Annotated in this window: 43 protein-coding genes and 1 pseudogene; 9 read left to right on the top strand and 35 right to left on the bottom strand. The window is 39.5% G+C overall.

All coding sequences use genetic code 11. The features are described 5' to 3' along the window. The 7 genes and pseudogenes from G6W43_RS10885 to G6W43_RS08320 all read right to left on the bottom strand — a co-directional run. A pseudogene (locus G6W43_RS10885) lies at positions 1–133 on the bottom strand (hypothetical protein); the annotation flags it as partial. A 260-nt stretch (positions 134–393) separates the two neighbouring features. Beyond that, positions 394–1,032: an HAD family hydrolase gene (locus G6W43_RS08345; protein ID WP_103616587.1), complete on the bottom strand. Its 639-nt coding sequence runs from the start codon at positions 1,030–1,032 to the stop codon at positions 394–396. Positions 1,033–1,104: 72 nt separating this feature from the next. Next, positions 1,105–2,118 (bottom strand): OmpA family protein, encoded by a 1,014-nt coding sequence (locus tag G6W43_RS08340; RefSeq protein ID WP_194169578.1) that lies wholly within the window; start codon positions 2,116–2,118, stop codon positions 1,105–1,107. A 155-nt stretch (positions 2,119–2,273) separates the two neighbouring features. Further along, complete coding sequence (gene rpsI, locus G6W43_RS08335; protein ID WP_194169577.1) at positions 2,274–2,663, bottom strand: 30S ribosomal protein S9; 390 nt, start codon at positions 2,661–2,663, stop codon at positions 2,274–2,276. A gap of 2 nt (positions 2,664–2,665) precedes the next feature. After that, on the bottom strand, positions 2,666–3,094 hold the full coding sequence (gene rplM / locus G6W43_RS08330; protein WP_002939292.1) for a 50S ribosomal protein L13: 429 nt from the start codon (positions 3,092–3,094) through the stop codon (positions 2,666–2,668). Between the two features lie 80 nt (positions 3,095–3,174). Further along, complete coding sequence (locus G6W43_RS08325; protein WP_194169576.1) at positions 3,175–5,994, bottom strand: RecB-like helicase; 2,820 nt, start codon at positions 5,992–5,994, stop codon at positions 3,175–3,177. Then, the gene (locus G6W43_RS08320) at positions 5,991–8,336 is read right to left on the bottom strand and encodes a PD-(D/E)XK nuclease family protein (protein WP_194169575.1); all 2,346 of its coding nucleotides are present in this window, start codon (positions 8,334–8,336) and stop codon (positions 5,991–5,993) included. Before G6W43_RS08320 ends, G6W43_RS08325 begins: the two co-directional genes overlap by 4 nt. Positions 8,337–8,486: 150 nt before the next feature. On the opposite strand from G6W43_RS08320, the gene G6W43_RS08315 reads away from it, so the two are divergent. The 3 genes from G6W43_RS08315 to G6W43_RS10755 all read left to right on the top strand — a co-directional run bounded on the left by G6W43_RS08315 (position 8,487) and on the right by G6W43_RS10755 (position 10,809). After that, the gene (locus G6W43_RS08315; RefSeq protein WP_194169574.1) at positions 8,487–9,074 is read left to right on the top strand and encodes a flavin reductase; all 588 of its coding nucleotides are present in this window, start codon (positions 8,487–8,489) and stop codon (positions 9,072–9,074) included. Between the two features lie 340 nt (positions 9,075–9,414). Then, the gene (gene nhaA, locus G6W43_RS08310; protein WP_194169573.1) at positions 9,415–10,575 is read left to right on the top strand and encodes a Na+/H+ antiporter NhaA; all 1,161 of its coding nucleotides are present in this window, start codon (positions 9,415–9,417) and stop codon (positions 10,573–10,575) included. A gap of 105 nt (positions 10,576–10,680) precedes the next feature. After that, on the top strand, positions 10,681–10,809 hold the full coding sequence (locus G6W43_RS10755) for a hypothetical protein (protein ID WP_021084773.1): 129 nt from the start codon (positions 10,681–10,683) through the stop codon (positions 10,807–10,809). Between the two features lie 72 nt (positions 10,810–10,881). Here the strand turns inward: G6W43_RS10755 and G6W43_RS08305 are convergent, their stop codons facing one another. From G6W43_RS08305 to G6W43_RS08190, 24 genes are all read right to left on the bottom strand, one after another. Then, positions 10,882–11,352, bottom strand: a complete 471-nt coding sequence (locus G6W43_RS08305) for a FixH family protein (RefSeq protein ID WP_194169572.1) — start codon at positions 11,350–11,352, stop codon at positions 10,882–10,884. Next, positions 11,345–11,914: a hypothetical protein gene (locus G6W43_RS08300; RefSeq protein ID WP_021092845.1), complete on the bottom strand. Its 570-nt coding sequence runs from the start codon at positions 11,912–11,914 to the stop codon at positions 11,345–11,347. The genes G6W43_RS08305 and G6W43_RS08300 overlap by 8 nt, the downstream gene beginning before the upstream one ends. Positions 11,915–12,020: 106 nt before the next feature. Beyond that, entirely contained in the window at positions 12,021–12,233 is a 213-nt protein-coding gene (locus G6W43_RS08295; protein ID WP_194169571.1) for a DUF4006 family protein, read from the bottom strand. Then, positions 12,233–13,096 (bottom strand): cbb3-type cytochrome c oxidase N-terminal domain-containing protein, encoded by an 864-nt coding sequence (locus tag G6W43_RS08290; protein ID WP_103601888.1) that lies wholly within the window; start codon positions 13,094–13,096, stop codon positions 12,233–12,235. Before G6W43_RS08290 ends, G6W43_RS08295 begins: the two co-directional genes overlap by 1 nt. Continuing rightward, the gene (locus tag G6W43_RS08285; RefSeq protein WP_002939259.1) at positions 13,084–13,296 is read right to left on the bottom strand and encodes a cytochrome c oxidase, cbb3-type, CcoQ subunit; all 213 of its coding nucleotides are present in this window, start codon (positions 13,294–13,296) and stop codon (positions 13,084–13,086) included. The genes G6W43_RS08290 and G6W43_RS08285 overlap by 13 nt, the downstream gene beginning before the upstream one ends. 9 nt (positions 13,297–13,305) lie before the next feature. Then, complete coding sequence (gene ccoO / locus G6W43_RS08280) at positions 13,306–13,971, bottom strand: cytochrome-c oxidase, cbb3-type subunit II (protein ID WP_194169570.1); 666 nt, start codon at positions 13,969–13,971, stop codon at positions 13,306–13,308. Further along, the gene (gene ccoN / locus G6W43_RS08275; RefSeq protein ID WP_021084787.1) at positions 13,971–15,461 is read right to left on the bottom strand and encodes a cytochrome-c oxidase, cbb3-type subunit I; all 1,491 of its coding nucleotides are present in this window, start codon (positions 15,459–15,461) and stop codon (positions 13,971–13,973) included. The genes ccoO and ccoN overlap by 1 nt, the downstream gene beginning before the upstream one ends. Before the next feature lie 92 nt (positions 15,462–15,553). Then, positions 15,554–16,237, bottom strand: a complete 684-nt coding sequence (locus tag G6W43_RS08270) for a response regulator transcription factor (protein WP_012001191.1) — start codon at positions 16,235–16,237, stop codon at positions 15,554–15,556. Beyond that, positions 16,230–16,970, bottom strand: a complete 741-nt coding sequence (locus G6W43_RS08265) for a sensor histidine kinase (RefSeq protein ID WP_107965439.1) — start codon at positions 16,968–16,970, stop codon at positions 16,230–16,232. Before G6W43_RS08265 ends, G6W43_RS08270 begins: the two co-directional genes overlap by 8 nt. Beyond that, positions 16,963–17,607, bottom strand: a complete 645-nt coding sequence (locus tag G6W43_RS08260) for a sulfite exporter TauE/SafE family protein (protein WP_194169569.1) — start codon at positions 17,605–17,607, stop codon at positions 16,963–16,965. The genes G6W43_RS08265 and G6W43_RS08260 overlap by 8 nt, the downstream gene beginning before the upstream one ends. Positions 17,608–17,629: 22 nt before the next feature. Continuing rightward, positions 17,630–18,748 (bottom strand): glutamine-hydrolyzing carbamoyl-phosphate synthase small subunit, encoded by a 1,119-nt coding sequence (gene carA / locus G6W43_RS08255; protein WP_194169568.1) that lies wholly within the window; start codon positions 18,746–18,748, stop codon positions 17,630–17,632. Next, positions 18,748–19,299, bottom strand: coding sequence for a DUF507 family protein (locus tag G6W43_RS08250; RefSeq protein WP_194169567.1), 552 nt, complete (start codon positions 19,297–19,299; stop codon positions 18,748–18,750). The genes carA and G6W43_RS08250 overlap by 1 nt, the downstream gene beginning before the upstream one ends. Positions 19,300–19,348: 49 nt before the next feature. Beyond that, entirely contained in the window at positions 19,349–19,789 is a 441-nt protein-coding gene (locus tag G6W43_RS08245) for an isoleucyl-tRNA synthetase (protein ID WP_087582963.1), read from the bottom strand. Positions 19,790–20,037: 248 nt separating this feature from the next. Continuing rightward, positions 20,038–20,898, bottom strand: a complete 861-nt coding sequence (locus G6W43_RS08240; protein WP_035142401.1) for a formate/nitrite transporter family protein — start codon at positions 20,896–20,898, stop codon at positions 20,038–20,040. A 183-nt stretch (positions 20,899–21,081) separates the two neighbouring features. Further along, positions 21,082–21,528 carry a hydrogenase 3 maturation endopeptidase HyCI gene (locus G6W43_RS08235; protein WP_002939334.1) on the bottom strand — a complete coding sequence of 149 codons (447 nt, stop codon included), beginning with the start codon at positions 21,526–21,528 and terminating at the stop codon, positions 21,082–21,084. After that, on the bottom strand, positions 21,528–21,872 hold the full coding sequence (locus tag G6W43_RS08230) for a formate hydrogenlyase maturation HycH family protein (RefSeq protein WP_021084790.1): 345 nt from the start codon (positions 21,870–21,872) through the stop codon (positions 21,528–21,530). The genes G6W43_RS08235 and G6W43_RS08230 overlap by 1 nt, the downstream gene beginning before the upstream one ends. Continuing rightward, positions 21,869–22,693, bottom strand: coding sequence for an NADH-quinone oxidoreductase subunit B family protein (locus tag G6W43_RS08225; RefSeq protein ID WP_021087529.1), 825 nt, complete (start codon positions 22,691–22,693; stop codon positions 21,869–21,871). The genes G6W43_RS08230 and G6W43_RS08225 overlap by 4 nt, the downstream gene beginning before the upstream one ends. Then, a complete protein-coding gene (locus tag G6W43_RS08220; protein WP_002939210.1) occupies positions 22,690–23,229 on the bottom strand; it encodes a formate hydrogenlyase complex iron-sulfur subunit in 540 nt (179 codons plus the stop codon). Before G6W43_RS08220 ends, G6W43_RS08225 begins: the two co-directional genes overlap by 4 nt. Beyond that, entirely contained in the window at positions 23,226–24,962 is a 1,737-nt protein-coding gene (locus tag G6W43_RS08215) for an NADH-quinone oxidoreductase subunit C (protein WP_009294856.1), read from the bottom strand. Before G6W43_RS08215 ends, G6W43_RS08220 begins: the two co-directional genes overlap by 4 nt. Beyond that, positions 24,959–26,440 carry a hydrogenase 4 subunit F gene (locus G6W43_RS08210; protein ID WP_012001182.1) on the bottom strand — a complete coding sequence of 494 codons (1,482 nt, stop codon included), beginning with the start codon at positions 26,438–26,440 and terminating at the stop codon, positions 24,959–24,961. The genes G6W43_RS08215 and G6W43_RS08210 overlap by 4 nt, the downstream gene beginning before the upstream one ends. Positions 26,441–26,442: 2 nt before the next feature. Then, the gene (hyfE, locus tag G6W43_RS08205; RefSeq protein ID WP_012001181.1) at positions 26,443–27,087 is read right to left on the bottom strand and encodes a hydrogenase 4 membrane subunit; all 645 of its coding nucleotides are present in this window, start codon (positions 27,085–27,087) and stop codon (positions 26,443–26,445) included. A gap of 1 nt (position 27,088) precedes the next feature. After that, entirely contained in the window at positions 27,089–28,009 is a 921-nt protein-coding gene (locus tag G6W43_RS08200; protein WP_002939300.1) for a respiratory chain complex I subunit 1 family protein, read from the bottom strand. A gap of 9 nt (positions 28,010–28,018) precedes the next feature. Then, a complete protein-coding gene (locus tag G6W43_RS08195) occupies positions 28,019–29,986 on the bottom strand; it encodes a proton-conducting transporter membrane subunit (protein ID WP_087582966.1) in 1,968 nt (655 codons plus the stop codon). Between the two features lies 1 nt (position 29,987). Next, positions 29,988–30,557: a 4Fe-4S dicluster domain-containing protein gene (locus G6W43_RS08190; RefSeq protein WP_002939266.1), complete on the bottom strand. Its 570-nt coding sequence runs from the start codon at positions 30,555–30,557 to the stop codon at positions 29,988–29,990. Between the two features lie 417 nt (positions 30,558–30,974). On the opposite strand from G6W43_RS08190, the gene G6W43_RS08185 reads away from it, so the two are divergent. Together G6W43_RS08185 and G6W43_RS08180 are read left to right on the top strand one after the other, a co-directional pair. Beyond that, positions 30,975–32,060 (top strand): MBL fold metallo-hydrolase, encoded by a 1,086-nt coding sequence (locus G6W43_RS08185; protein WP_194169566.1) that lies wholly within the window; start codon positions 30,975–30,977, stop codon positions 32,058–32,060. 44 nt (positions 32,061–32,104) lie between these two features. Further along, the gene (locus tag G6W43_RS08180; protein ID WP_087581727.1) at positions 32,105–32,392 is read left to right on the top strand and encodes a hypothetical protein; all 288 of its coding nucleotides are present in this window, start codon (positions 32,105–32,107) and stop codon (positions 32,390–32,392) included. Between the two features lie 795 nt (positions 32,393–33,187). On the opposite strand, the gene G6W43_RS08175 is transcribed toward G6W43_RS08180, so the two are convergent. The 4 genes from G6W43_RS08175 to mnmG all read right to left on the bottom strand — a co-directional run bounded on the left by G6W43_RS08175 (position 33,188) and on the right by mnmG (position 38,216). Then, positions 33,188–34,228, bottom strand: a complete 1,041-nt coding sequence (locus G6W43_RS08175; RefSeq protein WP_194169565.1) for a c-type cytochrome — start codon at positions 34,226–34,228, stop codon at positions 33,188–33,190. A gap of 2 nt (positions 34,229–34,230) precedes the next feature. Continuing rightward, entirely contained in the window at positions 34,231–35,475 is a 1,245-nt protein-coding gene (locus G6W43_RS08170; protein WP_021085400.1) for a cytochrome b, read from the bottom strand. 10 nt (positions 35,476–35,485) lie between these two features. Further along, positions 35,486–35,989: a ubiquinol-cytochrome c reductase iron-sulfur subunit gene (petA, locus tag G6W43_RS08165; protein ID WP_002939267.1), complete on the bottom strand. Its 504-nt coding sequence runs from the start codon at positions 35,987–35,989 to the stop codon at positions 35,486–35,488. A gap of 364 nt (positions 35,990–36,353) precedes the next feature. Next, positions 36,354–38,216: a tRNA uridine-5-carboxymethylaminomethyl(34) synthesis enzyme MnmG gene (mnmG, locus tag G6W43_RS08160; protein ID WP_194169564.1), complete on the bottom strand. Its 1,863-nt coding sequence runs from the start codon at positions 38,214–38,216 to the stop codon at positions 36,354–36,356. A gap of 171 nt (positions 38,217–38,387) precedes the next feature. On the opposite strand from mnmG, the gene G6W43_RS08155 reads away from it, so the two are divergent. The 4 genes from G6W43_RS08155 to G6W43_RS08140 all read left to right on the top strand — a co-directional run bounded on the left by G6W43_RS08155 (position 38,388) and on the right by G6W43_RS08140 (position 44,046). Continuing rightward, a complete protein-coding gene (locus G6W43_RS08155) occupies positions 38,388–41,840 on the top strand; it encodes an acyl-[ACP]--phospholipid O-acyltransferase (RefSeq protein ID WP_194169563.1) in 3,453 nt (1,150 codons plus the stop codon). 144 nt (positions 41,841–41,984) lie between these two features. Further along, on the top strand, positions 41,985–42,764 hold the full coding sequence (locus G6W43_RS08150; protein ID WP_148825042.1) for an amino acid ABC transporter substrate-binding protein: 780 nt from the start codon (positions 41,985–41,987) through the stop codon (positions 42,762–42,764). Positions 42,765–42,773: 9 nt separating this feature from the next. Beyond that, complete coding sequence (locus G6W43_RS08145; RefSeq protein ID WP_103616936.1) at positions 42,774–43,526, top strand: amino acid ABC transporter substrate-binding protein; 753 nt, start codon at positions 42,774–42,776, stop codon at positions 43,524–43,526. A gap of 55 nt (positions 43,527–43,581) precedes the next feature. Then, positions 43,582–44,046 (top strand): SET domain-containing protein-lysine N-methyltransferase, encoded by a 465-nt coding sequence (locus G6W43_RS08140; RefSeq protein WP_103616937.1) that lies wholly within the window; start codon positions 43,582–43,584, stop codon positions 44,044–44,046. Positions 44,047–44,209 lie beyond the last annotated feature (163 nt).

The raw sequence follows: 44,209 nt of genomic DNA, 5'->3' as shown, positions 1-44,209 counted from the left end.
CATCCACGCTTGATTTAGTATCGCTTGTATTTATAACAAGTGCTATATCGCCATTTTTAAGTCTATCTTCGACGTTTGGTCTGCCCTCGCTTATCTTATAGACAAACTCAGCCTCCACGCCAGCTTCGATTAAGTGCTATGTCTATAAATTCTGGCTCCTTTTCGATACCAACAAAATCTCTAACTAATAAATTCTAATACGAGCATATTAGTTGGCATATTTTGTTAGCAAATTTATCTAGATTAATCAAATAGTAGCAGGTATTCTTGATATGAAATTATAAAATTCTTTTTGGTCTATCAAAACATTTTGTAATAAGTTAAAACAAAAATTTATGAATAAATTTACGTTTAAATGATATCAGACTCAGGAGCCTTAATAAACTTTAACTATTATGCTTCTTTGATAAAGCTGACAGCCTCATGTGGGTTTGCAAATATATGCTCGCTAAACTGCCTCAAGTCAAACTCTTTACCATATCCACATGTAAGGCCAACACCCGTTACAAGAGCAGCTTTAGCAGCCTTTAGATCCATGATAGTATCGCCAACCATAAACGCATTATCTTTTTCTTTGTCTAGTCTCTTTAAAGCTAAATTTATAGGTTCTGGATCTGGTTTTGGATTAACGACATCATCTCGTCCGACAACCGTTTTTATAAATTTCATAACGCCCAAATGTTCAAGTAAAATAATAGAAAATTTTGATGTCTTTGTCGTAACAACACCAACATCAGCAAACGTGCTAGCTTCTTTTAGAGCATCCATAGCATGCGGTAAAAGCACAGTCTCATCTAAATAGATCTTCTCGTAGCAAGTTTTATACTCTTTTACATAGTCGGCAAGCAAATTTTTATCTGCACCGAGTTTTTCAAACATTATTTCAAGCGGATATCCTACTAGAGATTTTAGTGCATCATGATCAGGCTCTTTCTTGTCGTGAGCTAAAAACGCCGCATCAAAGCCTTTTAAAATAGCAGAAGTAGAGTCTATAAGTGTGCCATCTAAGTCAAAAAGTATAGTTTTTTTCATGATAATCTCCGCAGAAATAAAAAAGGGCTCAGCCGAAGCCAAGCCCTAAAGAAGTAATTTTAAATAAAAAAATTATTTATTGAAAGTAGCTTCAACACGTCTGTTTTGAGCGCGACCTTCTTTAGTTTTGTTTGTAGCGATTGGTTTAAGTTCGCCGTAACCAACTGTAGAAATTTTAGCTTTTTCTACGCCGTAACCAGCAAGAACCTCAGCCACTGCTTTTGCTCTTTTTTCAGATAGTTTTTGGTTGTAAGCTTCTGCACCTACGCTATCAGTGTGACCAGCAAGTACAACTTTATAATCTGGGTGTTCACCCATAAAGTCAGCTACTTTTTTGATCTCAGCTGCATATTTTGGTCCAACTTTGTAGCTATCAAATGCGAAGTTAACATCTAGGTCTCTAAGAACGATAACTTTCTCGCATCCTCTTTCGTCAACAACTACACCAGCTGGAGTGTTAGGGCATTGATCGATATCATTTGGCACGCCATCATTGTCATCATCAAGAACTGGAGCTGGAGCTGCTGCTGGAGTTGCTGGAGCTGCTGCTACAACTGGAGCTGCTTTTGAATCAAGACCGATGCCAAAGCCTAGTGAATAGAATAGGTTGTGATCAGCATGCTCAAATTTGATAGCGTCTCTAGCCTCTGCTTTAAGAGCAAATCTATCAGTTACTTGGTATCTTAAACCAAGACCATATTGACCAAAACCGCCATCTTCGTTTTTAACAAAAATAGCTGGAACATCTTCATAACCAGCACCGATTAAACCATATAGGCTAACTGGTCCAAAATCAACGATATTTTTTACAAGGTTAGCGTGGTATCTAAGAGCTCTACCCTCTCTTACAACGTTGCCTGTTCTCTCTTTTAATTTTTGAGAGTAATCAACACCAAGTTCAACTTGGTCAAAGAAGAAATCTTCAAGGTTTCTAGCCGCTCTAATACCAACAAAATTGTGGTCTTTTACACGTAGATTTCCTTCTGGATGAACACCACCGATAGTTGGAGTGATCTCATAGTTGTATGCTGCGTTAGACGCAAAAACCGCTGTTGCGGCAACCATAGCTAAAACAATCTTTTTCATAATAGAATTCCTTTCAAATAGGGATTTTTAATGTTGACTATAATTTTACCTAAATAAAAATAAATCAACTTTAAATTATAATCAAATTCTTAATGTAAATCTGACAATTTACATAACCTAAATTTTGCAAATGCAAAAGCACTTGCAAAAAACCATTAACGTTTAGAGAATTGTGGGCTTCTTCTAGCCTTTCTTCTACCAAATTTCTTACGTTCAACAACACGAGAATCTCTAGTTAGCAAGCCTTTTGGTTTAAGTGCCGCTCTAAAATCAGCATCCATATCAGCTAAAGCACGTGAAATGCCGTGTCTTAAAGCCTCAGCTTGTGCTGAATAACCGCCACCTAAAGTTGTAGCTACTACGTCCATTAAACTCTCTTGTTTTGTTACTAAAAGTGGTTGAATAACTTTAAGCTTGATAGCCTCGTGACCGCCAAGCCAAGTGTTAAGATCCATACCATTTACTACGATTTTACCGCTTCCGGCTTTTATCCAAACCTTTGCTACGGCAGTTTTTCTTTTACCAGTTGCATAAACTTTTGCCATAATTATTTTCCTTCTTTTTTAGCTATTTGTGCCGTATGAGGATGCTCACTGCCAGCATAAACTTTTAGTTTTTTTATCATCTCTCTTCCAAGTTTTGTCTTTGGAAGCATGCCACGAACGGCTAATTTAAATAGTTTTTCTGGCTTATTTGCTATCAAATCGCCAAATTTCTCGCTCTTTACGCTGCCAAAATATCCTGAGTGTCTGTGATAAAGTTTATCTTCAGCTTTGTTATTACCAGTAAATTCTACTTTAGAAGCATTTATGATGATAACATAGTCGCCACAATCTACATTTGGCGTGAAGCATGGTTTGTTTTTGCCACGAAGTATAGTTGCTACCTCAGTTAGCAATCTACCAAAGCGCTTACCAGCTGCATCAACTACGATCCAGTCTCGCTTAACTTCGTTTGGCTTTGTTATTTTTGTCATTTTCTTACCTTTGCCAAGTTAATTTTTGAGTTGTGATTGTATTTAAACAATGCTTTGACAAAGCTTAAATTAAGTAGCATTTAAACTTCAATATATGAAATTTTGCCTTCAAGTGCATAGAAGATGACGGCGATTATACTATGTTTTTCATAAAATTTAGCGAGCGCATCTTTATACTCTTTTACCTGCTTTTTGTTCTCTTCTATATTTTTATCTGTCGTTTTATAATCAATCACGCAAATTTCACGCTCATTAAAGCAAAAAAGATCCATCTGTTTTAGCTCATTTTTTACTTTAAATGGCTGCTCTTTATAAATTTCTTTGCCCTTTATGCACTCTATAAATTTTGGCTCTCTTATAAGCATTTTTGCCCTAGAAAAGGCATCCTCAAGTGCTTCAAGTAGCAAAAATTTATGAAATTTATTTAGCATCAAATTTTTAGCTTTTTCTAGTGAAATTTCATCAAATTTCTCGCTCATCTCAAGCAGATAGTGAAACGCCAGACCAAAATATATCGCACTTAAGTTTTTACCACTCGTCTTTTGCTCTCTTGCCTCTACCTCTTGCCTCTCTATCTTTAAAATTTCAGGCATTTTCTCATCTTTTTTTGCCTCTTTTTGCTCGCTCTTGCTAGGTAAAATTTTGCCAAAACTAAACTCTTTTAGATCAAGATAGTCATTTGCTTCGCTCTTGTCACTTCTTGTGTAAAATGAAAAAAAGCTTGGGCTACTTCCGCTTGGGACGGCTTGCTTGATGATGATGAGCGACTTTGTGGCTCTTGTGAAAGCGACGTAAATTTTATTGATATTTTCTTGCTTTTCAAGCTCTTTCATCTGCTCTAAAACGCTTGCATAGTCGCTATCAAAATTCTCTCTGCCTGAAATTTTACTCTTTACGATCCATTCGCCATTTTCGCTGTATTCGGTGATGAAATTTGAGTCATCACCCCTGCCCTTGCCCATCATGTCGCAAACTATGACGTGAGCGAATTCTAGCCCCTTTGACTTATGCACGGTCATCACTCTCACGCCGTCGCTACTTTTTGGACTGATTTTAGAGCTAAAATTTTCAAGGTTAAATATAAAATCACTTAAGTTTTTATACCCCGCGCTTAGCTCAAATAGCCTCAAGATATCAACATCAGCCATGCTTATGCCTAAATTTTTAGCTAGGTAAAATAGGCTATTTGTAGCGCTCTCTTCTGGTTTTATATTTAGCTTTTTGACATTTGCATTTACTAGCGCTTTTACATTTTTTTCATAAATTTCTTCTTTAAAGAGGCAAAATTTCGCATACTCGATGATCGCAGCGACAAGTGGTGTTCTTTTTAGCTCCAAAGTGCCTTCATTGACGCTTTTTATCCCTGCGCTACTAAGCACTTCTGAGATGAGGCTAATGTCGCTATTTTTCCAGCAAAGCACGGTTATATCGCTTGCATTTACGCCAGCTTTTAAAAGCTCACTTGCCTGCGAAACGACCGCACCTGCGATATCTTCATCACTTAGCACACGCAAGTAACCGTAGTCATCTTTTTCTACTTCAAAATAGTCGCACTCGCCGCTTACCTCGTAGCTTAGCGTCTCATCTTTTTTAGCGGGCTCTTGTGGCTCAAAACTAAGCCCATATCTATGATAAATTTCTTCAAAAACGGCGTTATTAAATTTCACCAAAGCCTTCAAACTTCGGTAGTTGCTTGGCAAATTTTCTATATCTATCTGACTAAAATCATCTCCGAGCTTGTCAAAAAGCTCCTTTTTGCCACCCCTAAATTTATAGATGCTCTGCTTCGTGTCGCCCACGTAAAAGAAGCTTCCAAGTCCGTTTTGTCCGTATCCAGAGACGATTTCAGCGATGAGCGGCAAGATGATCTCATACTGGATCACGTTTGTATCTTGAAACTCATCGACTAAGAGGTGATTTATCCTGCCATCGAGTCTAAAGTAAAGCGCCTCTTTATCCAAATTTTGCACCAAAAGCTTAAAAACCAGCTTGTTTATATCAGCAAAACTTAGCGCATTTATCTCTTTGTTTAGCTCTAAATTTGACGCCTTATAAAGCTTTAATAGCTTGCTAAAGCCACTTAGCCTATACTTTTCGACCTCTAAAATGTAGTTTTTCGCTGCCTCTTTTAGCTCATTAAAGAGCCTATCAAGCTCTGGGGTGTAAATTTTGCTAAAAGTGCGGTAGTCTAGGCTTTCTCTAGCAAAAACCTTGCTCTTAAATAGCTCAAATAAATTCTGCTCGCCAAATGTCTTTTTAGCCACATCGCTAGCGCCATTTTGCAAGGCTATATGCTCATTTATCGCCCTTTGCGCCGCCCTTACCTTGCTATCATCTGGATAGCTTGCACCACTATCTTTTAGCTCGCCGCCAAAGCTTTCATAAAATTTCGCCAAAGTCTGCGAAAAGCTAGCCTCCTTTTGGCTTGAAATGATCATCATTAAGGCAAGCTCGCTAAGAAGTTTTTTATCCTTGCTCGCCTCTTTTACAAATTTTTTCCACGCCAGATCTTGCAGGCTATCTTGCACGCTGTAATCAGGGCTAATGCCTAAATTTTGGCTAAATTTCTTCAAAATCCCAGAGAAAAACGCATCAAATGTATAAATTTTTAGCTCACTTTGCAAAAAGACGCCAAGGCGCTCATCTCGCCTTTTTATCGCCTCATCTTGGCTTATATCAAGCTCCGCGCACACCGCTTCAAGCTCGCCCTTTTTGTTTTGCAAGTCCAAAAAAGTAGCGATTATGCGCTCTTTCATCTCGTTTGCTGCCTTTTTTGTAAAAGTTAGAGCGACGATCTCGTTTATATTTTCGCCTCGAAGCACCAAAGCGATGTAGCGAACGCTCAGCGCAAAGGTCTTACCGCTTCCAGCGCTTGCTTTTAGGGCTAAAAAATTTTTCATAACTCTCTCCTACAAAGTGTGACATATTCGCAAAATGCGCAAGCACCGCTCTTTCTTTCAAAATTTATCTTGGTTTTGTTTATGGTTTTTAGCTTTTCTATCTCGCCGCTTAGATCCTCTACGCTTTTTTTCGAGCTAGCTAAGCTAGGCTCGTTTTTTAGGGCATAGTAAGCACTTCGCACCTCTCCGCCGTAAAGTGCTTCGTAAAATGCAAGCTGGAGCGAATTTACATTTGCATCGCCCGTTTTATAATCAAGTATAAGTACGTCGCCGTTTGCGCCAACGTCGATCCTATCGATAAATCCCTTTATCTGCACGCCGCAAAACTCGCTTTGCATCTCTTTTTCGCACTCAAGCACCCTAAAACCGGTCCTTAAACGCTCGTTTTCATAAATTTCATACTCTTTAAATTTATGCGTCCAAATTTCAAACTCAAGTGGCGTAAGGTTTTGCTTTGCTAGCATCTCTTTAAAAACGGCTAGATCAAAGGTGTTGTTTTGCTTATAAAACTCACTCGTATAGTATTCAAAAAGTGCGCTATGAACGCTATTTCCTTGCTTTGTGCCAAGCTCACTTGCAATAGCTTTTGGCGCATCTATGTGAGCTATTTTTATGTAGTAGTATTTTCTTGGGCAGGTTAGAAATAAATTTAGCGTCGAAAACGAAAGTGGGTTTGCGAAGAAATCATGCTCTAAAATAACCTCATCATCACTCAAATTTAAACTCGCCTCTCCTTTTAAAAATAGCTTCAAATATGCCTCGTCGCTAAATTTTTCATCTTTTATAGTTTTGAAATTTTTTAAAAATCTTGAAGGTATGCTCTCCTCATTTACACAGCAGCTTATCGCCACTTTTTTGGCGTTATTTATGAGACTTTCGTAGTAAAATCTCTGCAAATTTTCACGCTCAAGGTAGCTTATAAGCCCTGCTTTTTGCCTCACTTTTGAGTTTAAAAACATCTCATTTGCGCTTCTTGCCGGGATAAAACTATCATTAAAATCAACTATGATAACGCCATCAAATTTCATCCCGCGGCTCTCTAGCATGCCCATGACGCTGATCTTTCCGCCACCCACATCATCGATGCTTAGGCGCGAGATATTTAGCAAGAAAATCTCACTTAGCTGCTTTAGGCTAAAGCTAAAATACCTGCATAAATTCTCCATCCTAAAAAGCTCAAGTGCGAGCTTCTCTTCGCATCTTGGCTCATTTTCAAGCACCAAAAGCTCATCCATTAGCTCTTTAAATTTGCTAAATTCACACGCCTCAAAATAGCTAGCCTTAAATTTCTCAAAAAGCTGCTCACTCACGCCAAATTCGCTCAGAATAAAGCCAAGCTCCTCGTAGCTCTCACACTTGCTTTGATCAAAAACTGGGCTTGCCTCTTCGTTGATCGCTCTTGTGATGTAGTAAAGCGCTTCATAAAATTTTGTATTTTTAAAGCTCTCACCCATAGCGTAGTTAAAAATTTTAGCGCTATCATGAAGCCTTAAAATCTCACTAAAGCCCTCATCTGGCAAGATGACAGCGATATTTTCAGGCTTTATGCCCTCACGCACAAACTCACTAGCCTTCGCCATAGCATAAGCGCACTGCAAGCTTCTTGTGGCGAAATTTCTCACTAAAACTGGCTCAAATTTTGTGATATTTTCTAAGCAAGTTAGCTCATTTGTATTTAAATTTAGCTCATATTTTTTATAGTTTTCAAACTCGCTAATGGCAGAAATTTGCCTTATCTTTTCTATTAGTTTTTTATTAAAAATGCCGGTTTGAAAGATGATCTTTAGCGTTGTTAGTTTTGAAATTTTCTCTAAAATTTCCCACTCAAACTCGCTTAAAATGCCATCAATGTGCAGTGAAATTTCACTAAAACTTTTTATGTAAGCTTCATTTATCGAGTAAATTTTTGGCAGGGTTATATCATCATAAAGATCCTCTTTATCAAGCAAGCTCTCATACTCTTTTAAAACCGCTTCAAGTATGCTTAAATGCTCCTCAAAATCAGCGTAAATGTCGTTAAATTTGATCTCTTTAATGCTCTTTTTGCTAATAGCTAGCTCTTTAAAAAACGAAAAAAGATAGTCGTTGTTTTTCAAAAACTCAAAAAACTCAGTTGGGATTTTAAGCACCGAGTTTGCCTCTTTGACGCTGGCACAGGCTCTGTTCATAAGCACCAAAGCGTAGGTGCTATCGCACTCAAAGCGGCCATTTACAAAAACGGCCTTTTTATAAAACTCAGCGATACTTAAACTTTTTGGGATTAGCTCGTCATTAAAACTAGCGTTAAATTCCCTGATCTTACGCGAGTTTGTAAAGACGAAAAGTTGATTTAGATTGCGCATTTTTCTCTCTTAAATTTTTAAAAAATGATAGCCAAAAGCTGATAAAAGAGCGCTTTTTCTCACTTAAGCTAAGCTTTGAAAATTTTTCTAAATTCATTAAAAATTTAAGCCTTAAAGTGCTGGGGGCTACAATTTCAAAAAGGAGCAAAAATGCATAAAGAGTTAAACAGATCTGGCTTTTACTACGGCTTTCCAGTTTTGCTTGCCACCACAAAAGATCAAAAAGGGCGAGATGATATCACCGTGCTTTCATCCTCTTGGACGCTAGGAGATAGCGTGGTGCTTGGCATCGGAGTTGATAACAAAGGCTATAAAAATATCCAAAAAGGCTCAGACATCACGCTAAATTTATGCGATGAAAGCTTGCTTGAAGCTATAAAAAAGATAGAAAAACTAACAGGCGACGAGGAGGTGCCAGAGGAGAAAAGAGCCCTTGGATACAGCTACGAAAGTGATAAATTTAAGGTAGCAAATTTGCACAAAGAGCCAGGCATAAAGGCAAAAAGCGTGCGCATAAAAGAGTGCAAGATACAGATAGAAACGATCGTAGAAAAGTGCGAGATAAAGGAGTGGTTTTGTATAGTCACTTGCAAGATAGTTGGCATCTTTGTGGATGAAAATTTGTTAAAAGATGAAAAACTAGATACTAAAAAATACTCGCCTCTAATCTATAAATTTAAAGAGTACGTTAAAACTGGCAAGCGTTTGGGATTAAATTTTGGCTTTAAAGAGGTTTGAACTGGCGTTTTGGCTGGCTAGAAAGCGAAAATTTAAATTTGATTTTGACCTTGGCTAAAAACTTTTGGATGCAAATTTAGCCCTGCTATCAAGTCTCAAAAGCTCGCCGCAAACAGCCTTTGCACGCTTACAAATCTCTAAAATTTCATTCATTTTCGCTCCTTAATCTATAAAAACCGTGCGCAAGCGTCCCGCTCCCGCAAGCGCGGCACGGCAAATTTTAGAGATGCGTCTACTAAATTTACCTTTAAATTTGACTTGATTATAGCCAAATTCGCCCGAATTTTATGCGAGCGTAAAAATACGCTATAATCGCCAAAATTTATAAAAAGGAAGCAAAATGGGCGGAATAAAAGAGTTTTTAAAACACGAAGCCAGCGGCGGGATTTTGCTGATGATCGCTACGGTCGCGGCGCTACTGTGTCAAAATACGTTTTTGAGCGATTTTTACAACGAATTTTTAAAGACCAAATTTACCGTGAGCTTCGGCGAATACGGACTAAGCAAACCCCTGATCTTGTGGGTGAACGACGGGTTGATGGCGGTATTTTTCTTTCTCATCGGACTTGAGCTAAAGCGCGAGGTGCTGGAGGGCGAGCTAAAAAATCCGTCGCAAATCGCGCTGCCAGCGATCGGCGCGGCAGGCGGCCTGATAGTGCCCGCGGTTATCTTCTATCTTTTTACGAAGCACGACTCCTTCGCGCTTGGCGGCTGGGCGATACCGACGGCGACGGATATCGCGTTTGCTCTGGGGATTTTGAGCCTACTTGGGCCTCGCGTACCGACTAGTTTAAAAATTTTCCTCATGACGCTAGCGATCGTCGACGACCTTTGCGCGATCGTAATTATCGCGCTATTTTACACGAGCGAGCTTAACGCCCAAATGCTTGCGGTCGCAAGCGTTTGTCTAGCCGCGCTTTTCGTGCTAAACAGACTCGGCGTAAAGAGCAAGGCGGCGTATCTGATCGTAGGCGCGGTGATGTGGGTAGCGGTGCTAAAATCAGGCGTTCACGCCACGCTTGCGGGCGTCGTGGCGGCCTTTTTCATACCGCTTAGCTTTAAAGACGAGCCTGGCAAATCTATGCTAAAAAGCATCGAGCACGACCTGCACGGCTGGGTGGCGTTTGGTGTGCTGCCGATATTTGCCTTCGCAAACGCAGGCATCTCACTGCGAGGCGTCGGACTGGACGAGATTTTGTCTCCGGTCGCGCTAGGCACGGCGCTGGGGCTTTTCGTAGGCAAGCAAGTCGGGGTATTTTCTTTTAGCTTTTTAGCGATCAAATTTAAGCTAGCCAAGCTACCCGAGGGGTCAAATTTCATCCAGCTTTACGGCATCGCGGTACTTTGCGGCGTAGGATTTACGATGAGCCTTTTCATTAACGGCCTAGCCTACAACGACACGGACGCCTTTGCCTACACCGACAAGCTCGCTATCTTGCTAGGTTCGGTAGTTTCGGGTGCCGCGGGGTTTATATTGCTAAAATTTAGCACCAAAAACTAAAGCGCGCGCATAAAAGAGTGCAAGATACAGATAAAAACGATCGTAGAAAAGTGCGAGATAAAGGAGTGGTTTTGCATCGTCACTTGCAAGATAGTTGGCATCTTTGTGGATGAAAATTTGTTAAAAGATGAAAAGCTAGATACTAAAAAATACTCGCCTCTAATCTATAAATTTAAAGAGTATGTTACAACTGGCAAGCGTTTGGGATTAAATTTTGGTTTTAAAGAGGTTTGATCTAACATTTGGCAAATTTTCAGTTAAATTTATTTGGTTTTGGCTAAAAGAGATTTTAGGTGCAAATTTAACTTACTTTGTAGCGTTAAAATCAAATTTATAATATCTCGTATCTTGCTTGTCGCTTAGCCTTAAAAGTAGCTGCCACCTGCCCTCTTTTAGTCCAACACTCTCGCTTACAAGCTCATTTTCTTGCCATGAAGCATTTAATGTTTTGTTATCTTTGTTTGTTTGTGGGCGGGTTAGTAAAATTTCATAGCTAAGGCTTGAAATTTCGTCGTTTTTTGGCGTTAAAAGAAATTTAAACTTACCCTGCAAACCTTTAAATTCTGGCTCAAATTTAAGGCCAAATTTCTCATCAAACCTAGCCTCGCTCTCTTTTATAAATGTGATGTTTTCATCGACGCTTTGGTGACTTTGCATATAAGCGCTATCCATCTCGACTGGGTTGTTGATCGCAACAACGATGGTTGCGGCACAAGCCAAGATGATAGCAACTATGCTAAGCACGATGCCATAAGGCCAAAAGCTCTTTTTAGCCATTTTTTACCTTTTTATAAAAGATGATGAGCACGAAAAATGCGATCAAGCCGTAGATGAAAATTCGCAAGAAATTTAAAGTTGTCTTATTTGAGCTGCCGATACCGCTTTCTAGCTTTAAATTTAGGCTCTCAGCGATCTGCTCGGCGATATCAGCGTAGCCGTTTAAGATAGCGGCGTTATAGACGTCTTTGCCGTTTTTTGAGACCAAAATGGGGATAATGGTGCCTGATTCTGGATTTACACTTAGAATTTGCTCCTTGTTAAAGAGCTTTGAAGTGTTTGTATCGCTAAAAATTTCAACCTTTTGCTTATCTTTTATGAGTGCTAAAAATACAAAAGGCGAGCTTAAATTTTGCTCTTTAAAAAGCGCGTCCAGCTCGCCATCTTTATATACGCCAACTACTAAATTTATGCCGCTTTTTTGATAAAGCTCACTGCCGATCTCATTTAGTTTTTGGCTCACTTTTTGGCTTAAAATTCCATCATCATTGATAACAAAATTTGCACCCCAAGCCAAATTTTGCCACAGCAAAATGATAAAAATGAGTGCAAATTTCTTCAAATTTAACCTACAAATAGGTGATTTGGCGTAAGTACTGACCAGGCACAAATGGCGCCTGCGACGACTATTAGCAGGATAATGGCTTTTTCTATTATGCCTAGCATCGCTACTCCTTTACAATGACGTGTTTAGCGTTATCTACGCTCTTCATCTCGATGCTAGCTGCATCTTTTAGTGAGTAAGGCTTGGTTGCGACCTCTTTTTGCAAGCCGATGCCAACGTATGTAAGCACCACTAGGATAGAGAGCAAAAGCACCACCGCTATTAAAAATCCGCTAATGCCGTTTAAGGCAAAGATATTTCTATTGTTATTTTCCATTATTCGCCCTTTGATAGCGATATGACGTACTCGCCAACTGCGCTTTGTTGGATCTCATTTAGCCTGCCGTCGTTAAATTTAGGCATAGTGCCGATCGCTCCTTTTTTGCCACGATTTAGCACGTCAGCTACAAAACTAGCCGAGCCATATTTGCTAAGATCAACTGACATGCCATCCATGCCTTTGCCATCTTCGCCGTGACATGAGGCACATGCAGCATAAAGCTCTTTGCCAGTGGCTACTAAATTTTCATTTTTAGTGCTTTTTATCGCGCTTATCTCTTTAGCTACGTAAGCTGCGATCGCCTTAGCGCCATCAGCGTCAGCTAAGCCTGCTGGCATCTCACCCATAGGATACTCAAGGCCCTTTGAGCCATTAAGTATAGTCTCAACTATGCCTTTTTCACTGCCCCAAATTTGTAAATTTGCAGCCTTGCCGCCTATGCCATCGCCTGTGATGCCGTGACATGCCGAGCACTGCACAAGATATATGCTCTCGCCCATAGCGTGAAGCGTCTCTTTGCTTGGATTTGCATACTCTTTTTCAAATTTGGCGTTTGCTTCTTTGACCTCTTTGTTATACTCGCCGATTTGTGAGTATGAATTTAAAGGGTAGCCCAGCAAATAGTACCAGATCGCCCAAACTAGCGCTAGTAAAAAGACGACCGCCCAGCCAAGTGGCACAGGGTTTTTGTACTCACCTATGCCATCCCAGTTGTGCTCGCTAAGCTCAACGCTCTCATCTTTTTTAACCTTCATCTGCCCCACATACCTACCAGCCACAACGATGGTAAGCACGATGATTAGAGCTGCTCCTATAAGAGCTAGTAAATTTACATTATCTTCTAAATTTAGCCATTGCATACGCTCTCCTTTGTAGCCTTACGCTCTAAAATTTCGCCACCGATCTCATCGTTAAGCGCTAGTTTTGAGTACTTCTCATAGTTTCTTCTGCCAGTTTTTTCGCTCTTATAAAGATGAAAAAAGTAGGCATACAAAGTGATCGCCAAAAATGCTGTCAAGAAAAAATAGCCATAAGCTTGAAACTCTCTAATGTTTTCCATCTTACGCTCCTACTTTAGGCTATTTAGATAAGCAATGAGTGCTACGATCTGGCGAATTTCACCTTTTGCAAATGCACTTTTTACCTGCTCATCTTTCATATTTTCAACGATAGCTGCAGCCTCGACCTTGACGTTAGCATTTGTCTGCTCTAGCGTGCCAAGTGCTGGCATATCTTTTTCGTCATAAGGCGTATTAAAGACCTTTTTAACCGTTAGCGCTTCAGCGTAAGCAGTCTCTATATCAGCATTTTTCTTAAATAAAAATGGATATGCTGGCATGATCGAGCCTGGCACTACTGAAGCTGGATTTAGCATGTGATTTTCATGCCAGTCAGTCGTTCTATAGTTGCCCACACGCATAAGATCTGGACCTGTTCTTTTTGAGCCCCAAAGATGCGGACGATCATAGGCAAATTCGCCACTTAGTGAATACATGCCATATCTATCAGTCTCAGCTTTAAACGGACGGATCATTTGAGAGTGGCAAGTGTTGCAGCCATTTTGCATATAGATGTTTTTGCCAGCTAGCTCTAAAACGGTGTAAGGCTTTGTGCCCTCAAGCGGTCTAGCTCTGTTTGCAAAGTCTGGCAAAATTTCAACTATGCCAGCGTAAGCGATGACGACAAATACACAAACTGCAAAAAAGAATGGATTTTTTTCTAACCAAGCAAACATCACATCACCTCCGCGCTAGCTTTTGCCCCGCCGCCCATTGGCGAAGCGCTTTTTGGCTCTGCTAAGATAGCTTTAGCAGAAGTTGATTTGTAGATGTTATAAGCAAACATCAAGAAGCCAACTAGATAAAGAAGTCCGCCAATAGCCCTTATATAGTAGTATGGGATAAGCACAACAACCGTATCTATAAACGAGTAGAGTAAATTTCCATAGCTATCAGTCGCTCTCCACATCATACCTTGTGTGATACCAGCGATCCACATAGAGGCGAAGTATAAAACGATACCTGTTGTTTGTATCCAAAACTGAGCTTCCATTAGCGACTTTGAGTAAATTTCACGCTTAAACACGCGCGGTGTCATGTGATAAAGTGCCGCCATGATCATAAAGCCAACCCAACCAAGAGCACCGTCGTGAACGTGTCCTGGTACCCAGTCAGTAAAGTGCGCTAGGGCATTTACAGACTTGATAGAAAGGATAGGTCCTTCAAGTGTCGAGAACATATAAAATGTAGAAGCTAGAACCATAAATTTAATAAGCGGACTCTCTCTAAGCTGCGCCCACTCGCCCTTCATCGTAAGAAGGATGTTTATCGCTGAGCCCCACGAAGGCAGGATCAAAACGATAGAAAAGACCGAACCCATAGTCTGCATCCAATCAGGCGTAGCAGAGTAAATGAGGTGGTGCCCGCCAGCCCAAAGGTAGATAAACATCAAGCCCCAAAATGAAAATAGCGATAATTTATATGAAAATATCGGCTGACCGCTCTCTTTTGGTAAGAAATAATAAATTTGAGCGATGATCGCCACTGTAAAGACAAATGCAACTGCGTTGTGGCCGTACCACCACTGAACCAAAGCGTCGTTTGAGCCAGCGTACATAGAGACAGAGTGCAGCCATGAGCCATATCCGCTAACAAGTCTTGTTGGAACTTCCATATTGTTAAATAAATATAGCATCGCAACGCCAAGAAATGTAGCGATGTAGTACCAAACTGAGATGTAAAGTGTCTTTTCGCGGCGGATACCGATGAGGCCAAATATACTAACACCCCAAAGCACCCAAACGACGACTACTGCGATATCTAGTGGCCACTCAAGCTCGGCATACTCTTTCGCTGTGCTCTCGCCCATAAAAAGCGTAACAACAGCCAAAACCATAACAAGCATATATAGCCAAAAATGAAGCTTGCCGATAAACATCAAAAATGGCGACTCGCTCATCGAAACCTTTAAAACACGCTGTCCGATGTAGTACCAAGTGGCAAAGATGCCTGAGAGCATGAAGCCAAAAATGATGCCATTAGTATGAAGAGGACGCAACCTCCCAAACGCCGAATATTCGCCGGCAATGTAGTTAAGCTCTGGACAGGCCATTTGAAAAGCTATAACTACGCCAACAACCATGCCTATGATACCAAAGAGTATCGTGGCAAACATAAATAGCTTTGCTACACTATAATCATAGTGTAGTAGCTGAGATGGTCGCATAAAATATCCTCCTAGTTAAATTTATATTAATGATTCGTTATTCTAAGATAGAAAATCTATAAAAAAACTTAATTAATATAAATTCTCATTAACTAGGAAAGTCTTCTGTCTATTTTGTAACCAAGTCCTGGAACGTTTTTGATAAAGTTATTGCCAACCTTGTCTCTAACACGCTTAACAAAGGTTCTGATAGCTGCTTCTGTAACGCTCTCACCAACCCAAACGACGCTTTTGATCTCATCATGAAGCACGAGCGTACCAAGTCTTTTTATCAAAAGTGAGATAAATGCAAGCTCTTTTTTAGTAAGTGAAATTTCAACACCGTCTCTGATAAGTACGCGCTTAATTTTGTTAAAGCTATATCCGTTTGCAACTTGGATGATGTTTGCAGTTTCTATCTTGCTTTTTGCGACATTTTCTATCGTTTTTAAAAGATCATCTGCCATTATAGGTTTTATGAGATACTTATCAACGCCAACATCGATCGCCTTTAATAAAGTCTCTTTTTCGCTATGCGCACTTAGGACGATGACAGGTGTGTCTTTAGAAATTTCCTTGATATATCTTGTCATATCAAGTCCATCACTAATTGGCATAAATACATCTGTAATTACCATATTTGGGTTGTATTTTTTAAATTTTTTCAAACCTTCATCACCATTTTGAGCAGTAAAAACTTTCTCAAAATTGTCACTTAGCACATCGTGCATGATCTTTTTGCTGTCGCTATCGTCTTCGACAAGCAAAACCGTTAGGTTCTTTAAAATTTTATTCATCTATCTCTCCTTTGTGTGGTAACTTTATTAAAAAACAGGCCCCATTATCACTGTTGCCCGCTGTTATTTCTGCATTAAATTGATCGATTATTTGCTTTGACATATAAAGTCCTAAGCCAGTGCCTTTGGTATCTTCTTTGGTGGTAAAATATGGCTTAAAAATCTCATCTATCACATTTTTATCTATGCCACCACCGTTATCTTCTACGCTTAGGTAAGCAAATTTTTCATCGCTATCAATCTTTATTTTTATATTTTTTTCTTCTATCTTTTGTAAATTTAGTGCGTCTTTTGCATTATTTAGTAAATTTATGATGACTTGCATGAGCCTGTTTTTATGACCATAAATTTTTGAGTCCCCTAACACCTCAAGCTCTATATGAATGCCCTCTTTTTTCATCACGCCTTTTACGATCTGTATCGACGCTCTAGCTGCGTCTGCTAGGCTAAATTCTTGAGAAAGTGTGTTTGGATTTAAAAACGAGCTAAACTCATCAGTAGTTTCTGACATATATTTGATGATCTGCATAGCCCTCTCATAAGAGCCGATAAATTCGCCATCTTCGTCACCAGCGAGCTTTTTCATCTTATATAAAACTAAACTTAGCTCATTTAGCGGCTGCTTCCACTGGTGAGTTATATTTGCCATCATCTCGCCCATCATCGCGAGCTTAGCAAGTCTCATGCCCTCGCTACTTGAAAAGAAATTTTCATCTAAATTTAAACTAGGCATTTGCTCTATATCCTAAAAATGATAGATAAAGTCCGTTTAAGATCATTATGCAAGCTGAGAGCTTAAACATGATCTCTTTAAATTTCTCTCTTAATAAGCCAAAAACAAAGCTAGCTAGCAACATCGCTGGCAAGGTGCAAAGCCCAAAGATAAGCATTATCAAGGATGCGTCAGCCACATTTGCGCTTAAAACTCCAAGCGCTAAGAAATAATAGACCACACCGCAAGGCAAAAGACCATTTAAAAAGCCAAGCAGTAAAAAATTTGCCAAATTTCTCTTTTGCGCGCTTGTTTTTGCCATTTTTACTATAAATTTAAGTGCTTTTTCGCTCTCAATAAATTTTAAAAGCTCGCCCCTAAAAAGTAGTGCGATGCCGATAAATGCGATCACTAAGCCAACTATGAAAAATATCACGCCTCTTGCTTGCATACCAAAACTAATGGCTGCTCCAAAAGCACCAAATAAAGCCCCCAAAGCCACATAAGCAAAAATTCTAGCTAGGTTATAAAGCGTGCTTAGCATTAAAATTTCACTCTTACTTTTGCCTTTAAAGAATAGAGCTTGCAAGCTCAAAAACCCGCTACACATGCCGATGCAATGACTAAAGCTGCTCAAAAGCGCAACTGAAATAATCATGTAAAGGCTTATGTTTTGCATATTATAAAATTTCTAAAAACTGCTTAAATATATATTTGCTCTCGTTAGGGCCGCTGCTTGCTTCTGGGTGGTGTTGCACCGAGAAGATCGGATAGTCCTTGTATCTTACACCCTCGATCGTGTTGTCAAACAAATTTCTATGTGTCACAACCGCTATTTCAGCGATGCTCTCTGGCACGTTGTAGTTGTGATTTTGCGTTGTTATCTCGATAGCTTTTGTCTCTAAATTTAAGACTGGATGGTTTGCTCCATGCTGACCAAATTTAAGTTTATATGTCTCGTATCCAAAGGCATTTGAAAGCAGCTGATGTCCAAGGCAGATGCCAAATATAGGGATCCTAGCCTCTATCATCTTTTTGATCTCAGCGATTTCAGCCTTTAAATTCTTTGGCTCGCCTGGACCATTTGATAAAAATACCCCGTTTATCTCGCCATTTTTAAATTTATCTATCAAAACCTCAGCCTTCGTATCGTGTGGTACGACGATGACCTCAAGGCCAGTTTCGCATAGCTCATTTAGGATATTTCTCTTTACGCCAAAGTCAAAAACAGCTATCTTTTTGCCGATACTTTTTAGCGGCTTATATGACTTTAAATTTCTATCCCAAGCGCCTTTTTTATGCTCGTACTCATCCATTGCGCTGACTGTTTTTACGTAGTTTATATTTTCTATGCGTCCGCTACTTTCAAGTCTGCGTTTTAGCTCATCTTTATCGTTTATCTGCGTTGAGATGTATGCCATAAGTGCGCCCTCGTCGCGTAGCATCTTTGTTAAATATCTAGTATCAACATCATAAACGCCAAATTTGCCCTGCTCTTCGAAAAATTTGCCTAAAGACTTTTGCGAGCGGTAGTTTGAGGGAATTTCGTTGTAGTTTCTCATTATGACGCCACTTGCGTGAATTCTAAGGCTCTCCATATCATCTTCGTTTATGCCAACGATGCCGATCTCTGGCATAGTAAAGACGATAAACTGACCAGCATAGCTTGGATCGCTCATGATCTCCTCATAGCCAGTCATAGAGGTATTAAAAACGAGCTCGCCTGCGCACTCGCCGTGAGCACCAAAGGCTTTTGCCTCTAAAAAAACGCCGTTTTCAATGTAAATATAAGCTTTCATTAAAGCATTCCTCTTTTTTTAAGCTCATCTTGATACAAACGCTCGAAAATCAGGTCGTATTCATCAGTTCCAGGGATAAGCTTGCGTTTGTAGTTTTGCATCATCTCATAGACGCTATCTTCTATCTTCTCATAGCTCTTTAGATACTCATCTATCGAGCCATATATCACGTTTTTTACGCGGTTTTCAGATACGCTATAATCAACCAACCCGCTCTTCCAAATAGTCTCAAGTATCTTATGAGCGACATTGCTAAATCTATCTTCATGAGTTAAAATGACGTCAAATTCGCTAGCAAGTTTCTTTTTAACGAGCCAAAACATATTTTTGCGGTCGATTTGCATCGTTTGCATCTCGTCCTCGTTTTTTTCTAAAAGCTCATTTACTCGCTCGTCTAGCGCTCTTTCTTTTTGAACATCAGTAGTTAAAATTTCACTTGCTTTTGCTACGATAGGCTCGATACCTTTGTTTAACTTTACAAAACCACAGTTTAAAAGATCTATTGCTATTTTATGTGATACATAAGGTACGTGTGGAAGTTTTATACGCATTTTAAACCTTTAAATTTTTATGCCATTGTAACTAAATAAAGGTAAAACTTTACTTTGAAATTTTAACGACTTTATCATTGTCACTTCTTAGAAAATAAATTTCTCTTCGTCCGTCATAAAGGACTTTGCCACTTGTTTTTTGATCACTTTGTAAATTTGAAGATAGATCCATCTCAAGTGGCTTACTCATAAAATAAGCCTCACCCAAGCTTCGTCCAAAATCAGGATACCAACTGAGTGCGCAAAGCACAAGCAAGAGCAGATAAAAGGCTCTAAAAATTTTTCTAAATGGCGCGTAAAAGAAACAATACCCAAATATAAAAAACACAGGTAAAAGCCACAAAAAAGGCACATTATCCACAAAAATCACATTGAAATACTCATTTATGCCATAAAATGAAAAGTAGTTGTTGTAAATTCCGACAAATAGCGTAAAAATAGGAGCGAGAACAAATATAATGCCAGTAAAAAATGCATTAAAAATTTTCATAAGCTCTCCTTTTTTCGTGGGATTATATTAAATTTTAGCTTTATTATTGCTCTAAATTTATTAATTAAGAAATTTTAAACTCCAAAATGTCATAAATTTTCAAATAAAACAGAGTTAAAACGATAAATTTTAAATTAGTGTGACATTTTTTAGATAAAAAATAAGAGATTTTTTTGAAACTTTTAAGGTAAAAAAGAGAAATTTAAAATTTAGCCTTTGCCATAAAAGCAAAGACTAAAAGGGAGTTTTTAAGCTTTTTTCTTCATATCAAATTTATTAGCCATGAAGCCAACAAGACCAACAAAGAAAAGACCACCGCAGATGTTACCAAGTGTAACTGGAAGCAAGTTTTTGCTTAAGAAATTTGTCCAGTTGATGACATCTAGTTTATCAGCTGTAGTGTGAAGTAAAGCTGCTGCAGCGTTGATATCGCCACCACTTGCTGCTATATAGTGAGCTTTAGAGATGATAGCCTCAGTGATGATGAACATATTTGCAACGCAGTGCTCCATTGAGCAAGCAACGAATGCGCCGATCATCCACATAATGGCAAAGAATTTACCAGATAGGTTGCTCTCGCTTGTCGCAGTCCAAATAGACATACAAACAAAGACGTTACAAAAGATACCACGAAGAAATAGCTCATGAAATGGTGCTGTGATCTTACCAATAGCTGCTGGCACGAAGTGTTGCAAGATGTAGCCGTCATACTTTAGTGGCAAACCAGAGTAGTAATACATATAAGCGATCAATGCACCGCCAACGAAGTTAAATATCCAAACAATTACCCAGTAGCTTATGGTTTTGCCAAGTGGCAATTTGCCCTCATACGCACTAACACCGCTTAAAACAGAGCTAGTAAATAGGTGACCGCCATAAAATACAACCATCATGAGGCCGCAGCTAAATGTGATACCACCGATGAAGTTTGAAAGACCGATAGACTGTTTTTCAGCCATACCAACTGTTGAGTGAGCCCAGAAGATATCACCCATTGCAATAGCAGCTCCAGCCATGATAGCAAGGAATATAATGCTTACAAGTGGTGTATGAGCTTTATGCTCCATAGAACTTGAGACCGCTTGAGCGGTTTCTGCCGGATTTAACATCACGTCTCCTTTTTATTTGACCTTCTTTGATCTATAAGAAATAAAAGCAAAGAAGTAGCGCCAAAGATAGAGATTTGGCGTTAAAATTTAATGTTTAAAGCTTCTTTTTACACTAAATTTCAAATCCAAAACGATCAAATTTATCTTTAGCAAACCCCAGATTTAATTTAGCACTTGCTAAATTTAACCAACTAAATTTTTATCAATCTCTACAATTCTTAAAAAGGCTTTTCTCGCACTTTTTTTAGCCTGCTCGCTTAGGCCTTCTTCAAAGTCAAGGACATTTTCAAGCAAGACACTAATGCCAAGAAAAAGCGTCTTTGGACAAATTTTTCGCAAATAGCTTAAAAGCACTGGCGTTGGGAGGTTATGGGTTGAGTAGATGTAATCTCTATCGTCACTTAGGTCAAAAAACTCTATCTTATCCTCATCAAAACCGCTCATCGCATCGACTACTATCAAGATATCAGGTGCAAAATCTCTAATAGCTGAAAATTCATTCTCAGGCACATCTTGCCCAAAAAAGACCTTCCACTCTTTTAGCTCCTGCTCTACGATGCGGCCGACTTCATTGCCCACATCATCATCGCCACGCATAGGATTACCGATGCAAAGGATGGCCTTTTTCATCAAAAGTCCTTCCTAAGCACGATATATCCCTCTTTTAAATTTGCCAAAATTTCTTTAAGCTTACACTCACAAAGCTGTGGCAAGAGTCTAGCGATATGCTCAGCAAAAATTTCAACTTCAAAATACTTGCTTAAATTTCCGATCTTAAATTTCACATATTCGCCAGAATTTTTGATCATCTCGTCAAATTCCTCATCGCTTAGCTCTAAGATCTTCTCACTAAAATCAATCGTACCAACACCGTGCCCCACGCAAGTGGAGAAAACTTTTATCTCCTTTAGCTCGCGTGGAAGCTTTTCGTTGTCGTCCATATGCCTTTTTGTAAGCTTATAAACTTGTATCATCTTTTACTCCAAACCTCACTATCAACATCGATCGCAAAATTTTTACCAGCTTTTGCATATTTTAGATAGACATCGTTGTGTAAAAGTGCCATGCACTCAGCATATCTAGGATCATCTTCTTTTTTGATAGCTGCTATGACCGCTTCACGTGCAAGCTCTGGGTTGTGGATATCACTTGAGCCCTTGATAGCGTCCATATATTTTTCAAATAGTGTTCTACCAAAGATATAACTCATCAGCCTTTTACTTTCAGCATGCAAGTCACGTTCAAACAAGATATCGCCCATTACTGACTTTTTAACTGGAGGAGGTGTGGTGCTATCATTTTCATAGCTTTTTTTGTGTAGCTTTTGATCAATGATGCCAAGAGCCATACCTAGACCATAAATAACACTTGCTGGGTGTGGAGGGCAGCCTGGGATATAGACATCAACTGGTATGATCTTATCTATACCACCCCAAACGCTGTAAGCGTCATGAAAAATTCCACCAGTACTTCCACAAGCACCAAAAGCAACTACGATCTTAGGATCTGGAGCTGCCTCGTAAGCACGAAGAAGTGGGTAGTACATCTGTCTTGTGACTGGTCCTGAGCAAAGCAAGATATCAGCGTGTCTTGGGTTTGCTACAAGCTTAAAGCCAAAACGCTCTGGATCCCACATCGGAGTGATAGCAGCGAAAATTTCGATCTCACAACCGTTGCAGCTTCCGCAGTCGATCCTATAAACGCTAAAGCTTCTTTTGATATTTTTTAAATGCTCTAGCTTTGCAGTTAGGTCATTTGCTGTTTTTATGTCCTCTGGGACTTGATATAGACTCATTTTATAGCCTCCTCAACGCCTTTTGTTAGCCTCTCAGCAGATTGATTTTTCTTGCACTCTGGGCAGATAAAAAGGTACTCTTTTGCCTCTTCAAGTCTGCCTGGGAGTAAATTTGCTGTGCCAAGCTTTTCAAGTGTGAAATTTATAAGCCTTTTTGGCGTAAATGGCTTGCCGCAGCATTTGCAAGTTTGCATCTCAAGCTCGCCTCTTTGTATAAGAGCGCTCTTGTCAAATTTAACCGCAAGCTCAAAGCTATCGCTAAGTCTTACAGCTCCAGTTGGGCAAACCTCATCGCAGCGTCCGCAGAATATGCAACGACCACAGTCAAACTGCCAAACAAGTCTTGTTTGCTCATCGTTCATCTTAAGCTCTATTGCGTTACTAGGGCAAGCGATACCGCAAGCTGCACAACCTATACAAAGATCGTACGTATAGTCTGGCTGACCGCGAAAATTCTCAGGCACAATATATGGCTCAAATGGATAGGCGTATGTCGCCTTTCCATATTTTTCTGTGATGTCAAATAACTTCATCATCTTAAATCCTTCTTACTAACCCCGCCATCTTGACAGAATTTTTTAAGGTCTTTTTCTGTTAAAATTTTACTTTTTTTAGTCCTTACATCAACCAAAGTAACACGCTCGGTGCATGAGTAGCAAGGGTCAAGTGAGCAAACGATAAGCGCAGCGTCACTTATGTTGTTTCCTCTAAATTGATACCTTAGGCTTGGCCAGTTGTTATATGTCGCAGCCCTACATCTCCAGCGATATACTTTTTGAGCGCTACCTTGCATGATCCAGTGAACGTTCTCACCACGTGGTGCTTCATCGTGACCAAGTGCGAAATTTTCTGGCTTGATCATAGTCACAGGATCGATCATGATCGGAGTTTGAGGCATCATCTCAAAGCATTGGCGGATGATGTGGATAGAGCTTTTTAGCTCTTTATACCTAACCATCTCACGAGCAAAAACGTCGCAACCATGCTCAACTGCTACTTCAAATTCTATCTGTTTGAAGAAGTCGTATGGGTGATCGTAGCGGTTATCACGTTTAAAGCCAGAGCCTCTCATATTTGGACCAACTGGACTAAAGTCACGTGCTATTTGACGGTCTAGGATACCTACACCTTTCCAGCGTCCGATTTGACGTTTGTCTTCCAAAACTGCATCCCAAATTTCTGAAATTTGAATGTCAAGTTTGTTGATGATCTCTAAGCCTTTTTTGATCTCATGGTTTGTCATATCACGTCTTAAGCCACCCATAACGACGTTGCCGTATGTTTTACGTCCGCCAGTTACAAGTTGAGCTAGCTCCATAGAGTACTCACGAACCCTAAAGATATGCATGAAAGCGTTGTAGTTACCAGTGACCTCACAAGCTAGACCTATATTTAAAAGGTGGCTGTGAAGACGCTCGATCTCAAGACAGATGACGCGTATAGCTTGAGCTCTTAGTGGGATTTCAAGCTTGATAGCTTTTTCTGCTGCTTCGATACAAGCGATAGCGTGAGCATAACCGCAAATTCCGCAAACACGCTCTGCAAGATAGCCCATTTGATCATAGTTCATTCTATTTTCAGCTAGCTTTTCCATACCGCGGTGTTGATAGAACAAGCGGTAGTCAGCGTCGATGATCTCGTCGCCGTCGCAGAAAAGTCTAAAGTGACCTGGCTCATCAGATGTAACGTGTAGTGGTCCAAGTGGCACATCAACTACTGCATCACCTGTTGGGAACAAAAACTCCGCATCAGGCTCATCTCTGTGATCTACTGGATCAGGGCGGTAGCGGTAGTCCATAGCATCTTTTCTAAGTGGGTGAAGTCCGTCTGGCCAGTCATCACTTAAAACTAGACGTCTTTTATCAGGCAGACCCTCAGCTACTAAACCAAACATATCATAAGCTTCTCTTTCATACCAAACACAAGCTGGCACGAGCGGAGTAACTGACGGGAATGTCGGATCGCTTCCTGGGATAAGGGTTTTAACTGTGATAAAGCACTTATCCTCAGCTGCAAAGTCGTCCGCCTCAGTCATCTTGCTACCTTCCATTGAGATAGCATAGTAAAGCGCATAGCAGCCATTTATCTGGCGCTCGTCGTTTGGTATCATGGTGCTTATAAAGCCACCGATATCATAATAAAGTGTTTTAACAGCTAGTGGAAGATCGTTTCTATCAACTAAAACTGTGATCTGATCGTCTGCTTGACGAGTTACTTCTAAAATTTTTACCTTTGTTTTTAGGATTTCAACAAATTTATCGCCTCTCATTTTAAAGCTCCCATCATTATATTAACACCGTTATTTACTAGCGTATAAAAGCTATCTACGTGCCATACGCCAAAGATTATGATAAGGGCACAGAGTGCTATAAGAGGTAAATTTTCAAATAAACTCATCTCTTTATTATGAACAACCACACCTTTTGGCTCGCCAAAGCTTGCCATGTTAAAGTGCGCAAAGTCAGCTATGAAAATAACTGCAAGTGCAATAGCAAATAGCGCAACTGCGATGTATTGACCACTTGTGATAGCTCCAACAAAGACGTTATATTCGCTAACAAATATAGCAAATGCTGGAACACCAACTAGTGAGCATACAGCTGCACCAAACATAATAGTTGTAATAGGTGCGATCTTAACCATGCCGCCCATCTTACTCATATCTTTGTGACCGTAAATTCTTGCTATGTTACCTGTTGAGCAGAAAGCCAAAGCTTTTGTGAAGCTGTGAGCTAAGCAGTGGAATATCGCTGCAAATAGACCAAATTTACCGCCAACACCAAGTGCAAATGCGATAACACCCATGTGAACGATTGAGTGGTATGCAAACATTCTTTTTACGTTGTGTTGTCTTATTAGGAAAAATCCTGCTACAAAAAGTGTGATAGTTCCTGATACGATCATTACGCCTTCAACAAAGCTAAATCCAACTGCTTGAGCTGTGATAGCGTAGTATCTTAAAAGTGCAAGCATCGCACATTTTAAAAGTACGCCTGATAGCAATGCTGAGATAGGTGCTGGACCTTCAGCGTGAACGTCTGGTAACCAAGTGTGAGTTGGAGCAAGACCAGCTTTTGTACCAAAACCAATTAGCGCAAATACAAAGATAAGTTTTGCTGCATCTGGGTTTAGATTTTTAGCGTTAGCCATTATGCTTGAAAACTGCATAGAAGCCTCGCCGTCTCCTAGTGTGCTATATGTAGCTGAGTATAGAAGAACGGTTGCATAAAGAGCAAATGCTAGACCGATTGAACAAAGAACGATGTATTTGTAACCACTCTCTGTTGATTTTTGATCTTTGTGTATAGCAACCAAAAACACAGAAGCTAGTGTTGTAGCCTCGATAGCTGCCCACATAAACGCAACGTTGTTGCAAATAACACTTAAAGTCATTGTAAAGATAAATACATGGCTTAGTGCGTAGTACTTTTTAAGATCGCTTAGGTGGATGTGTCCATCTTCAAGCTCCCATCTCATGTAATGGATAGAGTAGAAATTTACTATAAATCCAGTTACGGCGATAAGCACCAAGAAAACACAGCCTAAGCTATCTAAGAATAAAAATTTATCAAAACTATAAAAAGTTCCGCCACTTAAAACTTTAAGAACATTGTTAAGTAAAGCCACTGATGTCGCAGCAGAAAACAAGACATGAAGTCCGCTAAGTACTGCATAGTTTTTAGGACTTAAAAACAAGATCAAAGCACCAAGGAGCGGTAAGATAAGTATTAAAGCTAAACTATCCATCTCTAACCCCTTAAATTTGAAGCTTTAGAAGTATCTAAGCTATCATAAGCTTTATAAAATCTAATCGCTAGAACGCTCATGATAATAACAGCAAATATCGCATCTGTTAAAATTCCAAGCTCAACTAGCTCATGTGAGTTGTAAGCCATTAGAGCAAGGCTTAGGTGGATACCGTTTTCAAACAAGCAGTAAGCTAGAATTTGTTTTATAAATGAGTTTCTTAGCATAAAGCCAAAAATTCCCATCATAAAGACTGTTCCAGCAGCGATTAACATAATCTCTTCTTTGATAAGAGAGAATTTTAAAAATATAGGGTGGATACTCATTGAAAGAGCTAGAGAAAATCCCATAGCAATAACAGGACTTACAAAAAATCCACCAACTGGCTCATCTTCGCTAACTACGCCAAGTTTTTTGATAAGCCAGAACAAAATTCCTGGCACGAAAAGAACTTTGGTAAAAAACGCAACGATCGCCCAAGTTTTTAGCTGCTCAGCGTTAAATTTCTCAGATAGCAAGAAAAATATACTAACTAAAAGTAGTGTCTCTATCGCATAAGCGATGATTGAGAGTTTCAAGCTTCTAAGACCAAAAACCGCAAGCGAAGTTACGATCATGCAAATGGCTAATATATCTAGTGTTTGCATCTCACGCTCCTACTACATAAAGTGTTAGTGCAACAAACGAAATAGCAAGTGCACCAAGAGCATTTTTGCGTAAAGATGAAGTCATTTTAAAGCGTGGTCCAAAGTTGTCTATAAATACAGCTGCGACGTAAAATACTCCAGTTTTTATCACAAAAACGATAATAGCTAAGAAAGGATTGCTAAAATTCCATGGCTCAAATATGCTTAGGAAAAGTCCGATCATAGCAAACTGTTTTAATATAAGTGATGCTTGAACTAAGCCAAGGTCGCTACCAGCATACTCACCAAGAACACCCTCTTGAAGCTCTTGTTCTGCTTCAGCTAAGTCAAATGGCTTTCTACCAGTCTCAACATACATACACCACAAAAATGCGATAGAAGCAACGGCAAAACTTGGAATTTGATATCCGATAACGCCAGTTCTTACCATCTCTTGGATCTCAACTAAATTTGATGTTTTAGCTGCAAGCATAACTACGATTAAGCACATAATCATAACTGGCTCAACATAAACACCAAGCATTTGCTCCCTGCCGCCACCTGTTGCTGCAAATGGGTTGCCGCTATCCATTGAAGCTGCACCAAATACAAATCTAAGTAGCGCACCAAGATAGAGGATAACAAATATATCTGAGTAAGCTCCAAATACAGTATCTTTGCTGTATGTTATAGGTATAGCAGCTAGTACTGCAGCTGAAGTTGCAAAAAGGAAAAATGGAGCCCATCTAAATACCCAGTGAGAGCACTCAGGCACGGTTCTTCCTCTTCTAAAAAGCTTTATAATGTCGCGATATGTTTGAAAGAAATCGCTACCTTGTTTTGATTGAAGTTTAGCTCTAAGTTTTCTTGCCATACCATCAAACAAAGGAGCTACCAAAACGATAACGACTACTTGAAATATCATTAAAAGTATAGTTTGCATTTTCGTCTCCTAAACTAAAAAGTAGCTCACAGCAAGTATGACACAAAGATATAGCAAGATATAAAGTGTATATACATTTGTATAACCACTTTGAACGATACCTAGCTTATCAGCAAATTTCACACACCATTTAATGACTGGCTCATAAAACATTCCCCACCAAATATCTTTTGGATGGTTGTGATACTCAACCGCGTCAAAATAATTTCTAGTAACTACTTTTTTATCCGCTCTAAATAGCCATTGCATAATTTTTCTAAGATCGCCAGTAAATGGACCACCTGTCATTTGCATACGTGAGCTATATTTAAAGCCACAAGCCCAAGGATCAGTTTCGCGTGGTTTATCTCTGTTTGCTTTCATAACAGCAAGGATGATAAATGGCAAAATCATAGTCGCACATAGGACTAAAGCGATAAGTGGAGTTGAGATCATGCTGCCCATAGGTGAAGTTACATTTATAGCACCAAGGCTAGCTTTATAGTCGCTTATAGCGATAGAATTTACAGCTTGCATGATGTAATCAACTATGTAGTTTGCGCCAAGACCAAAGCCAACGCAGCCTATCATTAAGATGATCATACCAAGAACCATACCTATCGGACTCTCTTTAGCATTTTCCCAAATTTTTTGATCTCTTGGAGTACCTGCAAAGATAACAGCGTAAAGTTTAAGGTGCATACCAACCAAAACGCCTGTTAGCGCAAGAGCTACGACGCCAAGTGTAAATGCATATCTAACTAATGTTCCTTCTCCCATCGCACCTTGAAGCATACCTTGATATGTAAACCACTCTGAAACAAAGCCATTTACTGGAGGTAAAGCTGCGATACCCATGATACCTATAAACATACCAAGGCTTGTCCATGGCATCTTTTTAGCAAGACCGCCAAGGATGTCCATATTTTGTGTATGAGTAGCGTGGATAACTGAACCAGCACAAAGGAAAAGTAGACCTTTAAATATAGCGTGGTTAACTACGTGGTAGCAACCTGCTAGAAAACCTACTGCTGCAAGTGTTAAATTTCCAGCTGCAACGCCGTAGATACCTGTTCCAAGACCTAGCAAGATGATGCCTATGTTCTCAACTGAGTGGTAAGCAAGCAAAGCTTTGAAGTCGTGTTGGCAAAGAGCGTATAAAACACCAAATAGTGAGCTAGCTGCACCAAGAGCGAGTATTGTAAGACCAAAGTATGTGCTAAGTGGTAGGTAAAGTGTAAATTTAACTAGTGTAAATAGAGCAACTTTAATCATAACGCCTGACATAAGGGCTGAAACGTTTGATGGTGCTGCTGGGTGAGCTTGTGGAAGCCAAACATGGAATGGCCACATACCAGCTTTACTACCAAAGCCGACCAAGAATAGTACAAATACAGCAGCAGAAGCGCCAAATGGCATCTTAACACCCATAAATGCGCTAAATTCAAAGCTTCCTGCATAGTAAGCTGTGATAAGCAAGCCACAGGTTATACAAAATGCACCGATTTGTGCGATACCAAGATATACCATAACCGCTTTAAGTGTATTTTTACCGTCATTGACGATGATAAGAAATGATGATACAAGAGTCATAAGCTCCCATAAAACAACAAAGCAAAATACATTATCAGCACTGATTACTAGAAGCATTGAAAGGATGAATGTGTTAAACAAACATGCAAACACACCAACATTTGCTTTTTTTATGTACTCTTCTGCATAGCTCATACCATAAACACTACTTGCAAATCCGATGAAAACAACGACAAAGCTGAAGAAATTTCCAAGTGGATTTAGTGCAAATTTTGGCGAATACAAAAAGCCATCCATAAGAGCAAAGCTATCACTTACTCCCATATTTGCAACGAAGTGACACATCGCATAAAAGCAGCTTATAGCACTTAGTCCAAAACCAACTTTAACAGCGGCTTTTGGAGCGCAGTAGAGCAAGATGCTAACGACGGCACTTACAAGAAATAGCATATAAACCGTAGTCATCTTATGCTCCTTGTCCGTTTAAAATTTTAGTAGCAAATTTATTCGCTGCTTCGTAGTCTATCCTCTTGCCAAGCTTATGTTTACCCTCTTCTGGATCAACCATTATAAGAGCGCTTGTTGGGCATACATCAACGCAAGCTGGTCCATTTTCACGGCCAAAGCACATATCACATTTTACTGCGATGTTTTTTGCGCCTGATTGAGACTCTACTTCAAGATAGTATTTTGGCTCGACAGCGTAATTTACTGAAGGCATAAGCTCTGCACTTGAGCTTATCGCACCATAAGGGCAAGCGATCGTGCACATCTTGCAACCTATACAAATTTCCTCGTGAAGCTCGATGCAATTATCGTTAAATCGCAACGCTCCAGTTGGGCATACATTTGCGCAAGGGCCATCGTCGCATTGCCTGCACTGAGTCGGCATAACACCGCTAGCTTCTCTTAAGACGCTTAGCCTTGCACGTGATAGTTTGCCGCGTTCATAAGCACTTTTAAAACATGCAGCCATACAGGTCGCACATCCTATGCAGCGTTTAGAATCGGCAATCACAAATTTATGTTTTTTCATAAATTCCTCCTAAAAAACAAGGCAAGACCGCCCTGCTCACTAATAGAGTGATTGTTAATCACATGAATAGAGATAGTTAAATTTTTATTTAACATCTCAAACGCTCCTTCCTGAAATTTTTGAAACAATTCTATAACTTCTGGCGATTAAATTCCGTCAGCTATCTGACAAATTTTGTATTTTTGAAATTAAATTTTTATTTTATATTAGTTTAAGATATGCTATTAAACGGCGTTGTTTTCGTGTGATTAATCAAAAAAGATTAATATTTCATAACAGATAATTACTAAAAAGAGTAAAATTATCTTAATTAAGTTTAAACTTAAAAATTAATTCTTTAAGTTTGGATTTATTAAATAAAACTGAAATTTAAAAACCTAAAATATAATTCAACCTTTAAATTTAAAAAGGTTATTGATGGAAATTTTTATAGTTATAGTTTTATTTATTGCTTCAGTTTTTGTTTTTATAAAATTTGCCCCAGTTTTTGGCGGCAAACCAGATGCCAAGAGCCAAAAGCTTATAAAGGCTTCGCCAAATTTTAACGGCAAAGTTTTTGTAAATTTAGAGCCAACGATTGATATGGTAAAGAAAAATCCGCAAGCGTCTATGTTAAATTACATTCCGCAAGCGCTCTTTCCACCAAAGGGCAAGCTACCAACTAAGCCTTTGCCAAATTTAAAATTTGACGCAAATGCCCTCAAAAATGGCGAGTTTATCTGGCTTGGGCACGTTAGCCTCATCTGCAAGCTTGATAGCAAAACGATCGTCACGGACCCAGTTTTGCACCGAGCATTTCCGCTGCCAGTTGGCGGCAAGCCCTTTACCTACGAGCACGCCATCACCGCTAGCGACTACCCAGAGGTGATCGACATCGCCCTCATCTCGCACGATCACTACGACCATCTCGACTATAAAACGATACTTGAGCTAAAGGATAGGATAGCCAAATTTCTAGTACCGCTTGGCGTCAAAGCTCACCTCGTAAAATGGGGCGTGGATGAAGGCAAAATTTACGAGTTTGACTGGTTTAATGAGCAAAAGATAGGAAATTTAAACTTCACTTTTTGCCCCTCAAGGCACTTTAGCGGGCGTACATTTAAAAGAAATACCACACTTTGGGGTGGCTGGGCGGTAGAGGAGGCTGGCTTTAGCTTTTACTTTAGCGGTGATGGCGGATATGGCAAGCATTTTAAGATGATAAATGAGAAATTTGGCGGATTTGATCTAGTTTTCATAGAAAATGGCGCTTACAGCGATGGCTGGCCCTACGTACACATGAAACCAGAGGAGTCAGCACAAGCGCTAAAAGATCTTGGTGCAAGGCTTGGCGTGCCGGTGCATTGGGGCAAATTTGATCTTTCTTATCACGCTTGGGATGAGCCGATCAAGCGTTTTGAAAAGGCTGCAACAAAACTTGAGCTAAACTACGCCACGCCGATGATCGGAGAGGTTTTCAGCGTGCAAAATCCACCTAGAAAAAAGTGGTGGAATGAAATTTAGGAATAAAATTTGCTCTAAATTTTAAAATCCAAAAGGAAGTGCAGATGAAAATTTCTGAAAATTTATCAAATTTAAAAAATGCCATCGACAAGGCAGCCAAAAACGACCTTGATGCAAGCGCTACTGGAAGCTTTTTGCAAAATTTAGAAAAAGCGAACAAAGAGACAGAAAAGATCTATGAGAAGCTTGAAAAAGAGCTAAAGAGCGATGCGCAGATGTTTAAACAGTTTGACTTCATGCAGATGATGACAAAGCTTCAATACGGCAACCTAAAATCAAGCGAGCGTGAAGAGCTGATAAACAAAATGAGCAAGATCGCCAAAGAAATTTAGCCGTTTAGTGTGGCTTTACGGCGAGTTAAATTTAGCTGTTTTGCGTAAATTTATGTGGTTTTTGCTGAGTAAATTTGCTAGAAAATACAAATTTACTCGCTTAGTGGCTGTTAATATCCTCGCATTTGCCACATCTTTTGCCAAACACCTGTTGCACACTGGGCACGTATGACACTATCAAAGCGCAAAATCCAGCAAATTTCTCAAATGCTTTTAACCTCTAAATTTAAGCTAGTCAATCAATAAAGGCAAATTTTAAAATTTCATGAGCGAGTAATTTCGGCTCTAAAATTTGAGCTAAGCGGTAAGCGAAACCAAATTTTAGTAGCCAATTCTTGCGAGTGAGTGAAAGTTTTAAAATTTGCAAAGACAGCTTTATTAAATTTGTAAATTTCTTTTTATCCAAAAGGGAGACAAGGGGACTTGAATTACGAAGTCGCTCCCTTCCCCCTTAACAATCCCCCAACCCCGACAACATTAGAAGTGCATGCGATAGCACTATCGTGTCGCATGTGTTAAAAACTCTAACAAATTTTAAAATTTCATGAACGAGTAATTTCGGCTCTGATTTTAGTGGCAAGCTTTGCGAGACCTAAAATCTGTAGTCAATTCTTGCAAGTGAATGAGATTTTAAAATTTGCAAATTTGTTTTGTTAAATCATGTTAGTGTCAAATAAATTTAAAAATTTGCAAAGATAGTTTGATTAAATTTGTAAAAGAATAATTTTAAAGATTACCTATTTATATATGTAAATTTACTAGAAAGAATTTAAGAGCCAAAAAGGCTCTTAAATTTTAGTGGAGTTCGCTCCAGACTTTGCGTTTCCAAAGCCAAGCAAAAATTCCTAAGATGAAGAAGTAGATCATGACATAAAGTCCTGTGCTCTCGCGCTCAGCCTTTTTGCTGTCGCCTACTTTTTCTATGTAAGATACTATGTCATCTTCAGCGGCTTTATTTAAGCCAACTCTAGGCATCGCAGTGCCTGGAAGCATCTTTTGAGTATCGTTTATAAATTTATGCAAGTAGTCAGCACCCTTTGAGCGGATCATCATAGATAGATCTGGTGGGTTTGAGCCCATATATGCTGCAAGGCTTACTTTGTTGCTAAGAGTATATTTTTTATCATACTTCATATCGTGGCATCTTTGACATGCATCAGCAAATACCTTTTCTTCAGTGATCTTGCTCTTTGCATCCGCATCAGCTGATACTTTTTTAAGATAAGCAACTATGTCAGCGATCTCAGCATTTATATCGCCGCCAGCACCCATAAATGCAGTCATCGGATAAGGATGCTCGTCATTAAATTTATGAGATAGTTTTACAGCCATAGTTGGATTTTTGATAAGTGCAGCCAAAAATCTCTCGTCATAAATTTTACCAGCTGTGCTAAGATCTGGTGGCACTACGCCAAAGCTTTGGCTAGCTGTCTCAGCGTCCATACTAGCTGGCATACCAGCTGCTTCGATGCCGTGGCATCCTGTGCATCCAGCTGCGCCAAATGTCTCAGCGCCTTTTGCAGCGTCACCTTTTGCAAGGTCGATCGAATTTATATCAGCCCAAAAAGCTGTGTAGTCATCAAGAATTTTTTGTGCTGTCTCGACATCTTTTGTAGCCGCTTCTATGCTAGCCTTATTGCCGCTAGCTTTTGCAGCCTCAAGCGCCTCTTTTTTCTGCTCTAAAAAGTGCTTTGCATAGTCAGTATCTTCTTTTGAGAAGTTGTACTCAGCATTTGCAGTGTGCGGATGAAGCTTTGTATGAGCGTAAGGCTCGATGCCCCAGTATAAAATACCTGAAAGAATAACAACGATGGCAAAAATTTTAAGCTCTTTCATGATTAGCCCCTTTTTCTTTCAAGTATTGTGATAACTGGAAGTGCGATTATAAATAGCACTAAAAATAGCAGTGAAGCATAAAATCCTATCCAGTCGTTGATACCGCCTGTTGGGAGCTTGCCATATATAGATAAGACGATAAGGTCTGCAACTAGCACCCAAAACCATACGAAAAATAGCGGTCTTTTATGAGCTGGAGCTACAAGGTCGCTTCTATCAAAAAGTGGTATAAGCATAAACGCAACACCTGCGAATGCAAATGCGATAAGACCGATGTTATAAGCTGAAATTCCAGCGATATCAAAGAAGAAGCCACGTAAAATTTCATATTGCCACAAGAAGTACCACTCTGGATAGATGTGTGGTGGAGTTTTTAGCGGATTTGCTGGCTCAAAGTTGATAGGATCCATCGCAAAGTTGAAGTGATAGCAAACAAGATAGATGACAAAGATCATGAAAAATGATACATACATGAAGTCTTTTGCCAAAAATCCTGGCCAAAATGGTATAACTTTAGCTTTTGCTCTATCACCGTGTAGATACTCTTGCGCCTCTACTTCAAAGTCGATATCTTCACTTGTTAGGTTATTTACGTGAGGAATTCTTAATGAGTAGAAGTGAATAACCAAAACAACGATAGTTACAAGTGGTAGCAAACAGACGTGAAGCATAAAAAATCTAGTAAGCGTTGAGTCGCCAACTGCATAGTCTCCTCTGATCCACTCAACCAAAGCATCGCCGATAACTGGCACACCACCAAAAAGCTGAGTGATAACAGTAGCCGCCCAGTAGCTCATCTGTCCCCATGGGAGCATATAGCCACTAAATGCCTCTGCTGAAAAGCAGATAAATAGCACCATACCGCTTACCCAAATGACCTCTCTGCCTCTTTTGTATGAGCCGTAGTAAAGTCCAGTAAGCAAGTGGATATACATGATAAGAAATATCGTAGAAGCTGAAACTGCGTGGATATGACGCCAAAGCCAGCCATACTCGACCTCTTGCATAATAGTGTAATTTACGCTGTCAAAGGCCAAATTTACATCTGGTTTGTAATACATCATAAGCAAATAGCCAGTGATGATCAAAAGTAAGAAAAGCGTCGTTAAGATAACGCCCATCGCCCAAAGGAAATTTATATTTTTTGGGATCCAGTATTCGCTAACTAGAACCTTCATAAGCTTTGTAAAAGCTAGGCGCTGGTCAAGCCAGTCGATAACGCCAGTTGATTTATGAGATAAAGACATCGCTAACCTCCTAAGCTTTAGCTACTAATTTTTCATATTCTGGGCTTGTTTCGCCTAGAACTAGCTTGGTTCCATCGATCTTAAATGGTGGGATATCAAGCGGTCTTGGTGGAGGTCCGTATGTCTGCACGCCATCAACGTTAAATTCGCCGCCATGACAGGCACAGACAAACATTTGCTTGCTCGCTTTATACTCAGGGATACATCCTAGGTGCGTGCAAAGTCCGATAAGAACTACATACCTCGCATCTCCAACGACTACATCTCTCTTGTCGTTTTTAGCCATATCTGGGCTTTTTTTGAGGATGAAAATAGGCTTTTTACGCCACTCAACCTGTCTCATCTCGCCATCTTTGATCGGGCTTAGGTCGACAGTTGTAAAACCAGCAGCTTTTACGCTAGGGAGCGGATCCCATGTCTTTTTCATGGCAACTAGTGACATCGCACCACCGACAGCTGCCACGGCACCAAACGCAAGGCCGATAAAGCTTCGTCTTTCTTGCTTTACTGACATTAATTTCCTTTCTATAAATAAAATTTAAACGATTATACTCCCAAAAAATTAAAAAACTATAATCTCACAATATAGTTTGTAAAAATAAAGTGAATTTAAGCTTTTTTTTACACCAAAATTTGAGGTAAATTTATCTAAAAACGCTTGTATATAGCGACTTCGAGCATCTTATAAAAGAGAAATTTGACCTAGTGGCCAAACGTTAAGATAAAAAAATTTTCTATTTTAGCGCTTGTAAAATAGAAAATTTTAATAATAAAATTTATTAAACTTAAAAAATTATAAATAGCAACTACTAAAAACGAGTGACTTTGTTTTAAATTTTAAACGCTAGTTAAACTTTAAAACCATAAAAGGCTTAAATTTAAGCCTTTTTCTCGCTCATCTTTATATAAATATGTAAGATATCGATAGCTGCTGGCGTGATGCCTGAAATTTCACTCGCCGCAAAAAGCGTTGGCGGGGCAAATTTCTCAAGCTTTTCGACCACTTCATTGCTAAGGCCGCTTATGCTTCTAAAGTCGAAATTTTCAGGGATTTTCACATCCATCATATCTTTCATTTTTTCGATCTGATTTTTTTGCTCGCCGATGTAGTGCTGATATTTGCACTCGGTTAAAATTTGATCCATGCTCGCATCGTCTAAATTTACAAATCTCTCATCAAGCTTTCTTAGTTTCTCAGCCGTGAAGCTCTTACGTGCGACTATCTTTTGTAGGCTCACGTTTTGGCTGATCGGCTCTTCATCAAGGCTTGCTAAAAGTTCTAAATTTGCCTTGCTTGGCGTGATCTGAGTCTCGTTTAAAAACTCTAACCCCTCTTTTAAATTTCTTCTTATATTTTCTATCTCGTTAAAAGTCTCATCATCAAGCAGCCCAAGCTCATGGCCATATCCACCAAGCCTTAAAATGGCATTTTCCTCACGCAAAAGCAAGCGATACTCCGCCCTACTCGTAAACATCCTATATGGCTCTTTTGTCCCTTTTGTGACAAGATCATCGATCAAAACGCCGATATAAGCCTCATCACGGCGCAAGATAAGTGGCTCTTTGTTATCCAGCGAAAGCGCTGCATTTATACCAGCCATTAGCCCCTGAGCGCCGGCCTCCTCGTATCCAGTCGTGCCGTTTATCTGCCCAGCCAAGTATAGCCCTTTTACTTTTTTAGTCTCTAAGCTATGCTTTAACTGCGTTGGCTCGACGTAGTCGTACTCGATAGCGTATCCATGCCTTACTATTTTGGCATTTTCAAAGCCCTTTACAGAGCGGAGCATCTGCACTTGCACCTCATAAGGCAGGCTCGTTGAAAAGCCGTTTATGTAGTACTCTGTCGCTTCAAGTGTTTGAGGCTCGATAAAAAGGTGGTGTCTGTCGCGGTCGCCAAAGCGGTTTATCTTATCCTCGATACTAGGGCAATATCTTGGTCCGATGCCCTCGATCTGACCTGTAAAAAGTGGTGCTTTATCGAAATTTGAGCGGATTATCTCATGGGTGGTCTCGTTTGTATAGGCGATGTAGCATGGTAGCTGCGTTGGGGAGAAATTTTTAGTTCTAAAGCTAAATGCAACTGGCTTTGCATCGCCATCTTGCTTCTCTAAAATTTCAAAATTTATCGTTTTTGCGTCGATCCTTGGGCATGTTCCAGTCTTTAGCCTGCCTAAATTTAGCCCAAGCTCCCTTAAGCTAGAGCTTAGATCCTTTGCGCTTAGCTCGCCCACGCGGCCAGCTTCAAGTTTGTTAAATCCAACGTGGATTAGCCCGTTTAAAAATGTGCCAGTTGTAATTATCACCTTTTTTGCATTATAGATGTTATTTAGGTGAGTTTTAACGCCAGTTACTTCGCCATTTTCGCTTAAAATTTCAGTGGCGATCTCTTGAGAAATTTCTAAATTTGGAGTGTTTAAAAGCAAATTTCTCATATAAACGCGGTATCTATCCATATCGATCTGAGCGCGGCTACCACGCACAGCTGGACCTTTGCTCTCATTTAGCACGCGAAACTGGATACCAACAGCGTCAGTTGTAAGCCCCATTTGACCGCCAAGCGCGTCGATCTCTTTTACAAGATGCCCTTTTGCAAGGCCTCCGATGGCTGGGTTGCAGCTTGCAGCGCCTATTTGCTCAGCTAAGATCGTGATCAGTAAAGTTTGTTTGCCCATTCTAGCAGCCGCAAGACTTGCCTCAATGCCAGCATGTCCGCCGCCAACGACGATGATTTCATAGTCCATGATAAATTTTTCCTTATTTTTGATAGGCGGATTTTATCAAAAAGCATATAAAATTTAAATTTTTTCAAAGAAATTTCACCACAAAATTTATGGCTAGAGTTTTTTATTAATGATATTTTAAATATTTTACTGCTAGATTTACAAAATTTTAAATCCAAAAAGGCTTTATTCATGAGGAATTTACTAAAAGTCACTGGCTTTTTGCCCTATCTTGCGATCGCATTTTTAAACGCAAGTGTCGATCTAGCGCACAAAATAACAATTCAAAACGTCCTTTTAAAGACCTACTCAGGCGATACACTTTTTATCCTAACAGCCGTTATAAATGCGATGATCTTGCTTCCATTTATATTTTTATTTTCGCCTTCAAGCTTTATAAATGACAAATTTGCAAAGACAAAGGTTATTAGAATTTGCGCCGTCTTTGGCGTTGTTATCAGCGTTGCGGTGCTTATTAGCTACCTTTTGGGTGCCTTTGGCGTGGCATTTGCGCTCACGCTCATACTTGCCGCTCAAAGTGCGATCTACTCGCCAGCAAAATACGGCATCATCAAAGCACTTGTCGGCACTGAGCGACTTGGCACAGCAAACGGCGTCATCCAAGCACTAACCATCGTAGCGATACTTGTTAGCTCATTTTTGTTTTCATTTATATTTGAAAATTTATACATCCAAGGCGAAAACTCAGAAGAAATTTTAAAAAGCGTCTATCCTATCGGCATCTTTTTGGTTGTATTTAGCGCACTTGAAGCATTTTTTGCCTACAAGCTACCTTATATCAGCGAAACAAACGAACAAAGCGGAGAATTTGAGCTTAAAAAATACATCAGCCTTAGCTACTTAAGAGAGAATTTAAAAGAGGTAAGGTCAGATAAAAATATCTGGCTAAGCATCGCAGGTCTTAGCATATTTTGGGGAATTTCTCAGATCATCATCGCAGCTTTTCCAGCTCACTACAAGGCAGTTTTTAATGACGACAGCTCTCTAGCAGTGCAAGCCATCCTTGCAGTAAGCGCCATAGGCATAGCATTTGGCTCATACGTGGCTGGCTCTATGTCAAAGCTTCACATCGAGCTTGGCATCGTGCCGATGGGCGCTATTGGTATATTTTTCTCGCTTTTATTTTTCGCATTTGGCTCAAGCATCGGCGTAGTGAGCCTTAGTTCATTTGCATTTGGCTTTTTTGGAGGCATATTTATAGTGCCACTAAATGCGATGATCCAGTACTTTGCCCCACAAAAAAGTACCGGCAAGATAATGGCGGCAAACAACTTCTTGCAAAACGTCTCAATGCTGCTATTTCTAGCCATTGGCATAGGCTTAGTATATTTTGAAATTTCAACCACTGGACTCTTTGTATTTACAGCGCTTGTTTGCTTAATCGGCAGTTTTTACGCCATTTTGCAGCTTCCACACCTTTTTACAAGGCTACTTTTACTGCCATTTTTAAAGACAAAGTACCGCTTTTTCGTAGAAGGACTTCAAAATTTACCGCAAAGTGGTGGCGCACTACTTCTTGGCAATCACATCAGCTGGATCGACTGGCTCGTGCTTCAAGCTGCAAGTCCAAGGGGCATAAGATTTGTCATGTATAGAACGATCTATAACAAATGGTATCTAAAGCAAATTTTTAAATTTTTTAAAGTGATCCCAATAGGCGCAGGCGCTAGCAAAGAGTCCATAGAGCTAGTTAGAGAGTGCCTAAAAAATGGCGAAGTGGTCGCACTTTTCCCAGAGGGCCACATCAGCTACAACGGCCAGGTAAATGAATTTCAAAAGGGCTTTGAGCTTATCATCAGAGATCTAGAAGAAATTTGCATCGTGCCATTTTACCTTCGTGGTCTTTGGGGTTCAAGCTTTTCAAGAGCTAGTAAATTTTACAAAGACCTCACTTCTAAAAACGGCAGACGCGACATCATCGTCGCCTTTGGCAAACCGATAACCACATTTATAAACGCTGCAAAGATGAAGCAAAAGGTGCTTGAGCTTAGCTTTTCATCGTGGGAGAGCTTTATCTCAAGGCAAAAACCACTAACAAGCGAATGGCTAAATAACGCAAAAGAGGATAAATTTAAAGAGTGTGTGAGCGACAGCACTGGGCTAAATTTAAGCAACTTGAAATTTATAACAGCCGTTTTAGTCTTTATCAAAATTTTCAAACGCGAGCTAAAAGATGAGAAAAATATAGGCATCTTACTACCTAGCTCAAGCATCGCAGCTATCGTCAATATGGCGCTTCTTGCCATGGGCAAAGTGAGCGTAAATTTAAACTATACGCTTAATGTTACCTCGCTAAATCACGCCCTAAGAAAGGCAAATATAAATACAGTGATCACATCTAGCAAATTTCTTGAAAAGCTCGCACTTAAGGGCTTTGATCTAAAAGATGCAATGATTAGCAAGGCTAAATTTGCAGAAGATCTCTCAGCTAGCGTCTCAAAAAAAGAGAAATTTTTAGCGCTTTTAACCGCCTTTTTTGCTCCAGTTTGGCTTATTAAGCTTTGCTATTTTAAGCGTGTAAGCTTAGAGGATACGGCTACCATTTTATTTAGTAGCGGCAGCGAGGGCGAGCCAAAAGGCATCGAGCTAAGCCACAAAAATTTACTTGCAAACATTAAGCAAATAAGCGAACTTCTAAATTTCAAAAAAGATGACGTGATCTTAAACTCACTCCCAGTATTTCACTCATTTGGACTAACAGTAACCACGCTCATGCCGCTTTGCGAGGGCATAAAAATGGTAAGTGTGCCTGACCCAACAGACGGAGCGACTATCGGCAAAATGGCCGCAAGACACAGCGCTAGCATCATCTTTGGCACCTCGACCTTCTTTAGGCTCTACACCAGAAACAAAAAGCTTCATCCGCTGATGTTTCAAAGTGCCAGAATGGTCGTAGCTGGGGCTGAAAAGCTAAAACCTGAGATAAAAGATGAGTTTAGGCTCAAATTTGGCATAGAAATTTATGAAGGTTATGGCGCGACCGAAACTGCGCCGGTAGCTGCTGTAAATATGCCAAATATCCTAGAAAAAGAGAGCCTAAAAGAGCTTACATTTAATAGACCTGGCAGCGTTGGCATGCCTCTACCTGGCACTATCATCAAGATAATCGACCCAGAGACGCTTGAAGAGCTAGAAACTGGCACAGACGGACTCATCGTCATCGGCGGATCGCAGGTGATGAAGGACTATCTAAACGACGAAGCCAAAACAAGCGAGGTCATCACGCACATTGATGGCGTAAGATACTATAAAACTGGCGATAAAGGCCACATAGACGAAAACGGCTTTGTGTTTATCGTCGATAGGTATTCAAGATTTGCCAAGATAGGCGGCGAGATGATAAGCCTTGGAAGCGTCGAAGAAGAGCTTGCAAAGGTGCTTGGGGGCGACGTTGTCTTTAGCAGCGCAAACGTGCCAGATAGCAAAAAGGGCGAAGCGATCGCACTTTTAGTAAAAAGTGGTACAGAGCCTGAGAACATCGAGCAAATTTTAAAAGAGAGCAACTTAGCTCCTATAATGATGCCAAGCTATATATTTATCGTTGATGATATCCCAACGCTTGCAAGCGGCAAGGTTGATTTTAAGGGGGTAAAAGCTCTAGCGGTCTCACTTTTAGCGGAGTGAGCCACCGCCATTTTATTTTTGTGATAAAATAGCGCCAAAATATTACCTAGGTCGCAGTTGCGACTGACATTTGCATAAATCTTAAATTTATCTTTTTTTGCAAATTCCGTTATTGATTTTATTTTTCTTAATAAGGAGTTTTGTATGAAATTTTCTAGTGCTTTTAAATTTGGTGCGCTCTGCGTAGTTGGCTGTTTGCTCTCTTTAAATTCTGCCTTGGCAAATTCTTACGATCAGATCAAAAAAGATGGCGTCATAAGGATAGCAACTGAGGGCGTTTATTCGCCATTTTCATTTCACAATGAAAAAGATGAGCTAATGGGCTATGATGTGGAGATAGCAAGAGCCGTGGCTAAAAAACTAGGAGTAAAGCCAAAATTTATCGAAGCTTCATGGGATGCGATGCTTGCGGCATTTGACGCTGGCAAGGCGGACGTGGTGTTTAACCAAGTAAGTATAACCGACGAGAGAAAGAAAAAGTATGACTACAGCGTGCCATATATGGTCTCTTACTCGGCCATCGTCGTGCATAAAGACAATAACGACATCAAAAGTTTTGCTGATCTAAAAGGCAAAAGAAGTGTACATTCAGTAAATAGTATGTGGATACCAACAGTTGAAAAGTATGGTGCCAAGCTAGTTGTGGCTGATAGTTTGAGCGATCAGATAAATTTGATCATCACAAAAAGAGCAGATGATACGATAGATGATGCGGTGATGTTTTATGACTACATCAAACAACATCCAAACGCCCCTATAAAGATCATCGAAGCTAGCGATGAGCCGATGTATACGGCTGCGATTGTTAAAAAAGGTAACAAAGAGCTACTAAATAAGATAAATAATGCCCTAAATGAGCTTAGCAAAGAAGGAGTTTTAAGCGAAATTTCGCTTAAATACTTCGGCAAAGACATTTCTAAATAAGGAGAATCAATGAATTTTAAGCCCATTTTTGGCTTTATCGCAGGTGCTTTTTTAGCTTTAAATTTAAATGCTTCAACTATCAAAAAAGGCGAACTTATAGTTGCAACTGAAGGCACTTACTCACCTTACTCATTTTATGATGAAAAGGGCGAGCTAGTAGGTTATGACGTAGATATCGCAAAAGCAGTAGCGCAAAAGTTAAATTTAAAAATTGAGTTTCTAACAGCTCCATGGGATGCGATGCTAGCTGCATTTGACGCTGGCAAAGCAGATGTTGTTTTTAACCAAGTTAGCATAAACGAAGATAGAAAGAAAAAGTATGACATGAGCGTGCCTTACACCATGCCATATCCAGTAATTGTCGTGCATAAAGACAATAACGACATCAAAAGTTTTGCTGATCTAAAGGGCAAAAAAAGCGTGCATTCTGCAACTAGCAACTGGGCAGCGATAGCTGAGAAAAATGGCGCAACAGTGGTCGTAGCCGATGGCTTTAGCAAAGGCGTTGAGCTTATCATCTCAAAAAGAGCTGACGATACGATAAATGACAATGTCACATTTTTTGACTACATCAAACAACGCCCAAATGCACCGCTAAAGATCGCATATACTAGCAATGAGCCGATGCCAACTGCTGCACTTCTTAAAAAAGGCAACACCGAGCTACTAGAAGCGATAAATAAAGCGCTTGATGAGCTAAAAGCCGAGGGCAAGATAAGCGAAATTTCGATGAAATATTTTGGAAAAGATATTTCAAAATAATTTTTAAAGCCAATAATTTTATTGGCTTTACTTTTTTGTATAACTAGGAGAAATTTTGAGCGAAAAAGATACAGATGTAACAAAAAATATAGACTTTATAAATGAAACCATAATTGACAATATAAATTTTACGTATATTTCTGAAAGTAAAATTCACGGATTTGGACTTTTTGCTAATAAAAATTTAGATAGTGGCACAATACTTTGCTTTTTAGATGGACAAGTAATGAGTTGGGATCACTATGATGAAATAGCAAAAATTATAAATTTAGGGAAATATCAAAACTATATTTTTATGGAGTGGAATGCTCTTAGCAATAAAACATTACTTGTGCGAGCATTTAGGACAAAATATAGCTATATAAATCACTCAAGTGTGCCAAATGTAGAGATAAAATACAATCCAATTCGCATAGAAACAATAAAACAAATAAATAAAAATGATGAAATAGTTATAGACTACAACAAAGAACCATTAAAAAAAGAATACCTTGACGATAAAGAAAAAGGGTTTTTGTGATACATATTAAAACCACAATTATTCAACCAATAGAAATCAATACACAAACGCTAATAAAGCTTTTTGATACAAAAATAAATATTGAAAATTTTAAAAAATTTGAAAACATTAAAGCACCTTGCTGGAAACAAACTATGGATGAACTTTTTAATCTATATAGTTC

The organism is Campylobacter concisus, assembly GCF_015229965.1.
Classification (GTDB): domain Bacteria; phylum Campylobacterota; class Campylobacteria; order Campylobacterales; family Campylobacteraceae; genus Campylobacter_A; species Campylobacter_A concisus_BD.
The sequence above is the reverse complement of the archived record's forward strand: the minus strand, read 5'-3'. Positions and strand labels throughout refer to the sequence as shown.

Coding starts and splice junctions, on each gene's coding strand:
- G6W43_RS08260 (WP_194169569.1), bottom strand. CDS start 17,607: ATGATTATTTCAGTTGCGCTTTTGAGCAGCTTTAGTCATTGCATCGGC.
- G6W43_RS08155 (WP_194169563.1), top strand. CDS start 38,388: ATGAGGAATTTACTAAAAGTCACTGGCTTTTTGCCCTATCTTGCGATC.
- carA (WP_194169568.1), bottom strand. CDS start 18,748: ATGAAAGCTTATATTTACATTGAAAACGGCGTTTTTTTAGAGGCAAAA.
- G6W43_RS08340 (WP_194169578.1), bottom strand. CDS start 2,118: ATGAAAAAGATTGTTTTAGCTATGGTTGCCGCAACAGCGGTTTTTGCG.
- G6W43_RS08195 (WP_087582966.1), bottom strand. CDS start 29,986: ATGACTACGGTTTATATGCTATTTCTTGTAAGTGCCGTCGTTAGCATC.
- G6W43_RS08250 (WP_194169567.1), bottom strand. CDS start 19,299: ATGCGTATAAAACTTCCACACGTACCTTATGTATCACATAAAATAGCA.
- hyfE (WP_012001181.1), bottom strand. CDS start 27,087: ATGCAAACACTAGATATATTAGCCATTTGCATGATCGTAACTTCGCTT.
- G6W43_RS08180 (WP_087581727.1), top strand. CDS start 32,105: ATGAAAATTTCTGAAAATTTATCAAATTTAAAAAATGCCATCGACAAG.
- G6W43_RS08320 (WP_194169575.1), bottom strand. CDS start 8,336: ATGCGCAATCTAAATCAACTTTTCGTCTTTACAAACTCGCGTAAGATC.
- G6W43_RS08245 (WP_087582963.1), bottom strand. CDS start 19,789: ATGAAAATTTTTAATGCATTTTTTACTGGCATTATATTTGTTCTCGCT.
- rpsI (WP_194169577.1), bottom strand. CDS start 2,663: ATGGCAAAAGTTTATGCAACTGGTAAAAGAAAAACTGCCGTAGCAAAG.
- G6W43_RS08170 (WP_021085400.1), bottom strand. CDS start 35,475: ATGTCTTTATCTCATAAATCAACTGGCGTTATCGACTGGCTTGACCAG.
- petA (WP_002939267.1), bottom strand. CDS start 35,989: ATGTCAGTAAAGCAAGAAAGACGAAGCTTTATCGGCCTTGCGTTTGGT.
- G6W43_RS08305 (WP_194169572.1), bottom strand. CDS start 11,352: ATGGCTAAAAAGAGCTTTTGGCCTTATGGCATCGTGCTTAGCATAGTT.
- G6W43_RS08145 (WP_103616936.1), top strand. CDS start 42,774: ATGAATTTTAAGCCCATTTTTGGCTTTATCGCAGGTGCTTTTTTAGCT.
- G6W43_RS08265 (WP_107965439.1), bottom strand. CDS start 16,970: ATGCCTAGTTTAAATTTAGATGAAAATTTCTTTTCAAGTAGCGAGGGC.
- G6W43_RS08315 (WP_194169574.1), top strand. CDS start 8,487: ATGCATAAAGAGTTAAACAGATCTGGCTTTTACTACGGCTTTCCAGTT.
- G6W43_RS08235 (WP_002939334.1), bottom strand. CDS start 21,528: ATGAAAAAGGCCATCCTTTGCATCGGTAATCCTATGCGTGGCGATGAT.
- G6W43_RS08230 (WP_021084790.1), bottom strand. CDS start 21,872: ATGATACAAGTTTATAAGCTTACAAAAAGGCATATGGACGACAACGAA.
- G6W43_RS08200 (WP_002939300.1), bottom strand. CDS start 28,009: ATGCAAACTATACTTTTAATGATATTTCAAGTAGTCGTTATCGTTTTG.
- nhaA (WP_194169573.1), top strand. CDS start 9,415: ATGGGCGGAATAAAAGAGTTTTTAAAACACGAAGCCAGCGGCGGGATT.
- G6W43_RS08210 (WP_012001182.1), bottom strand. CDS start 26,440: ATGGATAGTTTAGCTTTAATACTTATCTTACCGCTCCTTGGTGCTTTG.
- G6W43_RS08150 (WP_148825042.1), top strand. CDS start 41,985: ATGAAATTTTCTAGTGCTTTTAAATTTGGTGCGCTCTGCGTAGTTGGC.
- G6W43_RS08325 (WP_194169576.1), bottom strand. CDS start 5,994: ATGAAAAATTTTTTAGCCCTAAAAGCAAGCGCTGGAAGCGGTAAGACC.
- G6W43_RS08220 (WP_002939210.1), bottom strand. CDS start 23,229: ATGATGAAGTTATTTGACATCACAGAAAAATATGGAAAGGCGACATAC.
- G6W43_RS08270 (WP_012001191.1), bottom strand. CDS start 16,237: ATGAATAAAATTTTAAAGAACCTAACGGTTTTGCTTGTCGAAGACGAT.
- G6W43_RS08190 (WP_002939266.1), bottom strand. CDS start 30,557: ATGAAAAAACATAAATTTGTGATTGCCGATTCTAAACGCTGCATAGGA.
- G6W43_RS08175 (WP_194169565.1), bottom strand. CDS start 34,228: ATGAAAGAGCTTAAAATTTTTGCCATCGTTGTTATTCTTTCAGGTATT.
- mnmG (WP_194169564.1), bottom strand. CDS start 38,216: ATGGACTATGAAATCATCGTCGTTGGCGGCGGACATGCTGGCATTGAG.
- rplM (WP_002939292.1), bottom strand. CDS start 3,094: ATGACAAAAATAACAAAGCCAAACGAAGTTAAGCGAGACTGGATCGTA.
- G6W43_RS08240 (WP_035142401.1), bottom strand. CDS start 20,898: ATGTTAAATCCGGCAGAAACCGCTCAAGCGGTCTCAAGTTCTATGGAG.
- ccoN (WP_021084787.1), bottom strand. CDS start 15,461: ATGCGACCATCTCAGCTACTACACTATGATTATAGTGTAGCAAAGCTA.
- G6W43_RS08285 (WP_002939259.1), bottom strand. CDS start 13,296: ATGGAAAACATTAGAGAGTTTCAAGCTTATGGCTATTTTTTCTTGACA.
- G6W43_RS08215 (WP_009294856.1), bottom strand. CDS start 24,962: ATGAGAGGCGATAAATTTGTTGAAATCCTAAAAACAAAGGTAAAAATT.
- G6W43_RS08185 (WP_194169566.1), top strand. CDS start 30,975: ATGGAAATTTTTATAGTTATAGTTTTATTTATTGCTTCAGTTTTTGTT.
- ccoO (WP_194169570.1), bottom strand. CDS start 13,971: ATGTTTGCTTGGTTAGAAAAAAATCCATTCTTTTTTGCAGTTTGTGTA.
- G6W43_RS08225 (WP_021087529.1), bottom strand. CDS start 22,693: ATGAGTCTATATCAAGTCCCAGAGGACATAAAAACAGCAAATGACCTA.
- G6W43_RS08345 (WP_103616587.1), bottom strand. CDS start 1,032: ATGAAAAAAACTATACTTTTTGACTTAGATGGCACACTTATAGACTCT.
- G6W43_RS08290 (WP_103601888.1), bottom strand. CDS start 13,096: ATGCAATGGCTAAATTTAGAAGATAATGTAAATTTACTAGCTCTTATA.
- G6W43_RS08295 (WP_194169571.1), bottom strand. CDS start 12,233: ATGGAAAATAACAATAGAAATATCTTTGCCTTAAACGGCATTAGCGGA.